Annotated in this window: 40 protein-coding genes; 21 read left to right on the top strand and 19 right to left on the bottom strand. The window is 58.6% G+C overall.

Annotated elements, in window-relative coordinates:
- Positions 1-220: 220 nt before the first annotated feature.
- Both nfuA and AC6CIA_RS00195 read right to left on the bottom strand, forming a co-directional pair.
- Complete coding sequence (nfuA, locus tag AC6CIA_RS00200) at positions 221-805, bottom strand: Fe-S biogenesis protein NfuA (protein ID WP_057436766.1); 585 nt, start codon at positions 803-805, stop codon at positions 221-223.
- Positions 806-898: 93 nt separating this feature from the next.
- Entirely contained in the window at positions 899-3,190 is a 2,292-nt protein-coding gene (locus AC6CIA_RS00195) for a fatty acid cis/trans isomerase (RefSeq protein ID WP_498310081.1), read from the bottom strand.
- A gap of 164 nt (positions 3,191-3,354) precedes the next feature.
- Here AC6CIA_RS00195 and metH point away from each other — a divergent pair, with 164 nt between their 5' ends.
- Entirely contained in the window at positions 3,355-7,065 is a 3,711-nt protein-coding gene (metH, locus tag AC6CIA_RS00190; RefSeq protein WP_498310080.1) for a methionine synthase, read from the top strand.
- 250 nt (positions 7,066-7,315) lie between these two features.
- Positions 7,316-7,534 carry a DUF2970 domain-containing protein gene (locus AC6CIA_RS00185; RefSeq protein WP_339531321.1) on the top strand — a complete coding sequence of 73 codons (219 nt, stop codon included), beginning with the start codon at positions 7,316-7,318 and terminating at the stop codon, positions 7,532-7,534.
- A gap of 6 nt (positions 7,535-7,540) precedes the next feature.
- Here AC6CIA_RS00185 and AC6CIA_RS00180 read toward each other — a convergent pair whose 3' ends face one another.
- Positions 7,541-8,620 carry an ABC transporter substrate-binding protein gene (locus AC6CIA_RS00180; protein WP_498310079.1) on the bottom strand — a complete coding sequence of 360 codons (1,080 nt, stop codon included), beginning with the start codon at positions 8,618-8,620 and terminating at the stop codon, positions 7,541-7,543.
- 449 nt (positions 8,621-9,069) lie between these two features.
- On the opposite strand from AC6CIA_RS00180, the gene AC6CIA_RS00175 reads away from it, so the two are divergent.
- The 3 genes from AC6CIA_RS00175 to poxB all read left to right on the top strand — a co-directional run bounded on the left by AC6CIA_RS00175 (position 9,070) and on the right by poxB (position 13,089).
- Entirely contained in the window at positions 9,070-10,728 is a 1,659-nt protein-coding gene (locus AC6CIA_RS00175) for a nitrite/sulfite reductase (protein WP_498310078.1), read from the top strand.
- Positions 10,712-11,206, top strand: coding sequence for a DUF934 domain-containing protein (locus AC6CIA_RS00170; protein WP_339531327.1), 495 nt, complete (start codon positions 10,712-10,714; stop codon positions 11,204-11,206). Before AC6CIA_RS00175 ends, AC6CIA_RS00170 begins: the two co-directional genes overlap by 17 nt.
- A gap of 158 nt (positions 11,207-11,364) precedes the next feature.
- Positions 11,365-13,089: a ubiquinone-dependent pyruvate dehydrogenase gene (gene poxB / locus AC6CIA_RS00165; protein WP_498310077.1), complete on the top strand. Its 1,725-nt coding sequence runs from the start codon at positions 11,365-11,367 to the stop codon at positions 13,087-13,089.
- A gap of 61 nt (positions 13,090-13,150) precedes the next feature.
- Here the strand turns inward: poxB and AC6CIA_RS00160 are convergent, their stop codons facing one another.
- Complete coding sequence (locus AC6CIA_RS00160) at positions 13,151-13,708, bottom strand: NADPH-dependent FMN reductase (RefSeq protein ID WP_498310076.1); 558 nt, start codon at positions 13,706-13,708, stop codon at positions 13,151-13,153.
- Between the two features lie 225 nt (positions 13,709-13,933).
- Here AC6CIA_RS00160 and AC6CIA_RS00155 point away from each other — a divergent pair, with 225 nt between their 5' ends.
- Together AC6CIA_RS00155 and AC6CIA_RS00150 are read left to right on the top strand one after the other, a co-directional pair.
- Complete coding sequence (locus tag AC6CIA_RS00155; RefSeq protein ID WP_498310075.1) at positions 13,934-14,170, top strand: hypothetical protein; 237 nt, start codon at positions 13,934-13,936, stop codon at positions 14,168-14,170.
- Between the two features lie 88 nt (positions 14,171-14,258).
- Complete coding sequence (locus tag AC6CIA_RS00150; protein WP_498310074.1) at positions 14,259-15,161, top strand: LysR substrate-binding domain-containing protein; 903 nt, start codon at positions 14,259-14,261, stop codon at positions 15,159-15,161.
- Positions 15,162-15,166: 5 nt separating this feature from the next.
- Here AC6CIA_RS00150 and AC6CIA_RS00145 read toward each other — a convergent pair whose 3' ends face one another.
- From AC6CIA_RS00145 to AC6CIA_RS00125, 5 genes are all read right to left on the bottom strand, one after another.
- Positions 15,167-15,748 (bottom strand): GNAT family N-acetyltransferase, encoded by a 582-nt coding sequence (locus AC6CIA_RS00145; protein WP_498310073.1) that lies wholly within the window; start codon positions 15,746-15,748, stop codon positions 15,167-15,169.
- Between the two features lie 8 nt (positions 15,749-15,756).
- Entirely contained in the window at positions 15,757-18,012 is a 2,256-nt protein-coding gene (locus tag AC6CIA_RS00140) for an Orn/Lys/Arg family decarboxylase (protein ID WP_498310072.1), read from the bottom strand.
- 93 nt (positions 18,013-18,105) lie between these two features.
- Positions 18,106-18,843, bottom strand: a complete 738-nt coding sequence (gene dnaQ / locus AC6CIA_RS00135; RefSeq protein ID WP_498310413.1) for a DNA polymerase III subunit epsilon — start codon at positions 18,841-18,843, stop codon at positions 18,106-18,108.
- 92 nt (positions 18,844-18,935) lie between these two features.
- Entirely contained in the window at positions 18,936-19,388 is a 453-nt protein-coding gene (rnhA, locus tag AC6CIA_RS00130) for a ribonuclease HI (RefSeq protein ID WP_029291380.1), read from the bottom strand.
- A gap of 85 nt (positions 19,389-19,473) precedes the next feature.
- Positions 19,474-20,232 (bottom strand): class I SAM-dependent methyltransferase, encoded by a 759-nt coding sequence (locus AC6CIA_RS00125; RefSeq protein WP_498310071.1) that lies wholly within the window; start codon positions 20,230-20,232, stop codon positions 19,474-19,476.
- A 66-nt stretch (positions 20,233-20,298) separates the two neighbouring features.
- Between AC6CIA_RS00125 and gloB the strand changes: the two genes are divergently transcribed.
- The 8 genes from gloB to AC6CIA_RS00085 all read left to right on the top strand — a co-directional run bounded on the left by gloB (position 20,299) and on the right by AC6CIA_RS00085 (position 31,079).
- Complete coding sequence (gene gloB, locus AC6CIA_RS00120; protein WP_498310070.1) at positions 20,299-21,066, top strand: hydroxyacylglutathione hydrolase; 768 nt, start codon at positions 20,299-20,301, stop codon at positions 21,064-21,066.
- Positions 21,067-21,164: 98 nt separating this feature from the next.
- The gene (locus AC6CIA_RS00115) at positions 21,165-22,565 is read left to right on the top strand and encodes a lytic transglycosylase domain-containing protein (protein WP_498310069.1); all 1,401 of its coding nucleotides are present in this window, start codon (positions 21,165-21,167) and stop codon (positions 22,563-22,565) included.
- A 317-nt stretch (positions 22,566-22,882) separates the two neighbouring features.
- Positions 22,883-24,712 carry an extracellular solute-binding protein gene (locus AC6CIA_RS00110; RefSeq protein ID WP_498310068.1) on the top strand — a complete coding sequence of 610 codons (1,830 nt, stop codon included), beginning with the start codon at positions 22,883-22,885 and terminating at the stop codon, positions 24,710-24,712.
- Positions 24,709-26,547 (top strand): extracellular solute-binding protein, encoded by a 1,839-nt coding sequence (locus AC6CIA_RS00105; RefSeq protein WP_498310067.1) that lies wholly within the window; start codon positions 24,709-24,711, stop codon positions 26,545-26,547. The genes AC6CIA_RS00110 and AC6CIA_RS00105 overlap by 4 nt, the downstream gene beginning before the upstream one ends.
- Before the next feature lies 1 nt (position 26,548).
- Positions 26,549-27,622, top strand: coding sequence for a microcin C ABC transporter permease YejB (locus AC6CIA_RS00100; RefSeq protein WP_498310066.1), 1,074 nt, complete (start codon positions 26,549-26,551; stop codon positions 27,620-27,622).
- A gap of 1 nt (position 27,623) precedes the next feature.
- Complete coding sequence (locus AC6CIA_RS00095) at positions 27,624-28,643, top strand: ABC transporter permease (RefSeq protein ID WP_339531350.1); 1,020 nt, start codon at positions 27,624-27,626, stop codon at positions 28,641-28,643.
- Between the two features lies 1 nt (position 28,644).
- Positions 28,645-30,252 (top strand): ABC transporter ATP-binding protein, encoded by a 1,608-nt coding sequence (locus AC6CIA_RS00090; protein ID WP_498310065.1) that lies wholly within the window; start codon positions 28,645-28,647, stop codon positions 30,250-30,252.
- Positions 30,249-31,079 (top strand): AraC family ligand binding domain-containing protein, encoded by an 831-nt coding sequence (locus AC6CIA_RS00085; RefSeq protein ID WP_498310064.1) that lies wholly within the window; start codon positions 30,249-30,251, stop codon positions 31,077-31,079. The genes AC6CIA_RS00090 and AC6CIA_RS00085 overlap by 4 nt, the downstream gene beginning before the upstream one ends.
- A 1-nt stretch (position 31,080) precedes the next feature.
- Here AC6CIA_RS00085 and AC6CIA_RS00080 read toward each other — a convergent pair whose 3' ends face one another.
- Both AC6CIA_RS00080 and AC6CIA_RS00075 read right to left on the bottom strand, forming a co-directional pair.
- Positions 31,081-31,668, bottom strand: coding sequence for a LysE family translocator (locus AC6CIA_RS00080; RefSeq protein ID WP_498310063.1), 588 nt, complete (start codon positions 31,666-31,668; stop codon positions 31,081-31,083).
- Between the two features lie 511 nt (positions 31,669-32,179).
- Positions 32,180-32,890 (bottom strand): FadR/GntR family transcriptional regulator, encoded by a 711-nt coding sequence (locus tag AC6CIA_RS00075; protein ID WP_498310062.1) that lies wholly within the window; start codon positions 32,888-32,890, stop codon positions 32,180-32,182.
- Between the two features lie 316 nt (positions 32,891-33,206).
- Here AC6CIA_RS00075 and AC6CIA_RS00070 point away from each other — a divergent pair, with 316 nt between their 5' ends.
- Together AC6CIA_RS00070 and gudD are read left to right on the top strand one after the other, a co-directional pair.
- Positions 33,207-34,556 (top strand): MFS transporter, encoded by a 1,350-nt coding sequence (locus AC6CIA_RS00070; RefSeq protein WP_498310061.1) that lies wholly within the window; start codon positions 33,207-33,209, stop codon positions 34,554-34,556.
- 10 nt (positions 34,557-34,566) lie between these two features.
- A complete protein-coding gene (gene gudD, locus AC6CIA_RS00065) occupies positions 34,567-35,916 on the top strand; it encodes a glucarate dehydratase (RefSeq protein WP_498310060.1) in 1,350 nt (449 codons plus the stop codon).
- A 77-nt stretch (positions 35,917-35,993) separates the two neighbouring features.
- Here the strand turns inward: gudD and AC6CIA_RS00060 are convergent, their stop codons facing one another.
- Entirely contained in the window at positions 35,994-36,881 is an 888-nt protein-coding gene (locus tag AC6CIA_RS00060; protein WP_498310059.1) for an NAD(P)/FAD-dependent oxidoreductase, read from the bottom strand.
- Between the two features lie 148 nt (positions 36,882-37,029).
- Here AC6CIA_RS00060 and AC6CIA_RS00055 point away from each other — a divergent pair, with 148 nt between their 5' ends.
- On the top strand, positions 37,030-37,479 hold the full coding sequence (locus AC6CIA_RS00055; RefSeq protein ID WP_498310058.1) for an Rrf2 family transcriptional regulator: 450 nt from the start codon (positions 37,030-37,032) through the stop codon (positions 37,477-37,479).
- Here AC6CIA_RS00055 and AC6CIA_RS00050 read toward each other — a convergent pair.
- Positions 37,476-38,069, bottom strand: a complete 594-nt coding sequence (locus AC6CIA_RS00050; protein WP_498310057.1) for an NUDIX domain-containing protein — start codon at positions 38,067-38,069, stop codon at positions 37,476-37,478. The genes AC6CIA_RS00055 and AC6CIA_RS00050 overlap by 4 nt on opposite strands.
- 382 nt (positions 38,070-38,451) lie before the next feature.
- Between AC6CIA_RS00050 and AC6CIA_RS00045 the strand changes: the two genes are divergently transcribed.
- Positions 38,452-39,018: a type 1 glutamine amidotransferase domain-containing protein gene (locus AC6CIA_RS00045; protein WP_498310056.1), complete on the top strand. Its 567-nt coding sequence runs from the start codon at positions 38,452-38,454 to the stop codon at positions 39,016-39,018.
- A 51-nt stretch (positions 39,019-39,069) separates the two neighbouring features.
- On the opposite strand, the gene AC6CIA_RS00040 is transcribed toward AC6CIA_RS00045, so the two are convergent.
- Positions 39,070-39,291 (bottom strand): PLD nuclease N-terminal domain-containing protein, encoded by a 222-nt coding sequence (locus tag AC6CIA_RS00040; RefSeq protein WP_339531368.1) that lies wholly within the window; start codon positions 39,289-39,291, stop codon positions 39,070-39,072.
- Positions 39,292-39,501: 210 nt separating this feature from the next.
- On the bottom strand, positions 39,502-44,307 hold the full coding sequence (locus AC6CIA_RS00035; protein ID WP_498310055.1) for an NEL-type E3 ubiquitin ligase domain-containing protein: 4,806 nt from the start codon (positions 44,305-44,307) through the stop codon (positions 39,502-39,504).
- 245 nt (positions 44,308-44,552) lie between these two features.
- On the opposite strand from AC6CIA_RS00035, the gene AC6CIA_RS00030 reads away from it, so the two are divergent.
- Complete coding sequence (locus AC6CIA_RS00030; RefSeq protein ID WP_498310054.1) at positions 44,553-51,071, top strand: NEL-type E3 ubiquitin ligase domain-containing protein; 6,519 nt, start codon at positions 44,553-44,555, stop codon at positions 51,069-51,071.
- 140 nt (positions 51,072-51,211) lie between these two features.
- Positions 51,212-52,360: a MalY/PatB family protein gene (locus AC6CIA_RS00025; protein WP_498310053.1), complete on the top strand. Its 1,149-nt coding sequence runs from the start codon at positions 51,212-51,214 to the stop codon at positions 52,358-52,360.
- A 66-nt stretch (positions 52,361-52,426) separates the two neighbouring features.
- Here AC6CIA_RS00025 and AC6CIA_RS00020 read toward each other — a convergent pair whose 3' ends face one another.
- From AC6CIA_RS00020 to AC6CIA_RS00005, 4 genes are all read right to left on the bottom strand, one after another.
- Positions 52,427-54,817 carry a TonB-dependent siderophore receptor gene (locus AC6CIA_RS00020; protein WP_498310052.1) on the bottom strand — a complete coding sequence of 797 codons (2,391 nt, stop codon included), beginning with the start codon at positions 54,815-54,817 and terminating at the stop codon, positions 52,427-52,429.
- A 180-nt stretch (positions 54,818-54,997) separates the two neighbouring features.
- On the bottom strand, positions 54,998-55,933 hold the full coding sequence (locus AC6CIA_RS00015) for a FecR domain-containing protein (RefSeq protein ID WP_498310051.1): 936 nt from the start codon (positions 55,931-55,933) through the stop codon (positions 54,998-55,000).
- Entirely contained in the window at positions 55,930-56,448 is a 519-nt protein-coding gene (locus tag AC6CIA_RS00010) for a sigma-70 family RNA polymerase sigma factor (RefSeq protein WP_498310050.1), read from the bottom strand. The genes AC6CIA_RS00015 and AC6CIA_RS00010 overlap by 4 nt, the downstream gene beginning before the upstream one ends.
- Positions 56,449-56,574: 126 nt before the next feature.
- Positions 56,575-57,195, bottom strand: coding sequence for an LbetaH domain-containing protein (locus AC6CIA_RS00005; RefSeq protein ID WP_498310049.1), 621 nt, complete (start codon positions 57,193-57,195; stop codon positions 56,575-56,577).
- Positions 57,196-57,671 lie beyond the last annotated feature (476 nt).

Below are 57,671 nucleotides of genomic sequence, written 5' to 3'. Positions count from 1 at the left end.
CCACCTGCTGCGGCGTGCTTAAAAAACGACGCCCCGCGTAATGCCGGTCAGTTAAGGGAACGCCAACTACTGTAGGAGCGAGCTTGCTCGCGAAGAACGCCAAGGCACCGCGTTTATCCTGAATGCACGCGTTATCGTTGACGTTTTTCGCGAGCAAGCTCGCTCCTACAGAAAAGGCTTAACTGACCGGCATTACACGGGGCGTCGTTTTTTGCCTTACTCAGTAGTAGGCGTTTTCTTTCTGCGTGTGATCGGTCACGTCGCGCACGCCCTTGAGTTCGGGAATCCGCTCCAGCAACGTGCGCTCGATACCTTCACGCAACGTCACATCGGCCTGGCCGCAGCCCTGGCAACCACCACCAAACTTCAGTACCGCGATACCGTCATCGACCACGTCGATCAAGCTGACCTGGCCACCGTGGCTGGCCAGCCCCGGGTTGATCTCGGTCTGCAGGTAATAGTTGATGCGTTCGTTGATCGGACTGTCGGCATTGACGTTCGGCACCTTGGCGTTGGGCGCCTTGATGGTCAGTTGGCCGCCCATGCGATCGGTGGCGTAGTCGACCACCGCATCGTCAAGGAAGGCTTCGCTGAACGCGTCGATATACGCAGTGAAGCTCTTGAGACCCAGCGCGGTGTCTTCGGGCTTTTCTTCACCCGGCTTGCAATAGGCAATGCACGTCTCTGCGTACTGGGTGCCGGGCTGGGTGATGAAGACGCGAATGCCGATACCCGGGGTGTTCTGCTTGGACAGCAGATCAGCCAGGTAATCGTGGGCGGCGTCGGTAATGGTTATGGCAGTCATGGAAACTCCTCACAGGCTTGCCGGCAGTTTACGCCAATCCTTGGAATGGCACAAAGTCCTAGTATTTTTGTCGGGAAAGGCCGAGGCGCGCAATCACAGGTTCTCATAGCGATTCATGTCCAGTACGCCCTCTTCCACTGGCGTCGTTTCACGGATGTAGCGCGACAGATCGTGGAAGTACCGCCAAAATTGCGGATGACTGCGGCGTATGCCCCAGCGCTCGACAATTCGCTCAAAACCCTGGGTGTCCTTGGCCCGCTGCATGTCCTCGACAAACTCGGGTACTTCCTCGGCAGGAACGTTGAAGATAAAGTTCGGATAACTGCTGAACACCCCCGGATAGATCGTCAGGGTGTCCAGCCCAGGCCGATAGCGATAGGCTTCGCCGAGCATAAAAGCCACATTGCTATGCGCGCGGTTACGCAACAGGCTGTACACCTCACGTTTGCCGCTACGGGTTTCGACACGCAGCATTGTGGCTTCCGGCAACTGCTCGATCACCTTGAGCCCCGCCGCCGGCCTGGAAGTCAGGCGACTCAGGGCTTGTTCGGCATCGCGCAGCGCCGGATCGATACCGGGCCGCGAGCAATACGCGCTGATACAGCGGTTGATCGGGTCCGGCCTGACATTCAGGGCGCCCGAGCGGGCCAGCAATTGCCTGGCGAAGTCACGCTTGGGCGACGTCTCGTCCAGTGTGAGCCCACTTGGCTTGTCATCATCAATGGCTTCGTAATCCAGCCACAACTTGACCTTGCCGCTGTTCTGGTACCAGTCGTCGAGAAACCCCTCGCGGGAGTCGGCCGGCATCAGGCGCAAGAAATTCTGCTCGGCGCCGTTGCGGATCAGATCGAAATACAAGCGCGTCTGCGCCTGATGAGAGACGTTACCGAACACATCAAAGTTGACCGCCAACTGATAGTAAGTGCGCTCCAGCAACGGGTAATCGAACAGCCACATCGTCTGCGGCACTTCGCCAACCAGGCCTTTCATTACCGAGGCGCTGTCGAAGTGGCGGAAGATGCTCAGCAACGCATTGTCATTGCCCATCCACAAGTCCGACCAGTCGGGCGCTGGCAGATCGGCGTAGTTGTCCCGGCGCAAGGCTTCGTATGCGTTGCGTTTGTCGCGATAGGCCAGCCACAGGCCCAGCACGCTGCCCACGTCATCGTTCTGCCCAGGCATCGCCAGCAATGGCGTGGCCTGACCGCGAAAACGCGCATCGGTGATGTACAAGTCGTGATCCGGGTCCTGGAACAAGGTCCAGAAGTTGTCGCGAATCACGTCCGTGGCAATCTGCCCACGGCACACCGGCCCGCGAATAAAGGTGCGCACGAAGTATTCGGCGTTATCAAGCATGAACTGATAACGCGCCTTGGCCGGGATCGCTTCGAAGGTCTCGAACGGGTTGGCCCTGCGCCCCGGTCCGTAGCCAGGCAGTGCCGCGACTTGCCAGTCGCCGCTGTAGAACAACGATTGGATGCGCGCCATTTTATCGGCACTGAATGGGTACGTGATGTGGGTCTTGTGGACGATGACCCCTTGTACCGGCCACAACCGGTAGTAAACCTGGGTGCCTGGGTCGTCATTCGGTCGACGGGTATTGATCAGGTCGATGGGCTGACCGCTCGGCGTGCGCGAACGCACCCACTGGAAAAAATGCCCTGGCTCGCCGTTTTCGAAGTAGATGTGGGCAAGGAACAAATGCTCGTACAACCAGCGCGCCACCAGGCTTTCCCGGGCACCGGGTTGGTTGAGCAGATTTTCCCATTGCCGCACCTGCACGGTTTCGGTGGCGCTTGGAGCCAGGTTTTGCTCATCAATAGGCGCGCCGGACGCCAGCCAGCGTTGCAGCGTCTGGTATTGCTGATCGGTCAGGCCGGTGACGGCAAGGGGCATGCCTTCCTTGGGATGGGCACCGGCGTACGCTTCAAATTCCCCCGGTAGCGGGCACATGTTTTGCCGATTCAGGCCCAGCACAATCTCCGCGGGCAGCTTGGCATTGGGCGCCACAGGCGTGCTGTGCCCCAGCTCGAGCATGCGCGCCATCAAGGCTGCCTGACTGCCCTGGGCGTCCAGCACAGAGTAAAAGCCCTTCCGTTGCCAGTCTGTTTTACCCATCGCGTCATAAAACAAACGGGTGGTCGGCGCGGCCCGGCTGCGCTCGCCGTCGTACACCGGCATTTTGCTCGCCCCGCGTGTCGCGCCCTCGGCACTGCCCAGGTTGAGCTGGCAGGCCGAGTCGTAGCACGCATGGCAGGCCACGCATTTCTCAGTGAAAATAGGCTGAATATCACGGGTATAGGAAATCGCCGGAGCGGTGCCTTGCGCCTGTGCAGAGTTGGCCATCAACGCCAGGGCGGCGCTGATGATGAGGCGAAGTGACATGTATCCGGTCCCGATGCAATGCGTGCGCTGAAAAGTGCGGTGATTCTACCGGGCCATGCCCCTCTCCAACATGAACGATATTCATGCAAAACCCGAACATGCTCCAATAGTGCACAGGTTTGCTATGATCCCCACCCTCCGTAATGCCTGACCAGAGTAGCCCCATGTCCGATCGTAGCGCGCGTCTGCAAGCCCTTCACCAAGCCCTCAAGGAACGCATTCTGATCCTCGACGGCGGCATGGGCACGATGATCCAGAGCTACAAGCTGGAGGAACAGGACTACCGTGGCAAACGTTTCGCTGACTGGCCGAGCGACGTCAAGGGCAACAACGACCTGTTGCTGCTCAGCCGCCCGGATGTCATCGCCTCCATCGAGAAGGCTTATCTGGACGCCGGTGCCGATATTCTCGAAACCAATACCTTCAACGCCACTCAAGTGTCCCAGGCGGACTACGGCATGGAGTCGCTGGCCTACGAATTGAACGTGGAAGGCGCACGCGTGGCCCGTAGAGTGGCCGACGCAAAAACCCTGGAGACCCCGGACAAGCCACGCTTCGTCGCGGGAGTCCTGGGCCCGACCAGCCGCACCTGCTCGCTGTCTCCCGACGTGAACAACCCCGGCTATCGCAACGTCACCTTCGATGAACTGGTGGAAAACTACACCGAGGCCACCAAAGGTCTGATCGAAGGCGGTGCGGACATGATCCTCATCGAAACCATCTTCGACACCCTGAATGCCAAGGCCGCGATCTTCGCCGTGCAAGGCGTGTATGAAGAACTGGGCTTCGAGCTGCCGATCATGATTTCCGGCACCATCACCGACGCCTCCGGCCGCACCCTGTCCGGCCAGACCACCGAAGCGTTCTGGAACTCCATCGCCCACGCCAAGCCGATTTCCGTTGGCTTGAACTGCGCACTCGGCGCCAGCGAACTGCGGCCGTATCTGGAAGAACTCTCCAACAAGGCCGACACCTATGTGTCAGCACACCCGAACGCCGGCCTGCCCAACGAATTCGGCGAGTACGACGAGTTGCCCGCGCAAACCGCCAAGGTCATCGAAGAATTCGCCCAGAGCGGCTTCCTCAATATCGTCGGCGGTTGCTGCGGCACCACGCCAGGCCACATCGAAGCGATTGCCAATGCTGTCGCCGGCTATGCGCCACGGCCAATCCCGGATATTCCCAAGGCCTGCCGCCTGTCGGGCCTGGAGCCGTTCACCATCGATCGCCAGTCGCTGTTCGTCAACGTCGGCGAACGCACGAATATCACCGGTTCAGCCAAGTTTGCGCGGCTGATCCGTGAAGACAACTACACCGAAGCCCTGGAAGTGGCCCTGCAGCAGGTCGAAGCCGGCGCTCAGGTGATCGACATCAACATGGACGAGGGCATGCTCGATTCGAAGAAGGCCATGGTGACCTTCCTCAATCTGATTGCCGGGGAACCGGACATCTCCCGCGTACCGATCATGATCGACTCCTCCAAGTGGGAAGTCATCGAAGCGGGCCTCAAGTGCATCCAGGGCAAGGGCATCGTCAACTCCATCAGCATGAAGGAAGGCGTCGAGCAGTTCATCCAGCACGCCAAACTGTGCAAGCGCTACGGCGCCGCCGTGGTGGTGATGGCTTTCGACGAAGCCGGCCAGGCCGACACCGAGGCGCGCAAGAAAGAAATCTGCAAACGTTCCTATGACATCCTGGTCAATGAAGTTGGCTTCCCGCCACAAGACATTATCTTCGACCCGAACATCTTCGCCGTCGCCACCGGCATCGAGGAGCACAACAACTACGCGGTCGACTTCATCAATGCCTGCGCCTATATCCGCGACGAATTGCCCTACGCGCTGTCCTCGGGCGGTGTGTCCAACGTGTCGTTCTCGTTCCGTGGCAACAACCCGGTGCGCGAGGCGATTCACTCGGTATTCCTGCTGTACGCGATCCGCAGCGGCCTGACCATGGGCATCGTCAACGCCGGTCAACTGGAGATCTACGACCAGATCCCCGCCGAGCTGCGCGACGCCGTGGAAGACGTGGTGCTCAACCGCACGCCGGAAGGCACCGACGCGCTGCTCGCCATCGCCGACAAGTACAAGGGCGATGGCAGCGTCAAGGAAGCCGAGACCGAGGAATGGCGCGGCTGGGACGTCAACAAACGCCTGGAGCACGCACTGGTCAAGGGCATTACCACGCACATCGTTGAAGACACCGAAGAGTCCCGGCAGTCGTTCGCCCGCCCCATCGAAGTGATCGAAGGCCCGTTGATGTCCGGCATGAACATCGTTGGCGACCTGTTCGGCGCCGGGAAAATGTTCCTGCCCCAGGTGGTGAAGTCCGCCCGTGTGATGAAACAGGCCGTGGCTCACCTGATTCCGTTTATCGAACTGGAGAAAGGCGACAAACCGGAAGCCAAGGGCAAGATTCTGATGGCCACGGTCAAAGGCGATGTACACGACATCGGCAAGAACATTGTCGGCGTAGTGCTGGGTTGCAACGGTTATGACATCGTCGACCTCGGGGTGATGGTGCCGGCGGAAAAAATCCTGCAGGTGGCCAAGGAGCAGAAGTGCGACATCATCGGCCTGTCCGGACTGATCACGCCGTCACTGGATGAAATGGTGCATGTGGCCCGCGAGATGCAGCGCCAGGACTTCCATCTACCGCTGATGATCGGCGGGGCCACGACGTCCAAGGCCCACACGGCGGTGAAGATCGAACCCAAGTACAGCAACGACGCGGTGATCTATGTCACCGACGCATCCCGCGCCGTGGGCGTTGCAACCCAATTGCTGTCCAAGGAACTGAAAGCCGGTTTTGTCGAGAAAACCCGCCTGGAATACATCGACGTGCGCGAACGCACCGCCAACCGCAGCGCACGTACCGAGCGCCTGAGCTACGCGGCAGCGGTCGCGAAGAAGCCGCAGTTCGACTGGAGCAGTTACACACCGGTCACACCGACGTTCACCGGCGCCAAGGTGCTGGACAATATCGATCTAAATGTCCTGGCCGACTACATCGACTGGACGCCGTTTTTTATCTCCTGGGACCTGGCCGGCAAATTCCCACGCATTCTCCAGGACGAGGTGGTAGGTGAAGCGGCAACCGCGCTCTATAAAGACGCGCGGGAAATGCTCAGCAAGTTGATCGATGAAAAACTCATCAGCGCCCGCGCGGTATTCGGCTTCTGGCCGGCCAACCAGGTGCAGGACGACGACCTGGAAGTGTATGGCGACGACGGCCAGCCCCTGGCGCGCCTGCATCACCTGCGCCAGCAGATCATCAAGACCGACGGCAAGCCGAACTTCTCCCTGGCCGACTTCGTTGCCCCCAAGGACAGCGGCGTGACCGACTACATTGGCGGTTTTATCACCACCGCCGGCATCGGTGCCGAAGAAGTGGCCAAGGCTTATCAGGACGCCGGCGACGACTACAACTCGATCATGGTCAAGGCCCTGGCCGACCGCCTGGCCGAAGCCTGCGCCGAATGGCTGCACCAGCAAGTGCGGAAAGACTACTGGGGTTATGCCAAGGATGAAGCGCTGGATAACGAGGCGTTGATCAAGGAGCAATACAGCGGCATCCGCCCTGCCCCCGGCTACCCGGCCTGCCCGGACCACACCGAGAAAGGCACGCTGTTCCAGTTGCTGGACCCGCAAGCCCGCGAAATGCAACCCGGGCGCAGCGGCGTGTTCCTCACCGAGCACTACGCGATGTTCCCGGCGGCGGCGGTCAGCGGCTGGTACTTCGCCCATCCGCAGGCGCAATACTTTGCGGTAGGCAAGATCGACAAGGATCAGGTGACCAGCTACACGACCCGCAAGCGCCAGGACCTGAGCGTGACCGAGCGCTGGCTGGCGCCGAACCTGGGTTACGACAACTGATCCCTGCGCCATTTCTCAGGAATCTATTTTCGCGAGCGCATGCCCTTCTGTAGGAGCGAGCTTGCTCGCGAAGATCGTTAACGATGACGCGGGAAATCTGACACCCCGAGGCGATCTCGGGTTTTTCGCGAGCAAGCTCGCTCCTACACGGGCTCTGCCCGCCCCCTCAAAAACAGCAGGAACAAGGAAAACGCCAGGGCAAGGAAATTGGCTATGCTCTCCTCAGGCACTTTGTAACCAAGGGGGATGTATGGACGATCCAGTCGACAACAAGCCGCCGACGTTCTGGCAAATGCTCCACAGTGTGATGGCCGCCGCGTTTGGCGTGCAAAGCGGGAAAAATCGCGCCAGGGACTTTACCCACGGCAAGCCCAGCCACTTTTTAATGCTGGGCATCCTGTTTACCGCTGTTTTCGCCCTGACCCTGTTCGGCATCGTCAAGCTGGTATTGCACCTGGCCGGGATGTAGGCGCGCCTAGTCCAGCAGCAGCTGCAAGCTGAAGGGATATTGATAGGTGGCGGGCTGGCCGACGGCTGATAGAGCGCGAAAGTCGACGCCATCGCCCTCTTGGGCGCGCATGTCGAGCAAACGCTGTGCGTCTCGCGGGTCAATCAACCGGTGCAACTTGACCCGCCGCTCGCGCCCGCCGTGCTGTTCGATATCCACACCCCTGGCGTCATCATGCAGCAGCACCATCGCCCAGCCCCCGACAGTGAAATGCCCAGCCACCAACGCACTGATCCGCCCGTCGAGGCGCGCTTGCAGAGCCTCGGGCGAGCTGTTGACGGCGCTGAACAACACCTCCCTGCCGGGCACGCGCCCGCTGCCACGCAGCGCCTGCATGACACCCAGGGCCATTTCATCATTGGCCGACCAGATCAGGGTGGTTTGCGGGTAGCGCTTGAACAACTGGGTGGCTTGCTCGAACGCACGTTCACGCGTCCATTCGCCGTGGACCAGTTGGCGCAGAGACACTTCAGGATGCTCCCGCAAGGCACGCCGCAAACCCTGCTCGCGCAGTTGCGCGGCGGGCGTGTTTTTAGCCCCGGAGAACGCCAGCAAGTCAATCCTTTCACCGGGTTGTGCCGGGCCACGCAGACTGAGCAACTCTTTGAGCATCAGGTAGCCTGCCTCTTCATCATCGGCGGTGATGCTGCCCAGCCAGTCGGGGTATTTGCCGGCGTTCAACAATTGCACCTGATCACGCGTCAGGGCGTTATTGACGATCAACAGCTTGACACCACTGTTGTGCGACAAGCGCATGATCTGCGGCGCGACATATTGCTCGTTGACCAACACCAGATAATCCGGGCGTTGCGGCCCCTGGAGCGCCTCGCGCGCCTGGCGGAGGGTGTTTTGCGAGTCGCGCTCGGAATAGCGCACGCGCAAATCCAGGTCGAGGTCCTTGGCGGCGGCCTGCATGAATTGCGCATACGTGACCCAGAAGGTTTCAGTGGACGTGCCTGGGTTGAGAAAGACCACTGAAGTGGCGTGGGCCATTGACCCGAATGTCATCCCCAACCAGCAAAGGCACCCGCAAAAAACCTTGAACATTGTAGCCCGAACCTCGAAATTGGCCGACCAGTGTAATGGCAATAAGCCTTTTAACCTTGGCTATTTGCTATATGTCGAACAATCGAGGGCCAGTCGGCCTCTTTATTGATGACTGACCCAAAACACGGCGGCTGAAACCACCAGGATAATCAGGAATAGAATCGCCCAAGCGTCCACGGTACTGTCGTTTTTACGGACTTTGGTTGGATTGCTCATCGCATCGCCTCTTGTCGGTTTTATGGGTGATTGCATTAAGACTCGCCCACAGTAAAGTTCATGATTGCCCTTATGACAAATGTGGGCATGTCGATCATTCGCCTCATTAGTCGATTTGGTTCTTTACATATACTCAAACATCACTTTTGCGCATAACCGCAAACTGGTATCGTGCGCCGGCTCCTTTGGGAGTGCGCGGCCGTGCGCGCAGATTTGCCGAGAACAGGACCTATATGTACGTATACGACGAATACGATCAGCGCATCATCGAGGACCGCGTCAAGCAGTTCCGTGATCAGACCCGACGCTATCTGGCAGGCGAGCTGAGCGAGGAAGAGTTCCGCCCTCTGCGCCTGCAAAATGGCCTTTATGTTCAGCGCTTTGCGCCGATGCTGCGCGTTGCCGTGCCTTACGGCCAGCTCACTTCGCGCCAGGCGCGAATGATGGCCAAAATTGCCCGCGACTTCGACAAAGGCTACGCCCACATCAGCACCCGCCAGAACGTACAGTTCAATTGGCCGGCACTCGAGGATGTGCCGGACATCCTGGCTGAATTGGCTACCGTGCAGATGCACGCGATTCAGACCAGCGGTAACTGCCTGCGCAACGTGACCACCGACCAGTTCGCTGGCGTCGCCGCCGACGAGCTGATCGATCCGCGTCCCTGGTGTGAAATCGTCCGTCAATGGACCACTTTCCACCCTGAGTTCGCCTACCTGCCGCGCAAGTTCAAGATCGCCATCAATGGCTCGACCTCCGACCGCGCCGCCATCGAAGTCCACGACATCGGCCTGGAGCCGGTCTACAACGCCGCCGGCGAACTGGGCTTCCGGGTGCTGGTAGGTGGCGGCCTGGGCCGTACGCCAGTGGTCGGCGCGTTCATCAACGAATTTCTGCCGTGGCAGGACCTGTTGAGCTACCTCGACGCGATCCTGCGGGTCTACAACCGTTATGGCCGTCGTGACAACAAGTACAAGGCGCGGATCAAGATCCTCGTGAAAGCGCTGACGCCTGAGGTATTTGCCCAGAAAGTCGATGCCGAAATGCAGCACCTGCGTGGTGGCCAGACCACTTTGACCGAGGCCGAGGTACACCGTGTTGCCAAACACTTCGTCGATCCGGACTACAAGACCCTGAGCAATCTGGACGCCGAGTTCGCCGAGCTTGACCAACAGCACCCGGGCTTCGCTCGCTGGCGTGCACGCAACACGCTCGCCCACAAGCAACCGGGCTATGTGGCGGTGACCTTGTCGCTGAAGCCCACCGGCGTGGCTCCGGGCGATATCACCGACAAGCAACTGGACGCCGTGGCCGACCTGGCCGAGCGCTACAGCTTCGGTCAACTGCGCACCTCCCACGAGCAGAACATCATCCTGGCTGACGTTGAGCAGAGCCAGTTGTTCACGCTGTGGGGTGAATTGCGCGAAGGCGGTTTCGCGACGCCGAACATTGGCCTGCTGACCGATATTATCTGCTGCCCGGGCGGCGATTTCTGCTCCCTGGCCAACGCCAAGTCGATCCCGATCGCCGAGTCGATCCAGCGCCGTTTCGACGACCTGGACTACCTGTTCGACATCGGCGAGCTGGACCTCAACATCTCCGGCTGCATGAACGCCTGTGGTCACCACCACGTCGGCCATATCGGCATCCTCGGGGTGGACAAGAAAGGCGAAGAATTCTATCAAGTGTCCCTGGGCGGCAGCGCCAGCCGCGATGCGAGCCTGGGCAAGATCCTCGGCCCATCCTTCGCCCAGGAAGCCATGCCCGAGGTAATCGGCAAGTTGATCGACGTGTATGTCGAGCAACGCACCGAAGATGAGCGCTTCATCGATACCTACCAGCGCATCGGCATTGACCTGTTCAAGGAGCGCGTCTATGCAGCGAATCATTAAGAACAACGAAGTGGTCGACGAAACCTGGCACCTGCTGCCCAAGGACGCGACGTTCGATGGCATTTCCAACTGCGACGACCTGATCGTGCCGCTGTCGCTCTGGCGTGAACACGGCCATGCCCTCAAGGCCCGCGACGGCGGCCTGGGAGTCTGGCTCGACGCCGACGAAGAAGCCGAGGAAATCGGTGCCGACGTGCAACACTTCCAGGTCATCGCATTAAATTTCCCGGCCTTTACCGATGGGCGCAACTACTCCAACGCGCGGTTGTTGCGCGACCGTTATGCGTACAAAGGTGAGTTGCGGGCCATTGGTGATGTGCTGCGTGACCAACTGTTCTACCTGCGCCGCTGCGGTTTCGATGCGTTCGCCTTGCGTGCGGACAAAGACCCGTACGAAGCCCTGGAAAGCCTGAAGGACTTCTCGGTGACGTACCAGGCTGCAACGGACGAGCCGCTGCCGCTGTTTCGTCGCCGCTAAGCGCTGACCACACAAAAGCCCTGATCTCTGGGAAGCCGGATTTCAGGGCTTTTTTTTGGCTGAAATAATCTTCACGTGTAAAACCTGAGTCATTCTCGCCCTGGAACTGTCCCCTATTGATCAGCAGCTTTTGCACTCACTGACGATTGGAGTTCTTCATGGCGAAAATCACCCTGGCCCAGCAACTGGCCACCACCCTTGAGCAAGCGGGCATCAAGCGTATCTGGGGCTTGACCGGCGACAGCCTCAACGGCCTCACCGACGCCCTGCGCACCATGGACAGTATCGAGTGGATGCACGTGCGCCATGAGGAGGTCGCGGCCTTCGCCGCGGGCGCTGAAGCGGCGGCCACTGGCGAGCTGACGGTGTGCGCCGGCAGTTGTGGACCGGGCAATCTGCACTTGATCAACGGTTTGTTCGATTGTCACCGCAACCATGTTCCGGTACTGGCGATTGCCGCGCAGATCCCGTCTTCGGAAATCGGCCTGAACTACTTCCAGGAAACTCATCCCCAGGAGTTGTTCAAGGAGTGCAGCCATTTTGTCGAGCTGGTAAGTAATCCCGAACAAATGCCGCATGTGCTGCACCGCGCCATGCGCGCAGCCATTCTCAACCGCGGCGTGGCGGTCGTGGTGATTCCGGGCGATATCTCGCTGCTGGAAGTGGAAGACACGTTTAAACCATGGCCGCGCCTGTTGGCCCCGAGAACCCTGCCCGCCACCCAGGACCTCGAACGCCTGACCGAACTCCTTGAACAGAGCAAAGCCGTCACGCTGCTATGCGGCAGCGGTTGCGCCGGCGCCCACGACGAGGTGGTCGCCCTCGCCGATGCCTTGGGTGCGCCTGTGGTGCATGCCTTGCGCGGCAAGGAGCATGTGGAATGGGATAACCCGTTCGACGTCGGCATGACCGGCCTGATCGGTTTCAGTTCGGGCTATCATGCCATGCTCAAGTGCGACACCCTGATCATGCTGGGCACTGACTTTCCCTATCGTCAGTTCTACCCTTCTGACGCAAAAATCATTCAGGTTGACCGTAATCCGCAGGCCCTCGGGCGTCGCGTCACGCTGGACCTGGGGATCGCCGCCGACGTCCGCGAGACCCTTCAAGCCTTGTTGCCGCGCCTGGCCCGCAACCGCGATCGCAGCTTTCTGGAGTCCTCCCTCAAGCACTACGAGAAAGCCCGGCAAGGCCTGGACGACCTGGCGCAACCGTCCAAGGCGGGCCGCCCGATCCATCCGCAATATGTAACCCGTTTGCTCAGTGAGCTGGCGGACGAAGATGCCATCTTTACCGCCGATGTCGGGTCGCCCACCGTATGGGCGGCGCGCTATCTGCGCATGAATGGCAAGCGTCGGTTGATCGGCTCCTTCAATCACGGCTCCATGGCCAATGCGATGCCCCAGGCCATTGGCGCCCAGGCCGCCTTTGCGGGGCGCCAGGTCATAGCGTTATCGGGGGACGGTGGTTTCAGCATGTTGATGGGGGATTTCATTTCCCTGGCGCAATTGCAACTGCCGGTAAAAGTCATCGTCTACGACAACGCTTCGCTGGGTTTCGTGGCCATGGAGATGAAGGCTGCCGGCTACCTGGACACCGGCACCGAACTGAAAAACCCGGATTTTGCCGCCATGTCCAACGCCATGGGCATTCTCGGGATACGCGTTGAACAATCCGAAGACCTGGAACCGGCTCTACGTCGCGCCCTGGCGCATGATGGCCCGGTATTGGTGGATGTGGTGACCGCGACCCAGGAACTGGCCATGCCGCCGAGCATCAAGCTGGAACAGGCCAAAGGGTTCAGCCTGTATATGCTCAAAGCGGTGATGAGCGGGCGTGGCGACGAAGTGATCGAACTGGCACGCACCAACTGGTTCAGATAGCTGGTTCAGATAGCCGCCTGCAGCCACCGGTAGACGCGAGTATCTACCGGTGGCGGGCGTGTCAGCCCTGTTGCTTTTCCACCCACTTGCCGTAAGCGTCGATAAACGCCTGCAGGAACGGTTTGGTTTTGTCCGAGACGTTGCCGGCCTCGTCAAACGCATTGCCCGCGCCGCCCAGATAGGCTTCGGGTTGCTGCATGCAGGCGACATCGAGAAACACCAACGACTGGCGCAAATGGTGATTGGCGCCAAAACCGCCGATGGCGCCGGGCGACACGCTGATAATTGCACCCGGCTTGCCGCTCCAGGCGCTCTGGCCGTAAGGGCGAGAGCCGACATCGATGGCGTTCTTCAAGGCCGCCGGCACGGAGCGGTTGTATTCGGGGGTGACGAACAATACCGCGTCGCACGCCCGCAGTTGCTGGCGGAATGCACTGTAGGCGGCAGGCGGCGTTTGGCCGTCGATGTCTTCGTTATACATCGGCAACTCGCCAATCTCGACAATTTTCAGGTTGAGGTTCGAAGGTGCCAACGCCGCCAATGCCAGGGCGACCTTGCGGTTGATCGACTCTTTTCTCAAGCTGCCGACCAGTACGGCAATCTCGTAGACCTTGCTCATTGGTTGTTCCCGATTTCTGACTAAAGGAGCGTGTAGTTATAAAGACTTCGCCCCACGATCACCAGCACGCTCGACACTCGCGCAGGCGTTTATCTGGCATAACCCGAGGCAGGAACCCTTTGAAAAAGTAAACGAATAGTATTTTTTTCATACAGGTAAACTACCCCGCTCAACGACGGTCTACAGAACCGCAAATCGGTGTTTATCTCCAGAGGTTCTAAACAGATGGCAGCAGTACTTGTTGGACAATTCCATGCCCGAGACGCGGAAGGTCGCGTTTACTCCGTGCATGAATTCCAGGAATCCGACCCGCAGCATGATGGTTTGGCTGGCTCGGCACTCACCACCACCTACAAGCTGGCCATTGGCGACCGTGTAGAAAAACTGCAAGGCGATGAGTTCAAACTGATTCAATCGGGCACTATCATCGTTCGCGAGCCAGAAACCATTCTCGCGTCTTAAGCTAATGCACCCGGCAGAAGTCATGTGGACGGACTTGGGTTAGGATTCAAGCCTTGAACTCCTCACCTGCTGGACATGGACTTCACGCATGCGTTTACGTCATATCGAAGTGATTCAGGCCATTTTGCAGACCGGCCACCTCGGCACCGCTGCCGAATGGTTGCAACTGACTGTGTCCGATGTCGATGCCACTCTGAAGGACGCCGAGCGACAGTTGGGCTTCATGCTGTTTGCCAGCGTCCGGGGCAGGCTCCAGGCCACCCGTGAGGCGCTGGAACTGCAAAGCGCGATTGCCCCGCTCTACGAAGCCCTGGAACCGGTGCAACGCCTGGCCAGCAGCCTGAAAAACCACCACGCCCCGCCGCTACGCACGCTGTGCATTCCCCCGCTGGCCAATCAATTGCTGCCGCAAAGCATTGCTGCGCTGCGACGCCGGTTCCAGGACACACCCTGCAATCTGTCTAGCCAGGCGACCCGCGATATTGTGAAGAGCCTGCTGCTCGGCGAAGCCGACCTTGGCCTCAGCCTGCATGACCCCGAACATCCGCAAATCAGTAGCACCGTACTGGCACAGGGCAAGTTGCAATTGCTGGCGCCTCACGGCTGGCTCAAGCCACGCCAGAAATACAGTGCGCTGCAGGAGCTGGCCGGACAGTCAATGATCGGCCTGGAAGACCAGGACCCGCTGAGCCTGCTACTGGCGAGCAAACTGCAGGCACTGCGTCCGCCACCGGTGGTGCAGACTCGGGTGCAGACCTACCAGATGATGCGCAGCATGGTCGAGGCCGGAGAAGGTCTGGCGATAGTCGATCCGTTCACCGCCAGCGGCGGCCGGGAATCCGGACTGGATACGTGTCCATTGTCCCCTCCGGTCATGGTGAATCTGTATGCGCTGACGCTCAAGGGCAGCACCGCCCCTCCGGCGCTGAATGCGTTGCTGGAAATCATCACGCAGAAAGCCGAAGGTTTACTGGCGGCGACGGTTTCTTGAATACATCAGGTCCGTTCCAACTCTGATTTGAATAGCCGGTACCAGAAAATCGCCACTTCCGAGGTCTGCGGGTCAATCCCGCGATATCGCAGGTGGTCGATCCCGCCCAGCACATAACCGCAACGCTCATACAGGCGACAAGCGCCAAGGTTGTTGTTCTGGGTTTCCAGCATCATGCCCGGCAGGTTTTTCTTGCGGCTCCAGAACTGTGCGACGTCCAACAATGCCTTGGCCACGCCATGCCTTCGTGCCGGCACGACCACCGCCAGCTCGTCGACATGCGCAAAACCGTTCCAATTGGTGCTGACCACAATATGCCCGACGGCGCGATCATCCAGATAGGCCATAAATACCGCACTGTCGGCCGCATCGCGATAGCTGGCGAACTCCTCCGGATCAATGCCGTAGCACTTGCGATACGGCGGGACCTGTTCCACAGCCCACTGATCGACACTCCTGCCCAACTCGGGCGCGCCGTAGACACTGACCTCAAAGCTGAAATCGTTGCCCCATACGTAGGCGTCAAATCCCTCATCAGCGACTCGCACACTGAGCCCTGGGTACTTCGGATTCATGACAGCTTGCATAACTATCCTTAACGCTTGATGCAATCAACGGTGTAACAACGACCCTTGCCGCCGTCTTCGTGTTGCAGTCCATGAACATCGGCAACAAAACCGGGGAAACTGCTATCGAACTCCCTGGCGAATGCCAGGTAGTCGATGATCGATCGTGTCGACTCGGTAAAGCGCTCTCCGGGCATGATCAGCGGAATGCCTGGTGGATAAGGCACCAGCATCACGGCGGCGATACGCCCCTGCAAGGCGTCGATACAGACCGCTTCGACTTCGCCGCGCACCAACTGGTCGTAGGCATCGGCGGGTTTCATCGCCACCTCCGGCAAGACGGTGTACATGCGCTTGAGATGCTTGGCCGTGGCGTTACTGCGATAACATCCGTGCAACTGGTTGCACAGGTCTTGCAATCCCAACCCCTGATAGCGCGCCGGGCTTTGTTGAAACACCGAAGGCAGACAACTGGCCAGGCTTACGTTGGCGTCATGACTTCGCTTGAACTCCAGCAATTCGGTGAGCAGGGTACTCCACTTGCCCTTGGTGATGCCCATGGAAAACAGCACGAGGAACGAATACAGGCCGGTTTTTTCCACCACCAACCCACGCTCCCACAGAAACTTGCTGACCACCGCCGCCGGGATACCGCAGTCACTCAAGGCCCCGCCCGCCGTCAGGCCGGGCATCACCAGCGTTACCTTGATCGGGTCGAGCAGCACATAATCTTCGGCCACCTCACCAAAACCATGCCAGTCGGCTTCGGGCTGCAATAACCAGTCGTCGGTAGCGACGCGGTCGATTCCCGCCACTGAAGGCGGTTGCCAGATGGAAAACCACCAGTCGTCAGCGCCGATATGCTGACGCAAATTGGCCAGGGCACGCCGGAAACTCAAGGCTTCATCGAACATTTCCTGCAGCAACGAGCGCCCCGCCGGGCCCTCCATCATCGCCGACGCCACATCCAGGGAGGCGATGATGCTGTACTGCGGCGAGGTCGAGATATGCATCATGAATGCTTCATTGAAACGGTCGCGATCCAGTTGCCGGGCACCGCCGTCCTGGACATGGATCATCGAGGCCTGACTGAAGGCCGCCAGCAATTTGTGTGTGGAATGCGTGGTAAACACCAGCGGGCTGTCAACGCTGCGCGAAGTGCCCATGCCGTAGCGTCCGGCAAAGAACTCGTGGAAGGCCGCGTAGGCATACCAGGCTTCGTCAAAATGCAGCACCTCGACGCTGTCACCCAATTGCTGCTTGATCAGTTCGGCGTTGTAGCACAGGCCGTCGTAGGTGGAATTGGTGACCACCGCCAGCTTGACCTTGGGCACGCGGCCACGGGTCAGCGGGCTGGCATCGATTTTCGCGCGAATCGACTCGCGACTGAACTCGGTCAGTGGAATCGGACCGATGATTCCGAGTTCATTGCGTTCAGGGCACAGGTACAACGGAATGGCGCCGGTCATGATGATCGAGTGCAAAACCGACTTGTGGCAATTGCGGTCTACCAGCACCAGATCGTCGCGTCCGACCATTGAATGCCAGACAATCTTGTTGGCGGTCGAGGTGCCGTTAATCACGAAAAAGGTGTGATCCGCCCCGAAGTTGCGCGCGGCGCGCGCCTCAGCCGCAGCCAAAGGCCCGGTGTGATCCAGCAGCGATCCCAGTTCCGGGACCGACACCGATAAATCCGAACGCAGGGTGTTTTCCCCAAAAAACTGGTGGAACGCCTGCCCTACCGGGCTTTTGCGGTAGGCCACGCCGCCGCCGTGACCCGGCGTGTGCCAGGAGTAATTGGAATCGGCGGTGTGTTGCACCAGCGCCTTGAAAAATGGCGGCAACAGACCATCCAGGTAGGTTCGGGCAGCGCGCGCCACCTGCCTGGCCAGAAACGGCACAGTGTCTTCGAACAAATAGAGAATGCCACGCAGTTGATTGAGTTCGCTCATGGCATCCGCCGGAGCGTTTTCCAGCGTGACTTGTTCGCCCAGGGCGAAGATCGGCAGGTTCGGTGCACGCACCCGCGCCAAGCGAATCAGTTCGACCATGTTTTGCAGCAGATGGGTGTTTTCGCCGGCGCCTTCGGCGGCGATCAGCATGCAGGCCAAGCCATGATGCGTAGAAGCCACCAGGCGGCCTTCGGCATAGTCCACGGCGGAAAATACACTGAAGCCCTCTTGTTCCAACTCCCGGGCAATGCCCCTGACTCGATCACCGGCAACGGTGTCCGCCTTGATGTCGCGATGCACGATAAGGATGGGAAACTTCAGGTCTTTATACATGGGAGCCACGTGTCCTGAGGGCGATGTACTCAGGGTAGAAGCTCGGGACAGTTGTCGCGAATGAAGATTGACGCCGCGGGAGGCCGATGCCGCCTACTCGGCCAATTGGCTCCACAGCGCCGGGGCGCCTGCCGACTTGGCGATGGCCTCAAGACGCGCGGCATGCTCGGCCATGTCCTGCTCGCTGGCTCGGATGATGGTCGTGGGGATGCGGTCTGACGGCAGGCGGCGGATTTCCGAAGGTCGATTCCCCGAGCCTTCCGCAGAGCCGTTGCCATCCGAAGCGTTACCCGCCAGCGACAGGCTGGTCTGGCCGCCCGTCATGGTCAGGTAAACGTCGGCCAGGATCTCGGAGTCGAGCAAGGCGCCGTGCAATTCACGACCGGAGTTGTCGACGCCATAACGCTTGCACAAGGCGTCGAGACTGTTGCGCTGGCCCGGGTGCCGCTCACGCGCCATCATCAAGGTATCGAGGATGGTGCAGTGACGGCTGATATCAGCCCGGTCCGATTGCCCCATCAAGGCGAATTCATTGTTGATGAAGCCAACGTCGAACGCGGCGTTATGAATGATCAGTTGCGCGCCTTCGATAAATGCAAAAAACTCATCGGCGACTTCAGCGAAACGCGGTTTACCCACCAGGAATTCGTTGGTGATGCCGTGGACGCCGATGGCGCCCTCGTCACTTTCGCGGTCCGGTTGCAGGTACACGTGAAAATGGCGACCGGTCAGGCGGCGCCCTATCAGTTCGACACAACCAATTTCAATGATCCGGTGGCCATCGGTCACCGGCATGCCGGTGGTTTCGGTATCGAGTACAACAGATCGGATGGCCATCAGGGTTCAGCTCTCAACGGTGTGGTGTATTTCAAGGGGCGCAATATTAACACGTCGCTTGCAGGACCGGGACCGCGCGGTCCTGCTCAGCTCTGCTTGTAGCCGCGCACTTCATCCACGCCCCGATTGGCCAACTGGTCGGCCCGTTCGTTGCCGGGATGGCCGATATGCCCACGCACCCATTTCCAGGTGATGTTATGGCGATTACATTGCTCGTCGAGCAACTGCCACAGGTCGGCGTTCTTCACCGGTTCCTTGGCTGCGGTTTTCCAACCGCGCTTTTTCCAGTTGACCATCCACTCATTGATGCCTTTCATGACGTACTGGGAGTCAGTCACCAGCAACACGTCGCAACGCCGCTTGAGTTCCTCCAGGCCGCGAATCGCGCCCATCAACTCCATGCGATTGTTCGTCGTGTTGGCCTCGCCGCCCCACAGTTCCTTCTCCACGCCCTTGCATACCAATAACGCGCCCCAGCCGCCGGGGCCGGGATTACCTTTGCAGGCGCCATCGGTGAAGAGTTCTACGCTATCGGTCATTACGTTATCCATCAAAACGGGCTGCCGACAATCGGCCGGCGCAACCCGAGGCCGCGAAGTCCGGCCTGAATGCTTAAAGAGTGTTTTATTGCTCGCAGGACCGACGATTGACCTTGGCCAACGGCATCGGCACCAGCTTGCTCATCGGTTCGCGTCGCACCTGACGGACTGGCCGCAGCCCGACCACGATCTTGCGGGCCACCAGCAGATAGAAACCGCCGCCGGACAACTGCCAGGTACCGGCCTTGCGTTCCCAGCCTGCCAGGCGGCCCTGCCACTTGCTCGACGCGAGCGGCGGACGATAGCACCCGAAGCGGCGTTTCTCCAGTGCGAAGCCCAGCAGGTTCAACCAGTCGCCGACCCTCGATGGCGAGATGCAGCGTGCCCGTTTCAACCCGTCATGGGCAAAGACGTGCCGCAGGCCCCAGGTACTCCAAGGGTTGATGCCGATAATCAGCAAATGGCCACCAGGGCGCACGCTGCTGGCCGCTTCCCGTAACAGGCCGTGGGGGGAAAGGCAGAAATCCAGGCCGTGCTGCAGCACCACCACATCGGCAGCGTGCTCGCTCAACGGCCAGGCCTGTTCCTCACAGACAATCTCCACGCCCGGCAACGGCGCCCCCAGACGGACGTTGCGCTGTACCTGGGGCGCAGGCGGGGGTGTTTGAGCCGAAGGGCCGTAATGCACGAGATAACCGCCAAAGAAGCGCCCCAGCTCATCCTCGAGCATGCGCCGCTCTTCCTCCAGCAGAAATTGTCCGATCGGCCCATTCAGCCAATCGCGGGCCGCACCGATCAGGGCCAGCCACTCAGGATCGGCCTGGGCGAACGCTTTATCAGTCATTGCATTCTCCAAACACGCCAAGACGTTCTAAGATGCACCAATGTGTTCCGCTTGGCGAATAGAAGAATGATACAGATCAGTGCCCTGCCCGCCTTCACCGATAACTACATCTGGTTGTTACAGGACCACCGCAGCCATCGTTGCGCGGTTGTCGACCCCGGCGACGCCACGCCGGTGCTGGCCTGGCTGGAACAGCACCCGGGCTGGACCCTCAGCGATATCCTGATCACTCACCACCACCATGACCATGTCGGGGGTGTGCAACAACTCAAGGATGCATGCCACGCCATTGTCCACGGTCCGGCGAATGAAAAGATCCCCGGCCGTGATAACGCCCTGAAGGACAACGACCGCGTGCAGGTACTGGGATGGGAGTTTGAAGTGCTCGCGGTGCCCGGTCATACCCTTGGGCATATCGCCTATTACCATCATGGCCTGCTGTTCTGTGGCGATACCCTCTTCGCCGCCGGTTGCGGACGCTTGTTCGAAGGCACGCCAGAACAAATGTACGCCTCTCTCGAGCGCCTCGTGGCCTTGCCTGAGGACACCCTGGTTTACTGCACCCACGAGTACACACAAAGTAACTTGAGATTTGCCCAGGCCGTGGAACCCGGCAATCGCGATATCGCCGAGCGGGTGGCAAAAGTCAGTCAACTCAGAGCCGACAGCAAGATGACCTTGCCTTCGACGCTGGCCCTGGAAAAACTCACAAACCCTTTTTTGCGCACTGCTGAAACATCCGTTAAACAAAAAGCGGACGAATGGAGTGACCGCGACAATCGCTCGGCAAGTGCGGTTTTTGCTAGCTTGCGGTCTTGGAAAGATACGTTCTAAGAAGAGCGCTTCTGATACAGATTTTCTGAATGGTTGACCTCGACCTACGTGCTTTCTAGAATCGCCCGACATTTTTGCCCGGAACTAACTTCCAGCCAATGTCGTCATCTATTCGTAAGTCCAATCATTCAGACGCATTGACCCGCTTGGCTCAAGCCATTGCGGTGGCTGTCTCCGCAACTCTGGCGGGCTGCCAAACGACTCATTTCGCTGCACAATCCACCGTGCAACCCAAACCCAGCTTTACTGCCAAGATCAAGCAAAAACCCCTTTGGCTATCAGAGAAGCCAAGCCCCCAGGTGCCCCAGGATGTCTGGGAACGCATGCGCCAGGGTTTCCAGCTACAGGGTGACGCCGGCGTCAACCCGCGCATTGAACAGCAGCGCCTGTGGTTTGCCAGCAACCCGTCTTTCCTGGAGAACGCCGGCGAACGCGGCAGTCTCTATATTCATTACATCGTTGAACGCCTTGAAGAGCGCAACATGCCGCTGGAGCTGGCGCTGCTGCCAGTCATTGAGAGCGCTTACAACCCCCTGGCTTACTCGCGCAGCGATGCCGTGGGGTTGTGGCAATTCATTCCCTCCACCGGGCGCTACTTCAACTTGCGCCAGACCCGGGCCTACGACGGCCGACGCGATATCACCGCCTCCACCACCGCCGCCCTGGACTACCTGACACGTCTGCATGACATGTTCAACGGCGACTGGCTGTTGGCGCTGGCGGCTTATAATGCCGGCGAAGGCACGGTCAGCCGCGCGATCGAGCGCAATGAAAAGCTCGGCCTGCCGACCGACTACTGGAACCTGCCCCTGCCACAGGAAACCCGTGACTACGTGCCCAAGTTCCTGGCACTGTCCCAGGTAGTGCTGGCTCCTGAAGCTTACGGCATCAATCTGAACCCGATTGCCAACCAACCCTATTTCAAAATGGTTGAAGTCAAGCAAAGCATGGACCTGTCGCGGGTCGCGGCGCTGGTGCAAATCGACGAAGACGAGTTATTCCAGCTTAATCCGGCGTTCAAGCAACGCACCACCCTGGACGGCCCCCAGCACTTGCTGGTGCCAACCTCCAAGGCGCAATTGCTGGCCAGCAGCCTGTCCTCGATGAACCGCGAGGAATTGCTCAGCCTGCGCCCGAAAAAACCAGTGTTCGACGAGGTTGAACACAAGGCGGTGGCTGGACGTTCACGTATCTACAAGGTCAAAAGCGGCGACAACCTGACACTGATCGCCAAGGCCAACCGGGTCAAGGTGCATGACCTGCAACGCTGGAACAAGCTCAATGGCCAATCGCTGAAAGTCGGCCAGACGCTGGTGATGCAGGATACCCGCAGGGCTGCGCGCAAGAAGCCGCAGCAGTACAAGGTCAAGAAAGGTGACTCGCTGTACCTCGTGGCCAAGCGCTTCAACGTCAAGATGCAACATCTCAAACGCTGGAATCCACGCACCAGCCAAGCCTTGAAGCCGGGACAAATGCTCGTGGTTTCCGGACCGCGGTAATCGATGCGCCCCTTACTTTTGGTGATGGGCTCATCTGTGGCGAGGGGGCTTGTCCCCCGTTGGGCTGCGCAGCAGCCCTAATAAAGAAGAATGCGGCGTATCGGGCACTCCTCGGCGGCTGGTTTGAGGGCTGCTGCGCAGCCCAACGGGGGACAAGCCCCCTCGCCACAGATGAGTTCCCCCCCGCCAGCCACAGGCAAGTCTCCTCGCTCCAAGACCTGTAGGTTTGCCATCGCTTTCAAGAGTCTTTTTCCAGCCGGAACAAGCTGTTACTGTACCGTCCATAAAGCCCAAGCCGCCTGGATCGGATCTCTGACTTGAAGCGTCCCCTCCTTCTACTAATAAGCCTGGCCTTGAGCTTTTCCGCGAACGCGAGCATTACCGAAAGCCACGGTTATGCACAGTTCGGCACGCTCAAGTACCCGGCCAAATTCACCCACTTCGAGTGGGTAAAGCCCGCAGCGCCAAAAGGCGGTACTTTGCGGGTAATGGCCTTTGGCACATTCGATACCCTCAACCCCTATACCTTCAAAGGCTCAAGCCCGGTCGCCAGCGCCAATTTCCTGCAATACGGGGTCAACGAGCTCAACGAACCGCTGATGGTCGGTACCGGTCAATACGCGCCTTCCGGCGATGAACCCACTTCCAGTTATGGCCTGATCGCGCAATCGGTGGAATACAGCGAGGATCGCAGCTGGGTGGTGTTTAACCTGCGTCCAGAAGCGCGCTTCCATGACGGCAAGCCCATCACTGCCTATGACGTGGCATTTTCCTATCGCACGTTGCTGACCGAAGGTCATCCGCAATACCGCACCAACCTGCAAGAGGTGGCGCGGGTCGACATCCTCAATCGCCAACGTATTCGTTTTGTGTTCAAGCGCGCCGGTAATCCGTTGCTGATACTGCGCCTCGGAGAATTGCCGGTGCTGCCCCAGCACTACTGGAAGAACCGCGATTTCAAAGCCACCACCTTCGAGCCACCGCTGGGCAGCGGGCCGTACCGCATCAGCAAGGTCCAGCCGGGTCGCGAACTGGTGTTCGAACGGGTGAGGAATTACTGGGGCAAAGACCTCGCGGTCAACCGGGGTTTCTACAATTTCAACAAGGTCGAGGTCGAGTTTTATCGCGACAGCGCCGTGGCCTTCGAAGCGTTCAAGGCTGGCGAGTTCGATATCTACATCGAGCACCAGGCCAAGAACTGGGCCAATAGCTATAACTTCCCGGCGGTTAACCGGGGAGACGTGATCAAGGCGCAGATCCCTCACCAGATTCCGACCCAGAGCCAAGGCCTGTTCATGAACAGCCGGCGCGCCACCTTCAGTCAGACCAAGGTTCGTGAAGCCCTGGGGCTGATGTTCGATTTCGAGTGGACCAACCGCACCCTCTTCAGCGGCACTTACAAGCGCAGCTTGAGCTATTACCCCAACAGTGAATTCTCAGCCAGCGGACTCCCGGTAGGCCATGAATGGCTGAAACTCTCACCCTATCGAGCACAACTGCCGGCCGAGCTTTTTACCCAGGCCTTCAGCCTACCGCAGACCGACGGGCGCGGCATTCCCCGGGAAACTCTGCGTCGTGCGCTCGGCTTGCTGGCCGAGGGCGGCTGGAAGCTTTCCGGGCAACGCCTGCTCAACCGCGAGGGGCAACCGTTGCGCTTCGAGATTCTCCTGGTCAACCCGAATCTGGAGCGCATCCTGCAACCTTATGTCGAAAACCTCGCGAGCATCGGCATCGACGCCCATCTGCGTACCGTTGATCGCGCCCAGTACAAACAACGCCTCGATCAATTCGACTTCGACATGATCCTCATGACCCTCAACCAGACCTTGAGTCCCGGTCTTGAACAGTGGCAGTACTTTCATTCCAGCCAGGTCGGGATCAAGGGCAGCAAGAATTACGCGGGCATTGCCAATCCGGTGGTCGATCACCTGCTGGAACAGTTACTGGCCGCCCAGACCCGTGACGAACAGGTCGCCGCCGGCCGGGCCCTGGATCGGGTCCTGCTCTGGCAGCACTACAGCATTCCCAATTGGTACATCAACTATCATCGCCTGGCGTACCGCAACCGGTTCGCCTTCGTCACCACGCCGCCCTACAGCCTGGGTCTGCGCGCATGGTGGCTGAAAGCTTCGGAGAAAACCCAATGAAGCCTTTGCGTACTATGATTATCAGCGGCCTGTTTTTTTGTGCAGCCGCTAACGCCGCCCCGCAGCATGCCTTGACCCTCTATGACGAACCGCCCAAGTACCCCGCGAACTTCAAACACGTCGACTATGTAAACCCCGATGCCCCCAAGGGCGGTACCTTTCGCGAGTCGGCCATGGGCGGCTTTGACAGCCTCAATCCGTTTATCAGCAAGGGCGTGCCAGCCGATAACATCGGCCTGATCTACGATACCCTGGCCCAGCAAGGCCTGGACGAGCCCATCACCGAATATGGCCTGATCGCCGGCAAGATCGAAAAGGCCCCGGATAACAGCTGGGTGCGCTTCTACCTGCGCCCCGAAGCGCGCTTCAATGACGGCCATCCGGTCCACGCCGAAGACGTGGTGTTCACCTTCCAGACCCTGATCAAACACGGCTCGCCGATCTTCCGCACCTACTATGCCGACGTCGATGAGGTGGTGGCCGAAGACCCTTTGCGGGTGCTGTTCAAGTTCAAAACCACGACCAACCGCGAGTTGCCGCTGATCCTCGGCCAGTTGCCAGTGCTGCCCAAACATTGGTGGGCCGAACGCGATTTCGCCAAGGGCAGCCTGGAGATCCCGCTGGGCAGCGGCCCGTACAAAGTGGCGGAGGTCAAGCCAGGCAGGTCGATTCGTTATGAACGGGTCAAAGACTACTGGGGCAAGGATTTGCCGATCAACAAAGGGCTGTACAACTTCGATTACCGGATTACTGACTATTACCGCGACAACACTGTCGCCCTCGAGGCGCTGAAGGCCGGCCAGTTCGATTTCTGGCAGGAGATCAGCGCAAAAAACTGGGCCAATGCCTACAACGTCCCGGCTGTGGCCGAAGGTCGCCTGATCAAGGAAGAAATTCCCAACGGCAATCCCACCGGGATGCAGGGTTTTGTGTTCAATATCCGCAAACCGATGTTCCAGGACGTGCGGGTACGCAAAGCCATCAGTCTGCTGATGGACTTCGAATGGACCAACAAGCAACTGTTCAATGGTGCCTACACCCGAACCCGCAGCTATTTCGAAAACTCGGACATGGCCGCTACCGGTCTGCCCGGACCTGACGAGCTGGCGATTCTCGAACCGCTGCGCGACAAAATCCCGCCTGCGGTCTTCACTGAAGCCTTCGAACCGCCGAAGACCGACGCCAGCGGCATGATCCGCGCGCAACAGCGCGAAGCCTATCAATTGCTCCAGGAAGCCGGCTGGCGCATTGTCGAAGACAAGATGGTCGATGCCAGCGGCAAACCGCTGACCATTGAGTTTCTGTTGGCCCAGACCGAATTCGAACGCATCCTGCTACCGTTCAAGCGCAACCTGGCCGACCTCGGCATCGATCTGGAGATTCGCCGGGTCGATGTCTCGCAGTACATCAATCGCCTGCGCTCGCGTGATTTCGACATGCTGGTCGGCAGCTTTCCGCAGTCGTCCTCTCCTGGCAACGAGCAACGTGAGTTCTGGAAATCCTCCAGCGCTGACAATCCCGGCAGCCGCAACTACATCGGCCTCAAGGACCCGGCCATCGACCAATTGGTGGAAGAGTTGATCGACGCCGACTCACGCAAAAGCCTGGTGGCCCACGCCAAAGCCCTGGACCGTGTGCTGCAGTTCGGCTACTACGTGATCCCCAACTGGCACATCAAGACCTATCGCGTGGCCTATTGGGATCATCTCGGTCATCCGAAAGTGTCACCGCGCTATGACATAGGCGTCGCCACTTGGTGGATCAAACCCGACAAGGCCCCGGCCGTGCCCCTGGAAACAGACACCACAGCCGATCCGGCGAGCGGAGGCGACTGAGATGCTGGCCTATATTTTTCGCCGACTGCTGCTGATCATCCCGACGCTGCTGGGCATCCTGCTGATCAACTTTGTGATTATCCAGGCCGCGCCCGGCGGCCCGGTAGAACAGATGATCGCCAAGCTGGAAGGTTTTGAAGGCGCCACCAGTCGCATTGCCGGTGGCGGCGCGGAAGTCTCGGTGGCCGGTTCCAGCTACCGTGGCGCCCAGGGCCTGGACCCGGCGCTGGTCAAGGAAATCGAAAAAATGTACGGCTTCGACAAGTCGGCGCCGGAACGCTTGTGGATCATGATCAAAAACTACGCACAGTTGGATTTTGGTGAAAGCTTCTTCCGCGATGCCAAGGTCATCGACCTGATCAAGGAAAAGATGCCGGTGTCCATTTCCCTCGGGTTATGGAGCACCCTGATCATGTACCTGGTGTCGATTCCCCTGGGGATCGCCAAAGCCACGCGGCATGGCAGCCACTTCGATGTGTGGACCAGTTCGGCGATTATCGTCGGCTATGCGATTCCGGCGTTTCTGTTTGCGATTCTGTTGATCGTGGTGTTTGCCGGCGGCAGCTACTTTGACTGGTTCCCGCTGCGCGGCCTGACCTCGAACAATTTCGACGAGCTGAGCACCGCCGGGAAAATCCTCGACTACTTCTGGCACTTGGCCCTGCCCGTCACCGCCTTGGTGATCGGTAACTTCGCGACCATGACGTTGCTGACCAAAAACAGCTTTCTCGACGAAATCAACAAGCAATACGTGATCACCGCCAAGGCCAAGGGCCTGACTAACCACCGTGTGCTGTACGGCCACGTGTTTCGCAATGCCATGTTGTTGGTGATCGCCGGTTTCCCTTCAGCGTTTATCGGTATTTTCTTCACCGGCTCGCTGCTGGTGGAAGTGATCTTTTCCCTGGATGGCCTGGGCCTGATGAGCTTCGAAGCGGCGATCAATCGCGACTACCCGGTAGTGTTCGGCACCCTGTTTATCTTTACCTTGCTCGGTTTGGTGGTGAAGCTGATCGGGGACCTCACCTACACCCTGGTAGATCCACGCATCGACTTTGAAAGCCGGGAGCATTGAGATGAATCTATCCCCCCTCAATCGCCGCCGTTTCGAGCGTTTCAAGGCCAACAAGCGTGGCTGGTGGTCGCTGTGGCTGTTCCTGATCCTGTTCGGGCTGAGCCTGGGCGCCGAGCTGATTGCCAACGACAAGCCTCTGGCCGTGCATTACGACGGCGAATGGTACTTCCCGGCGCTCAAGCGTTACCCGGAAACCACCTTCGGCGGCGAGTTTCCCCTGGAAGCCAACTACAAAAGCCCGTACATCCGTGAACTGCTCAAGGCCAAGGATGCCTGGACACTCTGGGCGCCCATCCCGTTCAGCTACCAGAGCATCAACTACGACCTGAAAGTCCCGGCTCCGGCCCCACCTTCGGCGGAAAACCTGCTGGGCACCGATGACCAGGCACGGGATGTCCTGGCGCGAGTGATTTATGGCTTTCGCATTTCGGTGCTGTTTGCGCTGACGTTGACCGTGCTGAGTTCGATCATCGGCGTCGCGGCCGGCGCACTGCAGGGTTTTTATGGCGGCTGGGTCGACCTGGCGGGCCAGCGCTTCCTGGAGATATGGTCCGGCTTGCCGGTGCTGTATTTGCTGATCATTCTCGCCAGCTTCGTGCAGCCGAATTTCTGGTGGCTGCTGGGGATCATGCTGCTGTTCTCCTGGATGAGCCTGGTGGATGTGGTGCGCGCCGAGTTCCTGCGCGGACGCAATCTGGAATACGTGCGGGCCGCCCGGGCCCTGGGCATGCAGAATGGCGCGATCATGTTCCGGCATATCCTGCCCAACGCCATGGTCTCGACCATGACGTTCATGCCATTCATTCTGACCGGCGCCATCGGCACCCTGACCGCCCTGGACTTCCTTGGCTTTGGCCTGCCCGCCGGCTCGCCGTCCCTCGGCGAACTGGTGGCCCAGGGTAAATCCAACTTGCAGGCGCCCTGGCTGGGTATCAGCGCCTTTGCCGTATTGGCGATCATGTTGAGCTTGCTGGTGTTTATCGGCGAGTCCGCACGCGACGCCTTCGACCCGAGGAAATGAGATGAATCAGGACAATCTGATCGAAGTCCGCGACCTCAGCGTCGAGTTCGTCACCGGCAACCAGCATCAGCGGGTGGTGGAGCACATCACTTTTGATATCAAGCGCGGCGAAACCCTGGCCCTGGTGGGTGAAAGCGGCTCCGGCAAATCGGTGACCGCCCATTCGATCCTGCGCCTGCTGCCCTACCCGCTGGCGCGGCACCCGAGCGGAACGATCCGCTACGCGGGCCAGGACTTGCTGACCCTCAAGGAAAAACACCTGCGGCATATTCGCGGGAATCGCATTGCGATGATTTTCCAGGAGCCGATGACCTCGCTGAACCCGCTGCATTGCATCGAAAAGCAGATCAACGAAGTCCTCGGCCTGCACAAGGGCCTGACGGGCAAGGCCGCTACCCACCGCACGCTGGAGTTGCTGGACCTGGTAGGCATTCCTGAACCGCACAAGCGCCTCAAGGCCCTGCCCCATGAACTGTCCGGCGGCCAGCGCCAGCGCGTGATGATCGCCATGGCGCTGGCCAACGAACCGGAACTGTTGATCGCTGACGAACCGACCACGGCCCTGGATGTGACCGTGCAGTTGAAAATCCTGGAGTTGCTCAAAGAGCTGCAGGCGCGGTTGGGCATGGCGATGCTGTTGATCAGCCATGACTTGAATCTGGTCCGGCGTATCGCCCACCGTGTGTGCGTGATGCAGTGCGGCGCAATTGTCGAGCAGGCTGCTTGTGAGGAGCTGTTCCGTGCACCCCGGCACCCCTACACCCAGGAACTGTTGGCCGCCGAACCCAGCGGTGGCCCGGCGGCCAATGTCGTCGGCCCGCCGCTGCTGGAAGTCGACGACCTGAAGGTCTGGTTCCCGATCAAGAAAGGCTTGTTGCGCCGCACCGTCGATCACGTCAAGGCGGTGGACGGTATCAACTTCAGCCTGCCCCAGGGCCAGACCCTGGGCATTGTCGGCGAAAGTGGCTCCGGCAAATCCACCTTGGGCTTGGCGATCTTGCGGTTGATCGGCAGCCAGGGTGGGATTCGTTTCGAAGGCCAGCAACTCGATCGCCTGAGCCAGCAGCAAGTGCGTCCGTTGCGCCGCGAAATGCAGGTGGTGTTTCAAGACCCCTTCGGCAGCCTGAGCCCGCGCATGTGTGTCAGCGAGATCGTGGGCGAAGGTTTGCGGATTCACAAGATGGGTTCTGCCGCCGAACAGGAAGCCGCGATTATCGCCGCGCTCAAGGAAGTCGGGCTGGACCCGGAAACCCGCCACCGCTATCCCCATGAGTTTTCCGGCGGCCAACGCCAGCGTATCGCCATCGCCCGTGCGCTGGTGCTCAAGCCGCGGCTGATCCTCCTGGACGAGCCCACTTCAGCCCTGGACCGCACGGTACAGCGCCAGGTGGTCGAACTGCTGCGTAATCTGCAAGCGAAGTACAACCTGACCTACCTGTTCATCAGCCACGACCTGGCGGTGGTCAAGGCGCTGAGTCATCAGTTGATGGTGGTCAAGCAAGGTCAGGTGGTGGAGCAAGGGGATGCGCAGGCGATCTTTGCCGAACCCCGGCATGCCTACACCCAACAGTTGCTGGAGGCGGCGTTTTTAAAGCCGCACGTCAATTGATCCGGGAGACGCCGCCGGACCCGGCCGCACCGCGCTTCTGGCGGGACGACAGCTTGCCGTTCATCGAGGCGCGCACCATCGCCGACGGACGCAAGGTCTGCTACACGCGGCACGCCCATGAGCACTTTTCGATCGGCGCGATCACCGCCGGACAGAGCCTGTACATTCATGGCGCAGACACATTCCAGATCCGCGCCGGCACCGTGGTGCTGATGAATCCCGGCGATGTGCATGCCTGCAATCCTGTGGATGACCAGCCTTGGTCGTATCACATGCTGTACATCGATACGCCGTGGCTGACCGACTTGCAGCACCAACTGGGTTTTGCCGACACCCTGGATTTTCGTCGCTTCAGCACCACCCACACCGATGATCCAGTGCTGTTTAGCGGCTTGTTGGAGCTGTATGAGGTTCTCGTGGACGAGCACACCGAGCACTTGCACAAACAGAGCGCGGTCGTGAGTTTTTTCAGCGAGGTGCAACTGCGCCTGAACCCGGCGGCCAATCCGCTGCGGGAGGTCAACCACAAGCTGGAGCGCGCCGCCGAGTACATCCGCGAACACTGCACCGACGTGCTGAAACTCGAAGACATCTGCCAGGCAGCACAGCTGTCGCCGTCGTACTTGATCCGCGCATTCAAACAATCCTACGGGATGACACCCCATGCGTTTCTGGTCAACCAGCGCATCCAGTTCGCCCGTGCCCTGCTGCGCAGCGGCCGGTTGATCGCGGAGGTGGCCCTGGCGGCGGGATTTGCCGACCAGGCGCATTTCCAGCGTGTGTTCAAACAGCACCTGGCAGCCACGCCGGGACAGTATCGCGGCTGAATCAGGTCAGCAACAGGTACGCCACGCTGATCACCAACAGCAGCGCCATCGCCCGATTGAACAGGCGCACGCCACGGGCATTGCTCAGGTAGCGGCGCAAGAACGTGCCGACATACGCCCAACACGCCACCGACAGGTAGCACACCACCAGATACACCGCCGCCAATTGCCAGACCCGGGTCGCTTCGCCCTGCGCGGCAAACAGCCCCATGCCCGCGACGCAAGCCAACCACGCCTTGGGGTTAAGCCATTGCATGATCGCGCCATACAGCATTGAGGGCGCAATTGCGGTGCCCTGCGCATCGAGTCGGCCATCATCCACCGCCAGCTTGTAGGCCATATACAGCAAAAAGACCACGCCGCCCCACTGAATGCCCTGGGCCAAGACAGGCCAGCGCACCAACAATTCATGCAGCCCCAGACCGATCAACAGCAACAACAAGGTAAATCCCAGCGCTGCGCCGGCCACGTGTTTTTGGCTGGCCGCAAAACCAAACCGTGCTCCGGAACTCAGGGCGACGACATTGACCGGTCCCGGTGTGATGGAGGTTGCCAGGGCGAAGGCCGCCATGGACATGATCAGACTCATTGCACTTCCCTTTTGAGATGACAGGTGGTGGGTGACCTGCAGGCTACGTTCCCGTGGCGGTCTCGTATTGAAGAAAATGCCCCTGGGATTGGGTGCGTTTATTGGTCTCTTTTCAAGATTTATGAAGTCAGGTAATACGCTGAAGAGCGATTTTGATCGGTGCGGTGGATGGTACTGTTGGGTTTGGCCCGAGATCCACCCCTCACCCCAAACCTGTCGCCAGACCAAGCAGATAGGGCTGTTGTGGCGAGCGGGCTTGTCCCGCGTTGGGCTGAAGCAGCCCCAAAACCAGCCGCTATGGAGTATCTGATACACCGCATTCGGCTTACTGGGGCTGCTTCACAGCCCAACGCGGGACAAGCCCGCTCGCCACAGGGAAATTCGTCAGTTTCTGAAAGTTGTGTAGATACCTATGCCCTCCGGGGAGAGGGTGAGGGGCGGATCTCAAGCCGGCCCCTTATCGCACTGCCACCGCAGCATTTTTTAACTTGCCCCCAGCCAACCCTCGCGCTTACTCCCCCGTCATACGCTCCAGGCTATTACTCAAATGCAACCACATCGCCGCCCGAGCTGCATCGGGATCCTGCCGGCGGATCGCCTTGAGAATCGCCTCATGTTCAAGATTCGCCATGTGTCCCAGCTTCATCAGGTCAACATCACCGCGCTCCTGCGCATTGATCCGGGTGCGCGGAATCACTGAGTGTCCCAAGTGATAGATCGCATCAGTGAAATAGGTGTTGCCGGTGGCCTGGGCAATCAAACGATGAAAGCGCACATCCGGTTCGACACTGCTGTCGTTGTTGGCCAGCGAATCCTGATAGTCATCGAGGGCCTGGCGCATCTGCAGCAATTGCTGATCGGTGCGGCGCATTGCCGCCAAGGCCGCCGCCTGGGTCTCCAGGCCCATGCGCAGTTCGAGAATCCCGCGCACGCTGACCGCTGTGTCGTGGGCCAGATGCAACCCGCGACGCTCGTCGCGCTCCAGCACAAAGCTGCCCACGCCGTGTCGGGTTTCCACCAGCCCCGCGGCCTGCAACTTGGAAATCGCCTCGCGCACCACCGTGCGACTGACGCCGTACTCGGCAACGAGGGTGGATTCGGACGGCAGCTTTTCACCCGGCACCATCTGCCCAAGCAAAATACGCTGGGTCAACGCCGTGACGATGTCATGGGCGAGACCTTGTGAGCGTTTGCGCTGCAGGGAGGGACTGTCGTTTTGCATGAAAATTTCCGGTCAGGGGAGCGCGCCCATACTAGCACCCCACTTGCCAAAAAAGACGCCTCCACTTGTATGACAACGCTCAACAATTCCCTACATTCGATAAGCCAGAGCTTTTCAGTCGAAAGAAACCGAACGTCTTTATTTCTCAAATAACTCCGAAAAGCACACCTATAGAACAAAAATAATCCCAACCCCTGATATCAATCCCATTGCCAGTCTAAAAAAGCGAGTTGTATGATGTCTATCAAGTTGTCAGACGTCCTCTGCCAACCAGACCGTCCCCCGCACAACAATAAACCAGTGGGAGTTCTACCTCGTGAATCCTCCAACCCCTGCGACAGCTGCGCCTGCCATCGATCCAGTTCTGGCTCGCGCAATCCAAAAGGTGAAGCGGCATGTGCTGCCACTTTTTGTGATCATGTTCATCGTCAATTACATCGACCGCGTCAACATCGGCTTTGTGCGTACACACATGGAGCATGATCTGGGCATCGGTGCGGCGGCCTACGGTTTCGGCGCCGGATTGTTTTTCATCGGCTACGCGCTGTTTGAAGTGCCCTCCAACATGCTCCTGCAAAAGGTCGGCGCGCGTATCTGGCTGACACGGATCATGTTCACCTGGGGCATTACCGCCACCTTGATGGCGTTTATCCAGAACGAAACCCACTTCTACATCCTGCGTTTTCTGCTGGGGGTCGCGGAGGCCGGTTTTTTCCCCGGCGTGATCTACTACTTCACTCGCTGGCTGCCAGGCGCGGAACGTGGCAAGGCGATTGCAATCTTTCTCAGCGGTTCGGCGATTGCTTCATTGGTGTCCGGTCCGCTCTCCGGCGTACTGCTGCAAATCACCGGTCTCGGGCTGCATGGCTGGCAGTGGATGTTCATCATCGAAGGCATGGCCTCGGTCGTACTCTGCGCATTCGTATGGTATTGGCTGGACTCCAAACCCCATGATGCGAAGTGGCTCAGCCGTGAAGAGCAGGACGCACTGGTCGGTGAAATCGAGCGTGAGCAACAATTGCGGGACGCAGCCATCACGGTCAAGCCAACCTTGGGTACGCTGCTCAAGGATCGCCAGATCATGCTGTTCTGCGCGTTGTATTTCTGCATCCAGCTGACCATCTACGCCGCCACCTTCTGGCTGCCGAGCATCATCAAGAAAATGGGCGACCTGAGCGACATTCAGGTGGGGTTCTACAACTCGATCCCCTGGCTGATCTCCATTATTGCCATGTACGCCTTTGCCACCCTGGCCGGCAAGTTCAGGTTTCAGCAAGCCTGGGTTGCCGTCGCCCTGTTGATTGCCGCCACCGGTATGTTCCTCTCAACCACCGGTGGGCCGATCTTTGCCTTTATCGCCATCTGCTTTGCCGCCATTGGCTTCAAGTCCGCGTCCGCGCTGTTCTGGCCGATTCCGCAAGGCTACCTGGATGCACGGATCGCGGCGGCCGTGATCGCGCTGATCAACTCCATCGGCAACCTTGGCGGTTTTGTCGCGCCGACCACCTTCGGTTTCCTCGAACAGACCACCGGGTCGATCCAGGGTGGCCTGTATGGCCTGGCCGGGACTTCGGTCATTGCAGCCATCCTGGTGTTTTTCGCCAAGACCCTGCCCGGCTCGTCGACCTCGTCCACGCTGCAACCTGCCCCCGCCTTGAGCAAGTAAGGAAGACATCATGCACACAGAACATCAGCACCACGCCCGCAGCGCTCCCGTCGTGACGCACCTGGAGGTCATTCCGGTGGCCGGACATGACAGCATGCTGCTCAACCTCAGTGGCGCCCACGGCCCGTTTTTTACGCGCAACATCGTGATTCTCAAGGACAGCGCCGGGCACGTCGGTGTGGGTGAGGTCCCCGGTGGCGAGCGTATCCGGGAAACCCTGGAAGACGCCCGCAGCCTGGTGATCGGCAAACCCATTGGCGAATACCAGCGCATCCTCAATGCCATGCGCCGTACCTTCGCCGCCCGCGATGCCGGCGGGCGCGGCCTGCAAACCTTTGATTTGCGCATCACCATTCATGCCGTCACCGCAATGGAAGCCGCACTGTTGGACCTGCTCGGGCAGTTTCTCGAGGTGCCGGTGGCGGCGCTGTTGGGCGAAGGCCAGCAGCGTGACGCGGTGAAGATGCTGGGCTACCTGTTTTACATCGGTGATCGGCAGAAAACCGACCTGGCTTATCGCAGTGAAGCCAATGCCGATGACTGGTGCCGCTTGCGTCATGAACAGGCGATGACCCCGGAGGCCATTGTGCGCCTGGCGGAAGCGGCCAAAGCCAAATACGGTTTCAACGACTTCAAGCTCAAGGGTGGCGTATTGCGTGGCGCTGAAGAAATCGAAGCGGTCACGGCACTTGCCGAACGCTTCCCCGACGCGCGTATCACCCTGGACCCGAACGGCGCCTGGTCATTGCAAGAAGCCATCGCCCTGTGCCGCGACCAGCATCATGTATTGGCCTATGCCGAGGACCCTTGTGGCGCGGAGAATGGTTATTCGGGACGTGAAGTGATGGCAGAATTCCGGCGCGCCACCGGGTTGCCGACGGCCACCAATATGATCGCCACCGACTGGCGGGAAATGGGACATGCCATCCAATTGCAGTCGGTGGACATCCCCTTGGCCGACCCGCACTTCTGGACGATGCAAGGCTCGGTTCGGGTCGCGCAAATGTGCCATGAATGGGGCTTGACCTGGGGCTCGCATTCCAACAACCACTTCGATATTTCCCTGGCAATGTTCACTCAGGTAGCGGCCGCCGCGCCGGGCGAGATTACCGCCATCGACACCCACTGGATCTGGCAGGACGGACAGCGCCTGACCAAAGCCCCCCTGCAGATTGTCGACGGGCATATTCAGGTACCCGCCAAGCCCGGGCTGGGTGTGGAGATCGATATGGACGCCGTGGCCCACGCTCACGAACTGTACAAAGGCATGGGCCTGGGGGCGCGCGATGACAGTGTCGCCATGCAATTCATGATTCCCGGTTGGACCTTCGATAACAAACGGCCGTGCCTGGTGCGCTAGACGTCCGTCGCCTGGCTGATCATTGACGCTCGCTCACGCACCTTTACAGGGTGCCAGCGAGCGTCAATCAGGCCACCTCATCCCATGATCAATGATTGGTGTGCCCCCACTCCGGCCCGTACGCCCTCGCCCACCGCCAGCGCCACCGAGCCAGCGGCAATCGCCGCGTCACCGCAGGCAAACACACCGGGCACGGTGGTTTGGCGGGTTTCCCCGGTCTGGATAAACAAGCCCATCGGTCCCTCGTTAAATTCACAGCCCAACTGTTCGGCCAGCGGGCTGGCCATGCGGGTGCGAGGCATCGTGAACAAGCCATCCAAAGGCACGACCCGACCATCCTCCAGTTCGACATCCGCCCGCTCGCCAGCGATCTGGCGCACGGCGGCACTTTCCACCGTAACACCGCGTCGTTCCAGTTGCGCCTGTTGCTCGGCGTCCGGCACAAACACGCCATTGGTGAACAACGTGGTGGTCCCCCAATCCGGCAGCATCAGCGCGTGGTGCATCGATAACGCCGAGGTAGCGAGCACGCCGATACGGCCTTGATCCAGTTCATAGCCATGGCAGTAAGGACAATGGAACACACTGCGCCCCCAACGTTCGGCCAGCCCCTCGACGTTCGGCAAATCATCCACCACGCCGGTCGCGAGGACCAGGCGACGCGTATCGAATGCGCCACTGTGTAACGTGCGTATCGAGAAACCCGCCTGCGCGGATTGCGCCTGCACAGCGCTGTCCTTCACCCAGCGAACCGTTGGATATTCCATCAACTGTGCCCGCCCTTCCGCGGCGATCACACCGGGCGCTTCGCCATCCTGGCCAAGGAAACCGTGGGAAGTGGCGGCAAACCGATTACGCCGCTGCCCCGCATCGATCACCAGCACCTGACGGCGGGCGCGAGCCAGTTGCAAACCCGCAGAAAGACCGGCATAGCTGCCGCCCACGATGATGACGTCGTAAACCATGAGAATGACCTCTCTGTTCGCCTTTGAGGTTCAAAGGCTTTCACGACACACCATAAGTTACATAAAAATACGTCGTCAATAGTCTCGCAACTTAAATCGTTACGAACGATACTGACTGGCGCCCCGCCTTACCATTCACGAGACCCCGATGAGAAACGACACCCGACTTTCGCGCATGCTCCACGTCCTGATCCACATGGACCGACACGATCAGCGGACGACCTCGGACACCCTCGCGCAGATGCTCGGCACCAACCCGGTGGTAGTACGCCGCACCATGGGCCTGCTCAAGCAAAACGGTTATGTGCGCTCCGAAAAGGGCCATCAGGGCGGCTGGACCCTGGGCAAGCCGTTGAGCGATATCACCCTGCTGGACATTCACCGCGCGCTCGGCACGCCGTCGATCTTTGCCATTGGACTGTCCACCGACCATCCGCAGTGCCTGGTGGAACAGGCCGTCAACGCGGCGCTGACCCAGGCGTTTGATGACGCCCAGGCGTTACTGCTGCAGCGTCTGGGCAACGTTACCCTGGCGCAGTTGGCGGATGATTTCGATGAGCGTTACCGGGTCGCCGTCACGCCTGCGCCCTGCGCCTAGTCGGTCAGGGCTGCCTTGAGCAACCGCAATTCAAGGTATTGCAGCAGCATGATGGTCTTGCCGTCGACAATCTCGCCACGCGCCACCATGGCAATGGCCTCATCGACCCCCAACTCCAGCACTTCAATGTCTTCGCCCTCATCTTCCAGCCCGCCGCCCTCGCTTACGCGATCGCCAGGCTGATATTCGCCAAGGAAGAAGTGAATGCGTTCGGTCACGGAGCCAGGGCTCATGAACGCCGAGTAGATTTTCTCCACATGACCGACCCGGTAACCGGTTTCTTCCTCGGCTTCCAGGCGAATGCGTTCTTCGGGGCTGGCGTTGTCCAGCAGGCCGGCGGCGGTTTCAATCAGGTAGCCGTCGTGATCATTGACGAAGGTCGGCATGCGGAACTGGCGAATCAGCAGTACCGTACGCCGCTCGGCGTTGTACAGCAGAATAGTCGCGCCGTTGCCGCGGTCATACACCTCACGGGTCTGGGCTTGCCAACGACCATCGCGACGGCGCAAATCGAAACTGTATTTTTTCAGCAGGTACCAGTTATCCGCGAGCAGTTCCTCGGCATTGATACGTACGGGGCTGTTGTCCATGGGCAATCCTTGAGCGTGGAAGGTGGAGCATGTCGGGGCTGGCCTGCCAGCGTCAAGTTGGCAACTGCACGGGTGTCCACCTGCCCCACGGCACCTGAACGCGACACGTAATCCAGCACTGGCTTTTCCTCTGCACGTCAAGCGCAAGCCCAGCGAATCGGGGCCTGCAGCTGAACCTGATCAAATATTGACCTGCCGCGAAATCGCCCTTCCCGTCGGGTTCACCTCGGGTTATCCACAGAGATACCCACGGTTTTCGTGGACAACTCTTTGTTGCTCCGATGGTTTTTTATCGGGGAAATGCCTGATTAATTTAAACCTTTTGCCGCCGCGCGCCTCAACCCCCTAGTACCCCGACAAACCCACCAGGAGAACACTGATCATGAGTTCACAACTGCACGGCAAGAAAATTCTGATCATCACTTCCAACACCGGCATCGAACGGGATGAATTGCTGCAACCGCTGCACACCTTGCGCGACGCCGGCGCCACCGTGACCCATGCCTCAAGCGAAGGCGGTACCACCCAGACTTTTCTCCATGACACCGAGAAAGACCAAACCGTGGAATCCGATGCCAAGCTTTCGGACCTGCTGGGCAGCGATTTCGATGCCTTGGTGATCCCAGGCGGCACCGTGAACGCAGATACATTGCGTCAGGATCCGGGCGCGTTGCGCTTGATCAATGACTTCGTCAAATCCGGCAAAATCATCGCCGCCATCTGCCACGGGCCCTGGACCTTGATTGACGCCGGAGTGGTCACCGGCAAAACCCTCACGTCGTATAAAAGTGTGCGTATCGATCTGGTCAATGCCGGTGCCGCTGATTGGGTGGATGCCGAGGTCAAGGCGTGTCAGGCCAATGGCTGGACGCTGATCACCTCACGCACACCGGACGATCTGCCGGCATTCAACCAAGCGATCTCCAAGGCCTTGGCCGCTAACACATAACGCCAAGTTACTGTGGGAGCTGGCAGCTCCCACAGCGCGCTTTCGTTGCACTCAATGCTTGCCGTGCTCGACGCCGGTGTCGGCCTTGACCACCGCTTTCGGCCCGGTGAGCGCCCACAGGATCAACCCCAGCAGCGGTACGAAGACAATCACCACCACCCACAGCATCTTGGTCTCCGCACGGCTCCCACTGCGCAATACACAATTAATCGCCCATAACTCAACCAGCACCAACAGCGCGGCCAAAATGATCCAGATGTATTCGATTTGCATGGTTCACCTCCTGAGGTCTTGTGCGTTAGGTCAAGCAATCGACGCGAGGGTTCACTTCAATTGCCAACGGCGGCTCAAACAGGACAATGCTGTTCATTCAAGAACGTCGCAGGCGCCACGTTTATCTAGGTAACACGCGTTATCGTTAACGTTTTTCGCGGGCAAGCCCGCCCCTACATGAGTGGTCGCTATTTGCTTGACTGCCAGCGCCTACGCAAGCGGCAAAGTGCCTGGAAGATAAGTACTGGTTTTTTCCAGATACCACTGATCGATAGCCTCCTCCATACGCCTGCGCACACCGCTGGCTTCATTTAAATAACGCTCGCTGGACATATCTGGAGAACGTCTCAGCAAGCCATTCAGCTCCTCGTAAAAAGGGCCGGTGCGCGTGTTGAGTTCAGCCTTGTGCGCGCTTGCCACATAATCACGCCAAAAGTCCCGGGTACTGACATAGCGCTGTAACTCGGGCGAATTTTCCGCCATTTCGACGCGACTTTTGGCCACCTTCAAATCTGCTGGAGACACACCGGCCAACGACTTGAACTGCATGCTCCAGGGCTGCCCCGGCAAGTCGAGGGTTTGCGCAAGGCCGACTCGATACGCCAGGTGCACTTCCAATTCGTCAAGGGCGGGACCGCCGCTTTCCAGGCTGGCACTGTAATGCTCAGCCGCTATTTTTTGCGCTTGATCCAACCGGAACAAGCGTCTGGCCAGGTTGATCAGCTTGATCAGCTCGTCTTTGCCCGGCGAACTGTGTGCCGTGACGCGGGCCAGCTCGACTTGAACCTCCAATGCACTGAACGTAAGCGCTACGCTGTCGGTGCAGCTACGGGGCGAGGCGGCAAGGTCGAATAAATCCTGGCGCAGGGTGCTGCTTTGCGTCGCCGACTCAATCATTTCCCACACACGACGACTCAAATCCTGGCGCACGCTTTGAGCATCGGCGGTGACGGTCAGTCGGCTTAACACCACAAAAAAATCATCCGCGGTGGGATCGGCCTGCAATTGATTCCACAGGAGTTCGCGCTGCCTTGCTTCAGAACCGGTGACTCCCCCTGTCCAGAATTCAAAGGCCGCGGCTTGCGTCAGGAGTTCTTCGCTGCGTATACCCATGCTGCTACCGCCTTGCAGGATTGAGCGCGCAAGACGTAAACGACTGGCAGCTGACAACGGATTTCCCGACAGGGTGATATTAAAACTGAGCGATGTGGGTGCCTGAAAAATCTGTTCCGGAATCTCCACAATTGCGTTATCACGCAAGTCGGCACTTTGCAGTAAGGGGCGAGTAATCAATCCGGGTGGCCATTCTTCGATCAAGGTACGTCGCAGTGACACCCGACGTAACTTGGGCAGTAAACTCAGGTCCAGCAAAGGCCCGATCAAGTTGTCGTTCAAGTTGAGCGTTTCGAGCTCGCCGAGCTGATTGATCACCTTGATGTCTTCGCTCTTGAGGTGCAACAAGTTACGCGCCATCGACAATCGACGCAGGCTCGGCATTTGACTGAGTTGATGAGGCAGATGCGTCATCCGATTGTTATCCATCTCAAGCTTGGTCAGGCTGGGGAAATGACTCAAGAAGTTGTCGGCTGTATCCCTGCAATTCAGGTTGCTCAAACTCAATTCATGAATGTGACTCAGGCGGATATTCGCCGGCAACACCGGTAAATTACCCACGCGTAACCCATCAAGGTTCAGGCCGTAGACCTCCTCACCCGTTGCCCACGGGATGTGCTCGGGATTGCGCTGCCAGGCCTGCAAGATCACGTGACCCATTTCAAACCGACCTTCTGCATAGTCATAGACTGTATCTGCGAGGGGCATTTCTATCATTGTTGCGTCTAACCAATCCTGCAAACTTTCCACCAAGGCTCTACGTTCGCGCTTACGCCCGCGGATGACACTCAATGGATCGAGCCCGCGCTCGACCAAAGCGTCGAGGTATTCCACCACCTGCTCATCGGTAAAACCCGGGTATAAGACCCTTACCCGTCGCTGCAATCCGCGTTGATATCTGATAGAGCTCAATCCGCATAAGGGGTAACCCACTCGACCGTCAGGCATGCGGCTCGGCGCCCTGAAACCCCGGTTGAGGCGTTGCATGCCCAGCACGCGTGCGCATTCATCCCGGTCTTTGAGGGCTATTTCAGCCAGCGCTTCAGTAAAGCTCTCTACATCCGCTGACAACGGCGATTGCACCGCGGGCAACGCTGACAGTAGCGCTTCAAACAGACCCGCTTCGCTCCCAGGCACGGCGCGGTACAGCTGATCTTCGGCCTGATAGCGACGATAGCGGTGCGCTGTTTTCACCAGCACCTGCGGATGACTTGAGCTTGCATCACCCCAGCGACACAGCACGTTGCCCACGACCGAGTGTTCACGCACCTCCAACTGCAGATCAGCGGGCCACCCGGGCAGTCGGAGCGAAAAATGTCGCGTGAGTGTCAAGGTGTCGGGGTTATCCAGGCTCTGCAGGTAAAAACCTTCGAAGGCGCGATTGAGCCGCACATCATGGAGGTGCAAGCGCGCATGCTCGGCGAGGGTCAACGGCACCTTGGCAGCACGAAGCGATAGCAACTCCTGCTCATTGGCGGTCTCGGCCAGGCTTTGTGCAACTCTTTTTGGCAACCCGGGAAAGGTACGTTCCAGCGCGTGTGTTTCCTCCATGGAGGACAGGTTAAAACGCTCATATAACCCTTCGAACAACTGCCATCGTTGTTGCTGGGCTTGGTCACCGAGCATTCGAACCAGTGCGTACAATAATACGGCGTCGTTGGTGCCATCCTCTGTAGCCAGCAGCACCTGACGCTGCTCCGCAGAAAGTTTCTCAAGAACGCTTTCAAGTACTCGACCTTGTTTGAGTACAGTCTCGGGCAGCTCAATGCGGGAGGTGGTAGCCCATTGCTCATGACCGTAGTGGCTGATGTTCTGCGACGCCCGCGCCCTCACCTGCAACCCTTTGCCCCGTGGCCATCGCGGCAACGACGGGAGCAGCCTGAGTTGCAGTTCTGCGGTTTCAGGATCGTTATGCAGACCTGCTCTCATATGGCTGATGAAACGGCTTATTTTTCGATCGATCACAAATCGCTCAAGCGTGTCGCGTAACAACAACGGCGGCGCCGAATGTTCAAGGTGCACACGTCGCATCACATTGTCGGAGGTATCAGTCAGCTTTTGCGCGCAGGTTAGCGCCCGCGGTTCAAGCTTGGAGACATCTCGCCCCAAGCGCCCTATCAAGGTCGAACTGCCTTGCCACTCCAAAGGCCATTCATGGGCATGCTGCCAAGCACCTTGTTGGTTATGCAGCAACGCAGGCTGGAACGCGGTGATACGGTTGGGATGAACCGTGCGCCATTGTTTAAGCGCCTGATCAAACCTCACTTGATAGGTTTTTCCGTCCACTTCGACATAGCGTTTGCCATCAACGGTGATGATGCCCCGAGCATCCGGTTCGTGCGACGGCCCGGGACTTGGGCTGGCTTCATAAGGTTCAAGGTTTTTGTTCCACAACCGTGCGCTACCGTCTTCCCGCAGAACAGGCTCGAACTCCTCTAAAAAAGCCTTGCTGGTCTGACTCAAGCGAATGACGGCTTTTTGCAGTACAACGCCGCCTACCGCGACCGCTGCCGTGAGCGCAATATCTTTAGCCACATTCAGAAAGTGTTCGCGCGCATGATCGATGTCACCATGAGCCCAACTTTCGACACCTTCAAACACTTCCCCGAGCATCTTCACGGCGGCCACCGCCAGCATCAGCGCACCCAGTTCGGGTACAAACAGCGCGGCGACATTCACCAGCGCCAATCCGACATTTTTATACAGCTGCCAGCGCCGCTCACGTTCTGCCGCATCCAGCACGCCCGTGGGTACCGCTAATTGTCGGGCGTCTGCAAACATGTTTTTGAGCTGCACCGACACCAGATACTGTGCGGGCGCCAGGTCCGTTACTGACGTGGTAAGAAAGAGATGCTCGGGCTTCTCGCTGACACGCTGGAGAAACGCCGGTTTGGCGTCGAGCGCAATAAAGCGTGTAAAAAACCCCAGGTACGTCGGATCCAATAAACGCCGCCTTAATTCAGCGGTCATCTGCGCCAGTGAAGCGTACTCACAAAACGGCGTCTTCGGATCATTGGGGATGTAGAGAATTACCCGATTGTCCGGATGCATCAGTACGGTATCGGAGGAAAACACAATGCTGCCGTCAACCCGAGTGTCCAGTATCGACAACGTACTTATAACGAGGGGTTTACCTTCCAGGTACACAGTCCCTTTGATCCCAGATCCTGAGTCGGGAACCAATAAGGCAATCAGCGTTTTATAAACCGGCTCACTGATTTTTTTACTCAGAAAAGCAATGTGCGCGTCCACCTGCATGTCATAGGTCTTGAGGCGCTGCAGGTTTTCATGCGTCGTCGATTGATCCGCGCTCAGCGTGACGGCCTCTGGGGTCGCCACGCCGAGGAATTGCTGTAAATAAAGCTGATACTTGAGCCCTAAATCCAGCGCGCGACAGGCTGCGGCAAATTCATAAGGTCGTACCGGGCTTGGCCGATCAGGCTGTGCGTCTTTAAGAATAGCGCTTTGGGGGTGCATGCCGCCCTCAAGCGTTTCATCAGCCGAGAAGTTTTGCAACGCCGCCCAGAGCAAGGTTTTTGGTTCGGCATGGGTCAAGTGTTTGTGCAACCTTGAAAACAGCGGTTCATAACCGTCGATATGCACATGCACTAACGACACGTAATCATGATGGACATCAAGTGCGCCCGGGAAACGACGCTCCAGTTCGGCAGACAATAACGGAGCGCAATATTGCTCGACACTTTCTAACTCGCCAAACTGCTTTCCGACCTTGACGTGATACTCATGACTGAGGGCCATTGATGACTTCAGCGCGTCAATCAGCTGAGGTTCAGCGTCCAACAACCACTTGGGCAGATGGCTGAGGGTTAATTCAAGGGGATCAAGATCACTGCGGGAAAGGTCGCGTGCGTCAAATTGAGGAAGCGGTTTTCGTAAGCTCATGGTTTATTTCGATATCAAGAGGTAAACCCCTAACCTATCGCAGCCCCTGAAACCCGCGCCCATAGATAGTTACGACATCGCGAAACCCATTACCTGTCATTTTTTGTACGTTCCAGGTCTGCATGAAGCGGTGATCGCTTATTGAATATCGAACCGTGTCGGCAGCGGGTGACAGCATCTATGTAACGCACAGAGTGGGTATATAACTGCGAGGTTAGTGCTTTCACTCTCTCGAGCAGTACATCATGTCGGAAAATTCAACGCTGTTTAATCCTTCAACCCAACTTCTGCTTTCATCCGAAACCTGGCAAATGCAAGAAGCGCTGCGTCACCTTCAGTCACAAGTTCGCAAAAATTTTGCCATGCTCAGCGATGCGCAACAGCGCGAATATGTGGTACTTGAACGCGCGGCAGTGAAGGCCCTGAAAGACGTCGAGAACGAAAGTGCTCGAATTACAAACACCTTCAAAAAACAGGGTCTGGCGCGTTTGATCGAAGCGCTCAAGACCGCCACCGGTCTAACCTTGGACCCCGAAAAAATGTTCATATCGACCCGTTACGGGGAAGTTATCGAGCGTCCTTCGCTGTGGGCCGTGACCAAAAAAAACCTGGGTATTGGGCGCCGCCGCAGAGCATTGGACGAATCAAGATTCAAATTGCATGTCAGCACGATGAGTGTGTGGCGTGCAGCCTGTCTTAACTTTGGTTACACCACTTCGTATGCAGACGTGACGGGGTTCAGCTATGAAACGGCCAGTACCCTGGGGGGTGAAAACGCAGAACATTTGTCAATCAAGACGTTCATTCGTATTTCGCGGGAGTTGGACCTGGGACAACAGCTGAAACGTGAAATCGAAGCATCGCTGAGTGCGGGAGGCACGTTGCGTACCCTGATAGAGGATGCCGCGAAGGTATGCATCAAATTTGAATTACTTGAAGCACTCAGGGATTCAAGCAATAGCGGTCTTACAGAACCGCTGTACGGCCGATATAAAAAAGCCCTTGAGCAGGGTCAGGCACAGATCATTCTAACGTCAAATGCCGCGGGAGGCGGCTCGTACTATCCACTGTTCCTTGTCCAGCTAGCCGATGAGAGCACGCATTTAAGCTATTTCCCGCAGCGCCGTGGCGGGGCATTTATTCTACACCACTCTTTCGCTGAGTCCCTGCAAGCCTTCAAGGCGCTGCTCAAGCAAAGCTATCAACAGGAAGACATGGGCTGGTTTACGAGCCAGCTCTCGCCGGCTCAGTTGTCGGCGTTTGAAAAACTGCGCAGCGTACCAAAGACGCAAGACCCGCAACGGTTCTTGCTGGCTCAAGCCATGCAATACGAACCCGTTCGTTACGCGTTCACCGACCAGAGCTTCGAGCGCATGCGTATTACCGGGCAACCCCTGGAATCGCGTTCGCCAAACCTTGCCGCCGTGGTCTCCACCCACCAGGCAGGCCGCTATCGTGAAGCATTGAGTTTACTCGCCAGTACGCGCTCGGAGGCCGACTGGAATGCGTTCAAAAACCATGCCATTCAAGTCGGCGGGGAAGTCCTTGAGCTATTGACGTTACCTCTACCAGGCGGCGTCTTGGGTTTGAACCGCATTATGCAGACCGCCCTATTCGGCTCTCTGGGTTATAGCTTGGTCAGTGGTAGCGTTGCACTTACCAAAGGCCAGCACGCGGAGCTTGCCTCTGCGTTGGCGGATTGCCTGGACTTGGTCATCAGCTTGCGTTTGTCACTGACAGCCAGTCGCTTGCACAGCCAGCGCATGAGGGAGCTGTGGCATAAGCTGGATAAACCGCAACGGGTCATGCGCGAGGACGGTCAACAAGAATTGTGGACGCCGACCATCGAACCCTATGAAAAAGTTGACGTGTTATTACTTGATGGCCTTACCCCGAATGATCAAGGCATTTATCAAGTGGGTGAATACTCGTACGTAAAACTCAGTACGCAGGAGCAACAGGTTGCCGTACAAGTGGTGTATGACGACAAGCGCAAAGCGTTCACCCTGGTCGCGTCAAACCCTGCTCTCTACTGTCCCTGCGTGGCGTTTGATGTAAACGTGCAACGCTGGCATCTGCTGGTCGAGAACATCCACACGTTATCCGACATTGATCTGTTGCAGCGAATGCTGCCGGCCAATTCAAAGCCATTCTCCCGCACCCAACTCACCAAAATGCTGAAAAGTACCGGTATCACACATGATGTCCTGAAAAAGGTGTGGGACGGCCAGCCGGCGCCGGCGCATCTGCTGGAGGGAGTGCGCCGGTTGCACATCGACAAGGTCATCGAGCATTTGACCGACGACTTCACTCAGCAGGATCAGATGCCGCATCTGATGCATGAAGTGGTATTCGGTCTGTTAACGCAACTGGACAGTTGGCCCGATCACTCCACCTTGAATGTGTGGGATGCCGATGGCGGCTTGATTGAATCGTACACCCGCAAGGGCGATATACACGGATTGCCTACGGTGGTGAGTATCAAGCGTCAGGCGGATGGCACTTATACAGCATTGGATGACCGCGGCCTGAGGGAAACCACAAGCGACCCGTTGTTCCGAGTCATATTGAGACAACTGCCCGAATCCTCATTGTTAGGCCGCGAAGATAATAAAAACCGCAGCGAAAGTGCTCGGATTGCGGTGATACGCGAGCACATTGCGACACTCGCCAGAGCCGAGCGAATAACCCTGCGCGAGACGCTATATAACCTCGAAGGTTTGACCCGGGATCACCCCTGGGCGATTAATAGCGAGAGCGGAAAATTCCTGCCCAACCAACGCGCTGTCGACAACAGCCCGTTCAGCCAGACATTGAATAGCTTCAGAATGTTTTTCAGCGGTTTGTCTGAGGTGGGTGCGCGCGAGATATTACGCAATCACCCTCTCTCCGAGGCGGACAGCACTGCGCTGCGCCAACAACTTAAATTGCCGAACCAGTATTTCAGCCTGGCGCAGAAGTATCTGGAAACAGAGCAAGTCAACCGAGCCATTGATAGCATCTATCATCCACGTCGTTACAATCAGGAGTATGACCTCTGGGCCAGAACCTTTGCTGCACAACAGTTGGATATCAAATTGGACAGGTCGCTGATCATTACCCAGCGCTCACAGGAAGACTTGTATAAGCCGTATCAGCGGATAGGCGCGGATGATCGAACGATCGTCCTCGAGCATTTAGGTGACGAGCGTTATCAAGTGGCCCCGCCTCACTCTTCAACCCTGCAAGCGGTGCCTGATAATACCGATAGTTTTTATCTGGCAATCAGCGACGTCCTGACTCCCGAAGAACGGACGTTGATGGGCATGGGCAGTCCGGCTGATATCAGCGGCTTGCGAACCACATTGGGTAACGCCGCTTCGGCCCAACGTTTACCCAGTGGCGAATCACACTTGGATCAGGCGCCGTTATTGGCCTATGAGAGTAATGTGATTCTGCCCGCCGGACTCAGGCCCGATGCCCTGGGTATTTACCAGGTTGACGGCAAGCAATACCTGCCACTGGATGGGCGCATATTTCAGATCGAATACGATACTGCTGAAAAACGCTTCACGTTAAAACACCCGAGAGGCGAGCAGGAAAACCAGCCGGTCCTGGAACATAACTCGGCAGGCGCATGGCGTCGTGTGACAGAGGAGCCGCTGGTGTGGCCAGTGACAAAACTGTTCCGCCGCTTGAGCAATCAGCTTTATAACTTTTCCAACGAGGTCATCAGCCACGTTCTGGCGATCACCGGAGTCCGGGCCAGCGCCTTGCGCTATGTACACAGAAACAATGTGACCGCGCCGGTGTACCTGCTCGATACCTGCAAGCGCTTCAAGGTGCTGGACGACATTGATGTATTTATCGAACAGATGCGTTACTACCCGAGCGGCACGCAACAGGATTCAAATATTCAGTTGTGGGGTTTGACCAACCTCAAGGATTTTTTTGCTGACGCCCAATTGAACATAGTTGACGCTCAGGGGCGCGTCGTGGGTACGTACGGTGGATCAGAAAGTGCCCCCTTTTCCACTATCAGTCTGACCCGCGAAGAGATGGATGGCCCTGATTTCTTGACATTGATCGTCGAGCGTTCGAACGCCCAGCATATGGAAAACGTGTTGGGCGAAACCGGCCTGACAATCGAGCAGCAAATCGTGAAGTTGGCCAGAAAAATCGCCGACACGGTTGAAAGCACAAAACTCAAACTTTTCGAACGGCTTTACCGGCAGCGGGAGTTCAGCCATGACCCGGACATTTCAGCCCTCGCCGCAAAGTACCCGCAGCTGCCCGTCAGTGTGATCGAGTGCATGCTCAAACAATCCACTCAGCTAGAACGGCAAACCTTGAAAGAAGGGGTTGTGCCTTTCAGGGTCGCAGAACACATCGAGTGGGTGCAGAAAGAAGTGGAACTCAATCGGGCGCTGGAAGGGCTCTATAAAGACACGCTGGCGAGTGCGGAAAGCACCCACTTGTTATTGCATGAGGTGGTCTCCCAGCCCGGCTGGCCTGTGGATACACGGTTGGACGTATTTGAAAATAGCGTCACTGAAACGCCCCTTCTAAGTGTCGGGAATACACACAGCGACCAGCGTAAAATCCTGCTGAAAAAAGGCAGTCACTACTTTGCTTGCAACGAGCAAGGTGAAATATTGAATCAGTTGCCCACACAAGGCGATAACTTGCTGGAATCCGTATGGACGCTATTAAATCCCGCTGAACGAACGGCCATGAAGGTCAACAGCAAAGAAGACCTGCCTGAGCTCAAGCAAGCGCTGGTAACAAACGCCGCTGAAAAACGTGATATTTCAAAAGCCGTGCTCGGCAAAAAGGTATTGCCTGAATGGTTATCTCCACCCATGAAGGTGGATATATCATTCATCGCCTACCCCTCATCCATCCGAGGTTTTTTCTCCCGCGTCGCGAATTGGGTCCACCCCAGCGAGCAACTTCAGAAAGCCATGGCACTGTACCCCAGCTTCAGTATCGAGCAAGCCAATAGCTTTGTACGCTCACTCAATCTGTCCGGACCTCAACTGATTGTCGAGCTGGAGCGCAGAAGGGTTGAATATGACACGCTGGTCGCACAGCTCAACGCCTGGCGGGATTCGGCCGAAGGACCAAGGACAATATTTACTCGAAACGATCGGGTCCGCATGAAACAGGAAATTCTCAAGGCCTGGCGTCGCGAGACTGAATTGTTCTTCGATGACAGCGGTGCCGAGCTGGGTTACATCCTGCGCTTGGAATGCACTCAATATGCTGAAATTCCGACGTTTCTGAGTGGCGACTTCAATCATATTGCGAGCCTTGAAATTTCGCGCCCCTCGCATCCCGAAACACGTCAAGTCGATCGTACTGAAGACTATGAAAACTTTTTGCGACTGTTCAGTAAGTTAAAAGTCCTGACCATTGACCATGCACACCTCAGCCGTATCCCCACGTCCATTGCCGACATGCGCGAATTGAGGTATCTGGACTTGGCGGACGGCGGCATCCCTATCGATCAGGCGAGTATGAATAGAGTGATGGGGCTGAGCCATCTGGAATATCTGGTGTTGCAAGGTAACCCCCTTAGCGTCACGCCCGACATTCGTCCCCTGGCGCATTTGACTCATCTGAACTTACGCGCCACGGGCATCCAACATTGGCCGATCGGCGCAGAGACGCAAACGCGTTTGCAACATTTGGATTTGCGAGAAAACCAGCTCCAGAGTATCCCGACCTCCTTGTTCAACAACGCCGATATGATGCGAACCAATCGTGCCACCTATTTGCATGGTAACCCGTTCAATGCGATCAGCCTCTCGAGGCTGGCTGAGTTTCGGCGTGTCGATAGCTTCGAGCTGGGTGGACGCCTGCCGGGCACGACTCACCAGGCGAGGGCTGATAATCCGGTGGAGAGCTGGTTGTCAGGCATCCCGATAACCGAGATCAATGATTGGCGCCACACGTGGTTCAATCTCAGGATAGAAGAAGCGGCAACCCCGTCATCAAGTGATCTGCTGAGGCTGCTGAACGATTTGACCTGGTCAGCCGACTACACACACAGCAGTGAATCCAGAATCGCCTTGACTCAGCGCGTCAGGCGTCTGCTGCTGGCTATTGCGCGCTCTACCGAATTGCGCGCAGAGGTGTACAAAAAAGCCTATGGCGAAGGCACGTGCGGAGACGGCGCAATCCTGATGTTTAACAAGCTTGAAGTCTTGGGGCAGATTTCAGCCACTTCAGTGCTGGCCGATCAAAATGCCGCAGAGAAAGAGCTGCTGAGACTGGCAGAAGGCTTGTTTTTCCTGAGCAAAGTGGATCGCTTGGCGGAACGTAAAGCCTACCAGTTACTGCAGCAGAATTCCTCGGTCGACACGATTGAAGTAGTGCTGTATTACCGGGTCAAGTTGAAAAAAGCGTTCAACCTGCCGCTGCAGCCTGACAAAATGTTATTTGAATCGCTGGTCGAACGCTATGACCCAAACATAAAAGGCGATATAGAACTGGCGCAAACCGAGTTGGAAAAATTGCGCAAGAGCCCAGTATTGCAGACGTATATTTTAAGCCGCTCGTTTTGGCACAGATTCCTGAAGAACAAATACAGCACGCAATTCGAGGCGATCGATTCCGATGCACAGCAAAAGACAGCGGAAGTAAAACGCCTGCATCCGGACGTTCAATCGGATGAGTACTTTGACGCATTACAGGCGGTGATTGATGAGAAAGACGCGGCGTTGAGAGCGCTTATAGAACAACTGACATTCAGCGCGCAACACAGCACGGCGGCAGTTTAATCTCAACTCGGGCACCTCGAATAAATCCCGAGCGTTGCTGAGGGCGTCTCGGGCCGCTTGATAATCAGCGCTGGCGTGGCAGTGGTATGCGGTTAGAATCAGCCTCATTTGTCGCCAGCCTTCCTGACACGAGCGCCCTCATGAGCTTTGATTTCGATACGATTCACCCGCGTTTCGGTACCGGCAGCACCAAGTGGAGTCGCTACCCCGAAGACGTTCTGCCGATGTGGATTGCCGACATGGACATCGCTGCGCCACCCGCGATCCTTGAGGCGCTGCACCAGCGCCTGGACCAACGGATGCTCGGTTACAGCGTGGCCCGCGCGCAAGTGCGCGAGGCGATTGTTGCCGATCTTTGGCACAAGTACGCCTGGCGCGTGCAACCCGATGAATTGCTGTTCCTGCCCGGGGTGGAACCGGGCTTCAACATGGCCTTGAACGCCTTTGTCAGGCCGGGCCAGTCGGTGGTATTGCAAACGCCCAACTATGCACCCTTGCGCCACGCGGCGGGCAACTGGGATTTGCCGAAGATCGAGGTCCCGTTTGAACTGAGCAATCAAGGCGAATACCTGACGCCCCTGCCAGCCTTGCGCCAGGCATTGGAGGGTGCGGGCGCCCTGCTGCTGAGCAATCCTCACAATCCGATCGGCAAGGTGTTCCCCCGTGAAGAATTGCTCGCCGTCGCCACCGCGTGCCTGGAGCACGGCGCACTGATCATCTCCGATGAAATTCACGCCGAGCTGTGTTTTGATGGCCGCCGCCACATCCCCACCGCATCCCTGAGTCCGGAGATTGCGCGGCGCACCATTACCCTGATGTCGGCGAGCAAGGCCTATAACGTCGCGGGTTTGAAAACCTGCTTTGCCGTGGTCCAGGACGCCGCTATTCGCGAACGCTTCAACAAGGCACGCCGTGGCATGGTCGACAGCGTCAGCCCACTCGGCCTGGAAGCCACCTGGGCCGCCTACAGTCAATGCGGCGCGTGGCTGCAAGCGCTGGTCGCGTACCTGCAAGACAATCGCGACTACCTGGTGGATGCAGTGCAAAAACGCTTGCCGGGCGTGGTGATGCATGCCCCTCAAGGCACCTACCTGGCGTGGCTGGATTGCAGCGCACTGGGGCTGAGTGACCCGCAGCAATTTTTCCTCGAACAGGCCAAGGTCGGCTTGAGTGCCGGCCTGGAATTCGCTGACGACAGCCAACAGTTCGTGCGCTTGAACTTCGGCTGTCCGAGGGCGATGCTCGAAGAAGGCATTGCGCGCATGCAACGCAGCTTGCTCAACTGCTGAATGATCGCGGCGCGTGCCGATCGTTGCCACAGTCGGGCAACGATCAGCTCGCCGCACTGGCCGTGATCAAAAGCCGATGGTGGCCGAGACCAGCCAGGTGCGCGGCGTCGACAGGGTCAGGCCTGGAGCGCTGTCACTGGACGTGGCCGCCGAGGCCCAATAGGGGGTGTCCAGTACGTTCTCCACGGTGGCGCGCAGGGTCACCGGCTTTTCGTCCAGCTTGAAGCTGTAACGTGCGCCCAGGTCGTAGCGTTCCCAACCGTCGATTTTCTGCTGGTTGGCGGCGTCCAGGTACTGTGCACCGGTGTGGATGGCGCGGGCAGTCAGGGTCAAGCCTTGCAGATGCTCGATGTCCCATTCGGCACCGAGGTTGACGTTGGCCACTGGCGCGCCGGTGCCGCGCTTGCCATCCGTCAGGCCTTGGGCTGTCTGGGTCTGCTCGCTGTCGAGCAGCATCACACCGCCGAGCAAACGCAGGCCTTGGGTGGGCTCCCCGAACAGGTTCAACTCCAGCCCCTGGTTGCGCAACTCGCCATTGGCGGTGAAGAAGCCCTCGGCGTCGATGCCATAGGCCGGTTGTTTGATCTGGAACACACTGGCGCTCATGCCGAAGCTGCCCAGGTCGTATTTGGCGCCGACTTCCACCTGCTTGCTTTTGGTCGGCGGGAAAATCGCATTTTCGTTACGTACCCCGCTCGAGGGCGCGGTTTCACCCTGGCTCAGGCCTTCCATGTAGTTGGTGTACAGAGACAGCTGATCGGTGACTTTCACCACCAGCCCCACGGCCGGCGACGTGGCTTGTTCGTCGTACGCCGGCTGGTCTTTGACACCGTTGCTCCAGGACGTCACCTGGACCTTTTGCACGCGTGCGCCGAGCGTCAGCAACACACGCTCATCCAGAAAGCTCAGGGTGTCCGCCAGCGCCAGGCTGGTGAAGCGGTTCTCGGTGTGGGTGCTGGTGTCCCAGCGCACGGCCTGGCCCGGGTGCGGTAACTCCACCGGGTTGTAGAGGTTGCTCCGGCCCGGGGTGTAGCGCTCGCCTGCGTTGTCGAAATCCATATTGAAACGGTTGAGACTGACGTTGATCGTGTGGCCTACCGCCCCGGTGTCGAACCAGCTGCGTGCGCCGAGCGTGACGGTCTTGACGTCTTCATCACGACGAAAACTGCGTGGCACCACCGTGAAGTCGCCATTGCTCTGGGTCGCCTGTACACCATGCCGCAGGAAGTCATAGTTGCCTTTGCGCGCCCCTGCGGCGGCGTAGATCATCAACGAATCGCTGACATCGAACTCACCGCGAACCGCACCAAAGGTGTCCTTGGTATGGGAATAAGTCCAGGACTGGGCGAAGTGGTCACGGATATCGCGAGCCTTGGGCATCACACTGCCCTTGGCGACTTCTACGCGTTCCTGCGGAGCGTCGGCCGTGCGCTCCTGACGTCCCAGGTCGAGGGACAGGCGCACGCGCTCCTTGCGAAAGTCCAGGCCGATCACGCTCATCTCCCGATCGACTGACTGGTGATCCCACTCGGTATCGCCGGACTGCTTCACGCCGTTGAAACGCACGCCAAACTGCTGTTCATCACCGAAACGCCGACCAATGTCCACCGCCCCGCCGAACTGACCGGCCGAGGCATAGCTGCCGGTGAACTCGGTCAGCGGCGCATCTGCTGCGCGCTTGGGTTCGATATTGATGCCGCCGCCGACACTGCCGCGCGGTGCGATACCACCGAGCAACGCACCAGGCCCCTTGAGGATATCGACCCGTTCGACCATTTCCATGTCGATGGCATACGTCGGTAGCACGCCATACAGGCCACCGTAAGACACGTCACTGTTAAACAGGCTGAAGCCGCGCACGGAAAACTGCTCGAAACGCCCTCCCGCCGGGTTGGTGATACGTACCGACGGATCACTGGCAACCATTTCACCGAGGGTGCGGGCCTGAAGGTTCTTCACCGCGTTGGCGGTGTAGGAGGTGAGATTGAACGGCGTGTCCATGAAGTCGCCCTCCCCCAGCAAGCCTTGGGCGCCTTTGCGCGTGACTTGGTCACCGGCATAGGTTTCGGTGAGCGGCGTGGTGCTGGCCCCGAGAATCGAGGTCGCCGGCAACTGGAGCGTGTCACTTTGCGCAGCGGGAATCAGGGTGTAGGCGCGATCCCCCACCGCCTGCAATTGCAGGCCCGAGCCCTGCAGCAGGCGCGCAAACCCTTCCTCGACGGCAAACTCACCGGAAATGCCGCGACTGCGCAGGCCGCTGACCAACGCCGGGTCCACCGACAGGTTGACCCCGGCCAAACCGGCAAACCGCGTCAAGGCGCTGTCCAGGCTGCCAGCCGGCACCTCATAACTGCGCCGGGCCGCGTCCCCGGCCCAACTCAGAGGCATACACAACGGGCTGGCACTCAGGCTCAGCAGCAGACTCAAACGCAGCAGCGATGGCGGGACGACGGGCATTAAAGGGCTCTCTGTTTTCGTTCACTTGCCTTGGATGACAGGCGAAACGAAAAAAAGGGACAGCCCTCAGACGAATACTCTAGGAGCGAGCTTGCTCGCGAAGAATTCGAGGCGCCGCGTTTATCCTGAATGCACGCGTTATCGTTAAGGTTTTTCGCGAGCAAGCTCGCTCCTACACAGTCAGGCCAGTTTTTTGTGCGGCGTCAATGTCACCCAATACCGCGTGCGCGAATGCACCTCCAGTGCCAGGGTCGAGGCCAGCAGGTGGAGGATGCGATCAGTGTCTTCCAGGCGATAACTGCCGGTAACGCGCAAGGTTTCCAGGCTCGGATCCCAGCGCAGGACGCCCGGGCGGTAGCGTTCCAACTCGCGCAAGAAATCGCCCAGCGGCTGGTCCCTGGCCGTCAATACACCGTCGCGCCAACCCAACTGAAAAGTATCGAACGGCGTCGGAGCACCGAGCCCCGCACGCTGCAAACGCGCTTGTTGTCCAGCACCGAGCGTGGTGGCTTGTCCGCGCGCGTCGCTCACCCGCACGCTGCCGGTGAGTACTGATGCCAGGCAGGCATTGGCGAACTGACGCACGCAGACTTCGGCCTGGCTGACAACGACCTGGCCAAAGCGCGTGTGCACGGTCAGCGCCGCCGCGCCTGGCACGGTCAGCGCCAACTCGCCCTCCAGCAAACCAATGCGGCGGCGCCCCAGGTCCACGTCCACCGCGCTGGCGGTGTTCAGTTGCAGCTGACTGCCATCGGCCAGCGGCACCTGTTTACGCTGGCCCGTGGCGGTATGCAGGTCGGCGCGCCAGACGTCCAGGGGCAACTGGCGGCCGAGCCACCACGCCGCCGGAACCAATGCCGCCACGCCGAGGGCGCGCTTGAGTACCGCACGGCGGCCGGGTGGCGGCCGATCAAGACTGGCCAACGCCAGGGAGGATGGCAAATCGGCAAAACGCTGGCGCAACATCTGCGCTTTTTGCCAGGCCTGTTCGTGTTGCGGATGACTGTCGCGCCATTGCTGCAAGCCGGCGTGATCATGCTCGGTGGCGCCACCGGATTCGAACAGCGCCAACCACTGCGCCGCCGCCCGTGCGACATCCGGTGCGGTACGGCTCACAGTTCCACCAACAGACAATGTTCATAGGCCTGGGCCATGTAACGCTTGACCGTGCGCTCGGAAACCTTGAGCCGCTCGGCAATCTCCCGATACCCCAGACCTTCCAACTGGCTCCAGAGAAACGCTCGACGTACCGCCGGCGGCAATCCATCGAGCAATTCATCCAAGGCCTGCAGGGTTTCCAGCAACAACCAGCGTTGCTCGGGAGACGGCACGCAGTCTTCCGGCAAGCGCGCCAAGGCATTCAGGTAAGCCTGCTCGAGGCTGCGACGCTGGTGAAAATTGACCAGCAAACGCTTGCCCACCGTCACCAGATAAGCCCGTGGTTCCTGCAATTGAGCAATCGGCTGGGCGCTGGCCAAGACCCGCAAAAACGTGTCCTGGCTAAGGTCGGCGGCGTCCCAGGCGTTGCCCAGCCGCCGCCGCAGCCAGCTTTCCAACCAACTGCGGTGATCGCGGTACAGCGTGTGGAGGCTCGGTTCTGTGGCGGGCGTTGGCAATACGGCATCAGTCATACAAGCGAACCCTGCGCGGCGCGAGCGAGTCTCAAATGAGATTCATTCTATTTAATATCCCGCCGGCATACCACGTTCTTTTGCAATCGACGCCTTATCAGGAGCGGTGCAGTTTATCGCTGACGGTCAAGCGTCCTGGGTTTCGCAATCGAACACCTGCCCACGCCGCACCACGCTGCCGGGCTTGAGTACAGCGCCCGGCGCCAATACCGCGTTGGCGCCGATCCGGCATTGGTCCCCCAGCAGCGCGCCGAATTTCTCGCAACCGGTGCGCTGTAAACGGCCGTCGAGGCGCACCTGTACCTCCTTGTCGGCCCGTTCGTTGCGATAGTTGGCGATGATGCTGCCCGCTTCGAGGTTGACCCCGTGTCCCAGCACCGAGTCACCGACAAAGTTGAAGTGAGCCAGCTTGCTGCCGCTGAAGATAAAGGAGGTTTTCAGTTCCGCGCCGGGGCCGATAATGCACTGCTGGTCCAGCCAGCAACCCCCTCGCAGATAGGCTCCAGCCGCAATAAAACAATGGGCGCCGATGATCAGCGGGCCCTTGAGCACCGCGCCGTCTTCGACCACTGCCGTGTGATGGATAGCAATTTCGTCGTGGATCGCATAATCGGCGGCGGGCAGCCTGGTGAGCATCTGGCGCACAATCGCCGGTGCCTGGGTAACCAGGGCCCAGGGTGCCAGATCGCTCCAGAGCGCCAGAGGCGAGCGAGAAAAGCCCTGAATATGATCGTCGAGTGTTATCAAGACCGCCGCCCCTTGTACGAATCAAAGAAGGTCGAAACGCTAACACTCCCTGTGCTGAATGTCAGTCAGACGCCGCCGATCAGAGCCTGTCGGCACGGATCGGCGCTTTATTCATGCCCTTGAACGCCTCATCAACATCAATGACTGCGTGTTTTCTGCGCGTTGACCACCCCAATCAAACACCATATAGTGTGCCGACACCAATAAATCACCACTACATAGTGTGCAAGAGTCCTTGATGCCGCCCACACTATGCGCAGCATTTCAATGCCTTGAAGCCTGCAAACCGCATATTTTTTGAACGGGACGACGAGTAGTCAGCCACCGTCAGGACAGACCAGGAAGGAGTATTTTCAATGCTGAGTTGGGATGAAGTCGATAACGAAGACACCGGTGCAGCGGTGATCAAGGGCGCCAACGCCGGCCACGCCACCGAAGCCAACATGGATCGCCTCGACGGTGCCGGCGCCGCCGCC

This window comes from Pseudomonas sp. GQ91, assembly GCF_059758795.1.
The sequence above is the reverse complement of the archived record's forward strand: the minus strand, read 5'-3'. Positions and strand labels throughout refer to the sequence as shown.

Excerpts from the sequence above, each read along its gene's own strand:
- AC6CIA_RS00060 (WP_498310059.1), bottom strand. The coding sequence starts at position 36,881 with ATGGTTTACGACGTCATCATCGTGGGCGGCAGCTATGCCGGTCTTTCT.
- nfuA (WP_057436766.1), bottom strand. The coding sequence starts at position 805 with ATGACTGCCATAACCATTACCGACGCCGCCCACGATTACCTGGCTGAT.
- rnhA (WP_029291380.1), bottom strand. The coding sequence starts at position 19,388 with ATGACCGATAGCGTAGAACTCTTCACCGATGGCGCCTGCAAAGGTAAT.
- AC6CIA_RS00095 (WP_339531350.1), top strand. The coding sequence starts at position 27,624 with ATGAATCTATCCCCCCTCAATCGCCGCCGTTTCGAGCGTTTCAAGGCC.
- AC6CIA_RS00180 (WP_498310079.1), bottom strand. The coding sequence starts at position 8,620 with ATGTTCAAGGTTTTTTGCGGGTGCCTTTGCTGGTTGGGGATGACATTC.
- poxB (WP_498310077.1), top strand. The coding sequence starts at position 11,365 with ATGGCGAAAATCACCCTGGCCCAGCAACTGGCCACCACCCTTGAGCAA.
- gudD (WP_498310060.1), top strand. The coding sequence starts at position 34,567 with ATGCACACAGAACATCAGCACCACGCCCGCAGCGCTCCCGTCGTGACG.
- AC6CIA_RS00100 (WP_498310066.1), top strand. The coding sequence starts at position 26,549 with ATGCTGGCCTATATTTTTCGCCGACTGCTGCTGATCATCCCGACGCTG.
- AC6CIA_RS00090 (WP_498310065.1), top strand. The coding sequence starts at position 28,645 with ATGAATCAGGACAATCTGATCGAAGTCCGCGACCTCAGCGTCGAGTTC.
- AC6CIA_RS00050 (WP_498310057.1), bottom strand. The coding sequence starts at position 38,069 with ATGGACAACAGCCCCGTACGTATCAATGCCGAGGAACTGCTCGCGGAT.
- AC6CIA_RS00175 (WP_498310078.1), top strand. The coding sequence starts at position 9,070 with ATGTACGTATACGACGAATACGATCAGCGCATCATCGAGGACCGCGTC.
- AC6CIA_RS00075 (WP_498310062.1), bottom strand. The coding sequence starts at position 32,890 with ATGCAAAACGACAGTCCCTCCCTGCAGCGCAAACGCTCACAAGGTCTC.
- AC6CIA_RS00170 (WP_339531327.1), top strand. The coding sequence starts at position 10,712 with ATGCAGCGAATCATTAAGAACAACGAAGTGGTCGACGAAACCTGGCAC.
- AC6CIA_RS00125 (WP_498310071.1), bottom strand. The coding sequence starts at position 20,232 with ATGACTGATAAAGCGTTCGCCCAGGCCGATCCTGAGTGGCTGGCCCTG.
- AC6CIA_RS00160 (WP_498310076.1), bottom strand. The coding sequence starts at position 13,708 with ATGAGCAAGGTCTACGAGATTGCCGTACTGGTCGGCAGCTTGAGAAAA.
- AC6CIA_RS00035 (WP_498310055.1), bottom strand. The coding sequence starts at position 44,307 with ATGAGCTTACGAAAACCGCTTCCTCAATTTGACGCACGCGACCTTTCC.
- AC6CIA_RS00025 (WP_498310053.1), top strand. The coding sequence starts at position 51,212 with ATGAGCTTTGATTTCGATACGATTCACCCGCGTTTCGGTACCGGCAGC.
- AC6CIA_RS00150 (WP_498310074.1), top strand. The coding sequence starts at position 14,259 with ATGCGTTTACGTCATATCGAAGTGATTCAGGCCATTTTGCAGACCGGC.
- AC6CIA_RS00115 (WP_498310069.1), top strand. The coding sequence starts at position 21,165 with ATGTCGTCATCTATTCGTAAGTCCAATCATTCAGACGCATTGACCCGC.
- metH (WP_498310080.1), top strand. The coding sequence starts at position 3,355 with ATGTCCGATCGTAGCGCGCGTCTGCAAGCCCTTCACCAAGCCCTCAAG.
- AC6CIA_RS00140 (WP_498310072.1), bottom strand. The coding sequence starts at position 18,012 with ATGTATAAAGACCTGAAGTTTCCCATCCTTATCGTGCATCGCGACATC.
- AC6CIA_RS00045 (WP_498310056.1), top strand. The coding sequence starts at position 38,452 with ATGAGTTCACAACTGCACGGCAAGAAAATTCTGATCATCACTTCCAAC.
- gloB (WP_498310070.1), top strand. The coding sequence starts at position 20,299 with ATGATACAGATCAGTGCCCTGCCCGCCTTCACCGATAACTACATCTGG.
- AC6CIA_RS00010 (WP_498310050.1), bottom strand. The coding sequence starts at position 56,448 with ATGACTGATGCCGTATTGCCAACGCCCGCCACAGAACCGAGCCTCCAC.
- AC6CIA_RS00020 (WP_498310052.1), bottom strand. The coding sequence starts at position 54,817 with ATGCCCGTCGTCCCGCCATCGCTGCTGCGTTTGAGTCTGCTGCTGAGC.
- AC6CIA_RS00030 (WP_498310054.1), top strand. The coding sequence starts at position 44,553 with ATGTCGGAAAATTCAACGCTGTTTAATCCTTCAACCCAACTTCTGCTT.
- AC6CIA_RS00080 (WP_498310063.1), bottom strand. The coding sequence starts at position 31,668 with ATGAGTCTGATCATGTCCATGGCGGCCTTCGCCCTGGCAACCTCCATC.
- AC6CIA_RS00040 (WP_339531368.1), bottom strand. The coding sequence starts at position 39,291 with ATGCAAATCGAATACATCTGGATCATTTTGGCCGCGCTGTTGGTGCTG.
- AC6CIA_RS00105 (WP_498310067.1), top strand. The coding sequence starts at position 24,709 with ATGAAGCCTTTGCGTACTATGATTATCAGCGGCCTGTTTTTTTGTGCA.
- AC6CIA_RS00185 (WP_339531321.1), top strand. The coding sequence starts at position 7,316 with ATGGACGATCCAGTCGACAACAAGCCGCCGACGTTCTGGCAAATGCTC.
- AC6CIA_RS00055 (WP_498310058.1), top strand. The coding sequence starts at position 37,030 with ATGAGAAACGACACCCGACTTTCGCGCATGCTCCACGTCCTGATCCAC.
- AC6CIA_RS00145 (WP_498310073.1), bottom strand. The coding sequence starts at position 15,748 with ATGCAAGCTGTCATGAATCCGAAGTACCCAGGGCTCAGTGTGCGAGTC.
- AC6CIA_RS00155 (WP_498310075.1), top strand. The coding sequence starts at position 13,934 with ATGGCAGCAGTACTTGTTGGACAATTCCATGCCCGAGACGCGGAAGGT.
- AC6CIA_RS00195 (WP_498310081.1), bottom strand. The coding sequence starts at position 3,190 with ATGTCACTTCGCCTCATCATCAGCGCCGCCCTGGCGTTGATGGCCAAC.